We start from the raw sequence: 56,805 nt of genomic DNA on the forward strand, positions 1-56,805 counted from the left end.
TCGCCGTCGTCGAGGGTGACGACCTGACGGGTGTGGGAGACGAGGGCGGCGACGTCCGAGGCGACGAACATCTCCTTCTCGCCGATGCCGAGGACGACCGGCGAGCCGTTGCGGGCGACGACGATGCGGTCGTTGAAGTCGGCGTGCAGCACGGCGATGCCGTAGGTGCCCTCGATGTGGCGCAGGGCCTCGCGGACCCGCTCCTCCAGGGTCTCGGCCTGCGAGCGCGCGACGAGGTGGGTGATCACCTCGGTGTCGGTCTCGGAGCGGAACTCCACGCCGTCGGCGACGAGCTTGGCGCGCAGCTCGGTGGCGTTGTCGATGATGCCGTTGTGGACGACGGCGACCTTGCCCTCGGCGTCGAGATGGGGGTGCGCGTTCTCGTCGGAGGGGGCGCCGTGCGTGGCCCAGCGGGTGTGGGCGATGCCGGTGGTGCCGGTGAAGCGCTTGGGGACGCGGGCCTCCAGGTCGCGCACGCGGCCCTTGGCCTTGACCATCTTCAGGCCGGTGGCCTTGGGGCTGGTGATGACGACGCCCGCGGAGTCGTAACCGCGGTACTCCAGGCGCTGGAGGCCCTCCAGGAGGAGCGGGGCGACGTCACGCTTGCCGATATATCCGACGATTCCGCACATAAGGGTCCCTTGGGTGTGGTGGGGATGGTCTAGCCGTAGACGATGCGGCGCAGCTGTCTGAGCGATAGCTCGGGCGGTGCCACGGCGCGGTAGCGCAGGTCCGCCGCGATCCGCTCGAAGATCTCCGTGTTCACCAGGCCCTGACCCTGGAGTTCACGGTGGCGGCGGCGGACGTACGCCTCGGTCGTCTCGTCGAAGTACGCGAGCACGTCCTGGATCACCCGGAGCGCTTCGCCGCGCTGGAGCTGGGTGGAGCGCGTCAGGTGATCGACAAGGTCTTCGTGCACCCGTTGATCCTGGATTACCCAGGGGCCTTACGCAAGAATCCTGCCCGGAATCGGGCAAGGTTAGCTCGATTGCTGATGCGGGGCGGGGGCCGGGGGCCCCGGGTGTCACATCCGCCTCAGGACCGCCTGCTTGGCCGCGGCGAACTCCTCGTCCGTGAGGATGCCGCCCTGGTGCAGCTCGCCCAGCTCCCGCAGGCGGCGCAGCAGCGCGTCGTGGTCGTCCTCGGCGGGCGGCGCGGGCGCGGCGCCGGCCGCGGCGGGCGCGAGCTGCTTCGGGGCCGGCTCCGGAGCCGCGGGGCGCGCCGGGTGCGGGAGCCGGGCCTGGACGGCCGCCGCGACGAGCGCCATCAGCGGGTCCTTCTTGAAGCCCCACAGCTCCACCGAGTTCGGGTCGTACTTCGGCGGGGCCTTGGTGACCGAGTTCCGCACGGTGAAGCGGAGGTAGCCGTTCTCCAGGCCTATCGCGGGCTGCCACTCGACGGCGGCGATCTCGGCAAGCGCGATCGTCCGGGTGCCCGCGGCGGCCTTGGCCTCCTCCGTCTTCCAGTTCCACTCCAGGCGGATGTGCTCCCCGTCGAAGCTCACGGTGGCGTCGCCCGCGGAGACCTGGAGCGGCACGGACGGGCCGGGCAGCAGATAGGAGTCACAGCCGGCGGCCGGTACCTGTTCGAGCAGCAGGGCGTTGCGCAGCTCGTCGACCACGTACTCGGCGACGCCGTACCGGTCGGGCTCCACCGCGAGCTGGTACGGGTCGGAGGCGTCGGCGAGCTTGCCCGCGGTCGCCTGGAGCAGCGGATCCGCGCCGTCACGCAGGCGCAGCCGAAGTCGCCCGCTCTTCTTGCCCTGTTCGAAGGCGACGCCCGCCAAGGCCTGGAGCGGCACCGTCAGTTCGCCCAGGGTCTTGCGCAGCAGCGAAACGCCTTTGTCGTGCCCCGGCACGAGCCGCAGGGTCACTCCGTCGAAGGTCCAGGTGCCGTCGCGCTGGATGATTTCCGCCATGGGGCGATTCTCGCATCGCCGTCCTGGCCAGGTGGTCTACACCTTGACCCGACCTGGGGTGCGCGGTACGCATGGTGACGGTTCGACCTCCGTCACATCCGCGTCGCCCGTCGAAGGGACCCGCTTGTGAGAAAGGACCACCGACCGACACGTGTCATCGGATCACTGCTCCTCATCGCCGCCACGGGCCTGTCGACCGTGGCGGCCGCTCCCGGCGGGGACCGCCGCCACGCCCCCGCGCCCACGCCGCTCGGGCGGATCATCCCCGCGCCCCTCAAGGCCATTGCGGCCGGGCCGGGTTACGAGATCACCGCCGAGACCCGCATCCGGGTCGGCGGCCACCCCGAGGAGCGGCGCGTCGGCGAGTACCTCGCCCGGCTGCTCCGGCCCGCCACCGGCTTCCGCCTTCCCGTGACCGACCGTGCGGGCGGCGACGGCATCCGGCTGCGCGTCAGCACCGGGCACGAGGACAAGCTCCTCGGCGCCGAGGGCTACCGGCTGGTCTCCGGGCGCCGCGCCCTCACCCTCACCTCGTCGTCGGGCACCGGCCTCTTCCACGGCGCCCAGACGCTGCGCCAGCAACTGCCCGCCGCCGTCGAGAAGCCGTCGCGGCAGCGCGGCCCGTGGCGGATCGCGGGCGGCACCATCGAGGACTCCCCGCGCTACGCCTACCGCGGGGCGATGCTCGACGTGTCCCGCCACTTCTTCCCCGTCGACCAGGTCAAGCGGTACGTCGACCAGTTGGCCCTCTACAAGATGAACACGCTGCACCTGCACCTGAGCGACGACCAGGGCTGGCGCATCGCCGTCGACTCCTGGCCGCGGCTCGCGACCTACGGCGGCTCCACACAGGTCGGCGGCGGCCCCGGCGGCTACTACACCAAGGAGCAGTACCGCGAGATCGTCTCCTACGCCGCCTCGCGGGGCCTCGAAGTGATCCCCGAGATCGACATGCCGAGCCACACGAACGCCGCGCTCGCCTCCTACGCCGAGCTGAACTGCGACGGCGTGGCACCGCCCCTGTACACCGGTACGGAGGTCGGCTTCAGCTCGCTGTGCGTCGACAAGGACATCACGTACGACTTCGTGGACGACGTGATCCGCGAGCTGGCCGCGCTCACCCCGGGCCGCTACCTCCACATCGGCGGTGACGAGGCGCACTCCACAAGCCACGAGGACTTCGTGACGTTCATGACCAAGGTGCAGCCGATCGTCGCCAAGTACGGCAAGACCGTGCTCGCCTGGCACCAGCTGACCGAGGCGAAGCCCGCGCCGGGCGCCGTCGCGCAGTACTGGGGCTACGACCGCACCGGGCAGGCCGAGCGCGACCGGGTCGTGAACGCGGCGCGGAACGGCACGGCCCTCGTGCTCTCGCCCGCCGACCGGTCCTACCTCGACCACAAGTACGACAAGGACACCCCGCTCGGCCTCAAGTGGGCCGGATACGTGGACGTGCGGCGGGCCTACGACTGGGATCCGGGCACCTACCTCCCGGGAGTCCCGGCCGACGCGGTCCTCGGGGTCGAGGCGCCGCTGTGGACGGAGACTCTGTCGACCACCGCGCACCTCGACCACATGGCGTTCCCGCGCCTGCCCGGCATCGCCGAACTCGGCTGGTCACCCGCCGCGAGCCACGGCTGGGAGCCGTACCGGGCGCGCCTCGCGGAGCAGGCCCCGCGCTGGGACGCCCTGGGCATCGGCTACTTCAGGTCGCCGCAGGTGCCGTGGCCCGCGCGGTGATCCGCTGACGGGTGCGGACGGGGCTCCGGAGGACCGTACTCCGGAGCCCCGCCGGTCTCAGGGGCGCGGCGCCGCGCTCACGCCGGGGCTCCCGCCGGCAGGGCGGGCCGCGCGGCCACGGCCCGGCGGACGAGGGCCGCGTCGAAGCGCTCGCGGGTGCAGAAGGCGAGCAGGGTCCGTGCCTCCGGCCGCTCGACCTCGCACCCGGGCACGAAGCCCACGACCTCGTGCAGCTCCTGCGCGGCGTGGTCGGCGACGTCGGCCTCGACCACGACCCGGGCCGTGCGGGGGTCGGCGAAGAGGTGCTCCAGGACCGTGGTGAGCGCCGCCCGGCCGAAGCCGGGGTCCCGGTCCGCGCTCGGGGCCGCCAGGAAGCGCACGCCCACGTCGCCGGGTTCGGGCTCGTACGGCTCTGCGGGTTCGGCGTGGCGCGGGTCGTAGCGCTCCACCAGGAACGCGGGCTCGCCGTCGCGCAGGCCGACGAACGCGTCGTGGTGCTCCTCGGCCGCGACGTGCATGTACGCGCGCTCCACCTCATGGAGCCGGGCACCCCACATCGGCCAGAAGACCGACCGGGGGTGCGTCACCCAGGGGTGGATCAACTGGGCGTCCGTGAAGGGGTCGAGGGGGCGCAGCGTGAGGGTCTCGAAGGCGTTCACAGGGCTAGCTCCCGAGGGGCGTCGTACGGCTCGTGGGGGTCAGCTGGCGCGGACAAGGCTCTCTCCCAGGTACCGCTCGGCGTGGCCGGCGATCAGGTCGAGTACGGCTCGGAGGTCGGCGGCGGTGGTCTCCGGGTCGCGCAGGGCGAGCTTCAGGTACCGCCGGTCGCCCGCCCTGGTGCCCGCGACCACGGCGGTGCCGGCGGCCAGGAGGGCCTTGCGGGCGTACAGGTTGGCGCGGTCGATGGCGGCGGGGGAGCAGATCGCGGCCGGGATGTAGCGGAAGACGAGGGTGGACAGCTGGGGTTCGGCGACGATGTCGAAGCGCGGGTCGGCGGCGATGAGGTCGAAGCCGCGCGCCGCGGTGTCGCAGACCTCGTCGAAGAGGTCACCGACGGCGTCCGCGCCCATGACGCGCAGCGTCAGCCAGAGTTTCAGGGCGTCGAAGCGGCGGGTGCCCCGGGGGGATTCGTCCGCCTGGCCGGGGACGCGTTCCCGGGCCGCGCGGCGCGGGTCCAGGTGGCCGGTGAGGTCCCTGGCGTGGCGCAGCGTCGCCGCGGAGCGGACGAGGAGCGCGGCGCAGCCGGCGGGCTGGAACAAGGACGCGTGGAAGTCGAGCGTCACCGAGTCGGCGCGCTCGATGCCGTCGAGGAGGTGGCGCCGGGTGCGCGAGGCGAGCGGCCCGCAGCCGTGCGCGGCGTCCACGTGCAGCCAGACGCCGTGGCGCGCGCACACGTCGGCGAGCTGCGGCAGCGGGTCGACGGCGCCGAAGTCGGCGGTGCCCGCCGTCGCGACGACGGCCATCGGGACCAGGCCCTCGCATGCGCAGCGCTCCAGCTCGCGGGCGAGCGCGACGGTCTGCATGCGCCCCGCCCGGTCGGTGGGGACGGCGATGACGGCGTCCGGGCCGAGGCCGAGGAGTTTCGCGGCCTTGCGGATGCCGGGCCGTGCCCCCGCGGAGGTGAGGACGCGCAGCGTGCGCGGGTCGTCCGCCCCGGCCTCCTCGCGGGCGAGCAGCAGCGCCTGGAGGTCGGCCTGGTCGCCGTCGGAGGTGAACACGCCGTCGGCGTCCGGGCCGAGCCCCGCGCGCCCGGCCGCCCAGTCGACGAGGCGCCGCTCGACAAGGGCGCCGCCCGCGGGCGCGTCCCAGGTGCCGAGCGAGGAGTTCACGGCGGACAGCACGGCCTCCCCGACGACGGCCGGGATGACGACCGGTCCTGCGTGGCCCGCGAGGTGGTGGGGGTGGTGGACGTGGACCGCGTCGCGCAGATACAGCTCGTCGAGTTCGTCGAGGGCGGCCACGGTGTCGTGCAGCGGGGCGTCGAGGTCGACGGCGGCGACCCGGGGGGACGGGCCTTCGGCCTGGTCACCGGTGAACGGCCGGGATGCGGCGGCGATCCCGGCGGCCACCCGCTCGACTCCTTCGGTCACGCAGGCGCGGTACCGCTCGGTGGTGGTGTCGTTGAGCAGGTGCGAGCGCATGAACGGTCCTCCAGGTGAGGGGACGGGGGTCGCGCCCCGGGGCAGGGCACAGCGGGGAGGAATCCGGGGCGCGACGTTGAACTTAGGTTAGCCTAACCTAAGCTGAAATCAAGGGTGCTGGAGGGGTCGGCGGGGCGGCCGGGACGCACGGAGCCGCCCTCTCCGCGGGGCGGAGGGGCGGCTCTGTACGGGGTGCGGGCGCGGGTCAGGAGACCTTCTTGGCCTTCTCGATCGCCTCGGCGAGGTCCTCCAGGATCGGCGCGCACTTGGCGTACGAGAAGATCGGCTCGGTCACGCGCGGGATGACCTGCCCGGCCTTCACCGCGGGCAGCTTGCCCCAGGTGGGCTTCTGCTTCTCCAGGCCCTCCGGCTGGAGGGCGGAGGTGCGGTTGTCCATCATGATGACGTCGGCCTCGTACTTGTCGACGTTCTCCCAGGACAGGTTCTCGAACCAGCCCCCGCTCGCCTTCAGGGCCTTCGCCGGCGGCTCGACGATGTTCACACCGAGGGCCTTGAAGTACTCCAGGTCCGCGGAGAGGTTGGAGCCGGAGACGTAGAACACGTCCGCGCTCGCGGAGCCCACCAGGACCTTGATCTCCGGCCGGGCCTTCGCGGCCTTGCGCAGCCGCTCCGCCGCGGCCTCGAAGCGCTTCTTCGCCTTGACGACCTTGTCGGCCTTCACGTCCGCGCCGAGGGATTCGGCGAGCGCGAGCAGCCGTTCGAGGGGCTTGGTCATCTGGCGGTCGTACACCGAGACGCCGACGCTCGGCGCGAGCTTGAGGATCTTGTCCTTGGACGCCTCGGGGACGTACCAGAGCGTGCCCTTGTCGTCGAACATGGTCGAGATCAGGACATCCGGCTGGAGGCCCACGTACTTCTCGATGTTGAACTGGTCCCACGCGTTGCCGAGGATCGTCAGCTTGCTGACGTCCATGTCACCGGCCTGGACGTCCGCCTTGCCGTCCTTGGTCCTGGTGGGCCCGAAGACGCCCTTCACCTCGACGCCGTAGTCGTACAGCGCGGCGGCGACACCGGTGAACGCGACGATGTTCTTCGGCGTGGAGCCCTTCTTGGCCGTCTGGCCGCGGTCGTCCTTGAAGGACCAGGGCCCGCCGTCCTCGCCGGCGCCGCCGCCCTTGCTCTTGTCGGCCTTCTCGTCCCCGCAGGCGGCGAGGACGGCGGTGAGGCCGAGGGCGCCGCCGACGGCGAGGATGCCGCGGCGGGTGGGGTGGGGGAGACGGGGCATGGGGGACTCTGCTTTCGTGAAGGCCCCCTGACGGGGTCCTGGCCGGAAATCGTGCTTAGGTTAACCTAACCTTTCTTCCTGCTCGGCCCCGGCCTGCCGGCTTGCACGCCCGTACATGGCGAGAACCCCGCTCACCCACCCCGAAAGGGGCGAGTGAGCGGGGTTCCATCAGCCCGTCCGGCGTCCGAGGACGAGCGCGTCAGCGCGAGGAGGGCGGCGAGCCGGACCGGCAGGTCAGCTCGTGAGGCCCAGCTCTCGGGCGATCAGCATGCGCTGGACCTCGCTGGTGCCCTCGCCGATTTCGAGGATCTTGGAGTCCCGCCACATGCGGGCCACGGGGTACTCGTTCATGAAGCCGTAGCCGCCGTGGATCTGGGTGGCCTCGCGCGCGTTGTCGACGGCGATGGTCGACGAGTAGAGCTTGGCGAGGGCCGCCTCCTTCTTGAAGGGCTCCCCGGCGACCAGGCGGGAGGCCGCGTCGCGCCAGGCGAGGCGGGAGGTGTGCGCCTTCATCTCCATGTCGGCGATCTTGAACTGGATGGCCTGGTTGGAGCCGATCGGCCGCCCGAAGGCGTGCCGCTCCTTGGCGTACTTCACGGACTGGTCCACGCAGCCCTGCGCGAGGCCCGTCGCGAGCGCGGCGATGGCGACACGGCCCTCGTCGAGGATGCGCAGGAACTGGGCGTAGCCGCGGCCCTGCTCGCCGAGGAGGTTGGCCCGCGGCACGCGGACGTCGGCGAAGGACAGCTCGCGGGTGTCCGACGCGTTCCAGCCGACCTTCGAGTACGGCGCCGCCACCGTGAAGCCCGGCGTGCCGGACGGCACGATGATGGAGGAGATCAGCGGCTTGCCCGCGTCGGTGCGGCCGGTGACGGCCGTGACCGTGACCAGGCCCGTGATGTCGGTGCCGGAGTTGGTGATGAAGCACTTCGTGCCGTTGACGACCCATTCCCCGGTGGCCTCGTCCAGGCGCGCCGTCGTCAGGGTGCCCCCCGCGTCCGAGCCCGCGCCGGGCTCGGTGAGCCCGAAGGCGCCGAGCAGCTCGCCCGAGCAGAGCCGCGGCAGCCACGTGCGCTTCTGCTCGTCCGTGCCGAAGAGGTGCAGCGGCATCGCGCCGAGCGAGACGCCCGCCTCCAGGGTGATCGCGACGGAGGAGTCGACGCGCGCCAGCTCCTCCAGGGCGATGCCGAGCGCCAGGTAGTCGCCGCCCATGCCGCCGTACTCCTCGGGGAACGGCAGGCCGAACAGGCCCATGCGGCCCATCTCGCGCACGATCTCGTACGGGAACTCGTGCCGCTCGTAGTAGTCGCCGATCTTCGGCGCGACCACGTCGTTCGCGAACGCCTCGACGGTGCGGCGGAGTTCCTCGTGCTCTGGGGAGAGGTGGTGGTCCATGAAGATCACGGCTCCTTGTGGGAGAGGGCACGCACGGTGCGGGACGGGCTCGGTCGGCCCAACTGGGTGGCCATCCACACGCTGGTGGCGGTGAGGCGGCCGAGGTCGACCCCGGTCTCGATGCCGAGGCCGTGCAGCATCCACACGAGGTCTTCGGTGGCGAGGTTGCCGGTGGCGCTCTTGGCGTACGGGCAGCCGCCGAGGCCGCCCGCGGAGGCGTCGACGGTGGTCACGCCGTGCTGGAGCGCCGCGAGGGTGTTGGCGAGGGCCTGCCCGTACGTGTCGTGGAAGTGCACGCCGACGCGGTCCGTCGGCACGCCCTGTTCGTTCAGCGCGGCGAGCAGCGCCAGGACGTGGCCCGGTGTGGCCACGCCGATGGTGTCGCCGAGGCTCAGCTCGTCGCAGCCCATGTCGAGCAGCGCCCGGCAGACCCGGACCACCTGGGCGATCGGCACGGCGCCCTCCCAGGGGTCGCCGAAGCACATGGAGAGGTAGCCGCGGACGTGCACCCGCTCGTGCGCGGCCTGGGCCGCCTTGGCGCGGGCCACCACCGGCTCGAACATCGCCAGGGCCCCGTCCACCGTGCGGTTCAGATTGGCCTTGGCGAAGGACTCCGTGGCGCTGGCGAACACGGCGACGCGGCGGGCGCCGAGCGCGAGCGCGCGGTCCAGGCCGCGCTCGTTGGGCACCAGGACCGGCAGATGTACGCCCTCGATGTCGCCGAGCAACGGGAAGAGCCGCTCGGCGTCCGCCAGTTGGGGCACCCACTTGGGGTGCACGAAGCTCGTCGCCTCGACGGTGGTCAGGCCCGCGTCGGCAAGGCGGTGCACGAACTCCGCCTTGACCTCGGTGGGGACCGTCGCCTTCTCGTTCTGGAGGCCGTCGCGGGCGCCCACCTCGTGGATGCGGACCCGGGCCGGCAGGCCCTGGGCGGGCACGGCCATGGGCAGACCGGGGGCGGTCATGACGTCTCCTCGGCGCTCTCGTCGGGCACCACCACGGCCAGGACCTGGTCCATGGCGACCGTGGTGCCCGGGGCCACGTCAAGCTCGGTGACGGTGCCCGCGTGCGGCGCGGAGATGACGTGCTCCATCTTCATGGCCTCCACGACGAGGAGGCTCTGGCCCGCCGTCACGCGGTCGCCGGGGGAGACCTTGACGACGGTGACGGTGCCGGGCATCGGGGCGGTCAGGGCGTCCGCCCCCGCGTGCGCGGCGCCGGTCAGCGCGGCCTCCACCGGGTCGTGGTCCCGCACCTCCCAGGCGTCGCCGTCCCGGCCGAGCCACGTTCCGGCGCGGTGGTAGCGGTGGGGCCCTGCCGGGGGCTCCCCAAGCCCGCCCCTTCCCGCAACCAGGGGGCTGCGCCCCCTGGACCCCCCATGGTCGATCTCGACATCGCCTTCGGCGGTGAGCCGGGTGCGGACGACGACCGGGTCGTGTCCCGGTACCCGGAGGTGGTGCACGGTCCACGCGGCTTCGCCGCCGAGGCGCCACCCGTTGGGTACGGAGAAGGGGTCGACCCACGAATTCAGCCCCTTTGGCGCTTGAGGAGCGGGGTCCGGGGCGGAGCCCCGGTTTCGGGAAGGGGCGGGGTGCGGGATACGTGCCAGCGCCGCGGCTTCGTACACCTCGGCCGGTACCTCCGAGGCGACAAGCCCCTCGGCCTCCCGCTCCACCAGGCCCGTGTCCAGCTCCCCGGCCAGCACCGCCGGGTGGGCCAGCAAGCGCCGCAGGAAACCCGTGTTCGTCGGCACGCCGAGGATCACCGTCTCCGCGAGGGCCGCGCGCAGCTTGCGCAGGGCCGTCGCCCGGTCCGGCCCGTACGCGATCACCTTCGACAGCATCGGGTCGTACAGGCTGCCGACCTCCGTGCCCTCGCTGAGGCCCGAGTCGGTGCGCACCCCGTCGCCGGAGGGCTCGCGCAGGAGCTGGACGGTGCCGCCGGAGGGCAGGAAGCCGCGGGTGGGGTCCTCGGCGCAGACGCGGGCCTCCACGGCGTGCCCGGTCAGCGTGATGTCGTCCTGGGTGAAGGGCAGCGGCTCGCCGGACGCGACCCTCAGCTGCCACTCCACCAGGTCGAGCCCGGTGATCAGCTCGGTGACCGGGTGCTCCACCTGGAGGCGGGTGTTCATCTCCATGAAGTAGTACGAGGACGGGTCGCTGCCGGGGACGATGAACTCGACCGTGCCGACGCCGACGTAACCGCAGGAGCGCGCGGCCTCGACGGCGGCCGCGCCCATCGCGGCGCGCGTCGCCTCGTCGAGCAGGACGCTGGGCGCCTCCTCGATGATCTTCTGGTGGCGGCGCTGGAGGGAGCACTCGCGCTCGCCCAGGTGCACGACGTGGCCGTGGGCGTCGGCGAGGACCTGGATCTCGATGTGCCGGGGGCGGTCGACCCAGCGCTCCACGAGCAGGGTGTCGTCGCCGAAGGAGGCGCGCGCCTCGCGCCGGGCGGCGGCGATCTCCTCGCCGAGCAGCGCGGCGTCGCGGACCAGGCGCATGCCCTTGCCGCCGCCGCCCGCGGACGGCTTGAGGAGGACCGGGGTGCCGATCTCCCGCGCGGCCTCGGTGAGCTGGGCGTCGGTGAGGCCGCTGCCCGATGAGCCGGGCACCACGGGGACCCCGGCCGCGCGCACGGTCTCCTTGGCGCGGATCTTGTCGCCCATCAGGTCGATCGCGGCGGCGGGCGGCCCGATGAAGACGAGCCCGGCGTCCGCGCAGGCCTGTGCGAAGGCGGCGTTCTCCGCGAGGAAGCCGTAGCCGGGGTGGACCGCCTGGGCGCCGGACGCGGCGGCGGCTTCGATGAGGCGCTCCGCCGAGAGGTAGCTCTCGGCGGCGGGCGCGGGGCCGAGCCGCACCGCCGTGTCGGCCTCGCGCACGTGCCGGGCGTCGGCGTCGGCGTCGGAGAAGACGGCCACCGAGCGGACGCCGAGGGAGCGCAGCGTGCGGATGACGCGGACGGCGATCTCGCCCCGGTTGGCCACGAGGACTGTCTCGAACATGCTCATTCCGTGTCTGCCCCTCACATCCGGAAAACGCCGAAGCCGCGTTCGCCCAAGGGCGCACCGGCACACGCGGTCAGGGCCAGGCCGAGCACCTGGCGGGTCTCCAGCGGGTCGATGACGCCGTCGTCCCACAGGCGTGCCGTGGCGTAGTAGGCGTTGCCCTGCTGGTCGTACTGCGCGCGGACGGGGTCTTTGAAGGCCTCCTCGTCCTCCTGGGACCACTCCTCGCCGCGTGCTTCGAGCTGGTCGCGCTTGACGGTGGCGAGCACCGAAGCGGCCTGCTCGCCGCCCATCACGGAGATCTTGGCGTTCGGCCACATCCACAGGAAGCGGGGGGAGTAGGCCCGCCCGCACATGGAGTAGTTGCCCGCCCCGTACGAACCGCCGACCACGACGGTCAGCTTGGGCACGCGGGCGCAGGCAACGGCCGTGACCATCTTGGCGCCGTGCTTGGCGATGCCGCCCGCCTCGTAGTCCTTGCCGACCATGAAGCCGGAGATGTTCTGGAGGAACACCAGCGGGATGCCGCGCTGGTCGCACAGCTCGATGAAGTGGGCGCCCTTCTGGGCGGACTCGGAGAACAGGATGCCGTTGTTCGCGACGATGCCCACCGGGTGGCCGTGGATGTGCGCGAAGCCGGTGACCAGCGTCTGGCCGTACTCCGCCTTGAACTCGGCGAAGCGGGAGCCGTCGACCACGCGCGCGATGACCTCGCGCACGTCGTACGGAGTGCGGGAGTCCACCGGCACCGCGCCGTACAGACCGAGGGGGTCCACCTTCGGCTCCTCGACGGGCCGCACCTCCCAGGGCAGCTGCCCGCGCGCGGGGAGCGTGGAGACGATCGTGCGCACGATGCGCAGCGCGTGCGGGTCGTCCTCGGCGAGGTGGTCGGTGACGCCGGAGACGCGGGAGTGGACCTCGCCGCCGCCCAGCTCCTCGGCGGTCACGACCTCACCCGTGGCGGCCTTCACCAGGGGCGGGCCGCCCAGGAAGATCGTGCCCTGCTCGCGGACGATCACGGCCTCGTCGCTCATCGCCGGGACGTACGCCCCGCCGGCCGTGCAGGAGCCGAGCACCGCCGCGATCTGCGGGATGCCGGCGCCGGACATCCGCGCCTGGTTGTAGAAGATCCGGCCGAAGTGCTCGCGGTCGGGGAACACCTCGTCCTGCATCGGCAGGAAGGCGCCGCCGGAGTCGACCAGATACAGACACGGCAGGCGGTTCTCCAGGGCGATCTCCTGGGCCCGCAGGTGCTTCTTGACCGTCATCGGGTAGTACGTGCCGCCCTTGACGGTGGCGTCGTTGGCGACGATCACGCAGTCGCGGCGGCTGACCCGGCCGATGCCCGCGATGACGCCGGCCGCCGGGGCGTCGCCGCCGTACATCCCGTCGGCCGCGAGCGGGGCCAGCTCCAGGAACGGCGAGCCCGGGTCCAGCAGCGCGTCGACGCGGTCGCGCGGCAGCAGCTTGCCGCGCGCCACGTGCCGCTGCCGGGCGCGCTCGCCGCCGCCGAGCCGGGCCGCGGCGAGCTTGCCGCGCAGTTCGGCCACGAGGGCGGCGTGCGCCGACTCGTTCGCCCGCCAGGCGTCCGACGCGGGGTCCGCCGCGCTCGTGAGGACCGGTGCCTGTTGCATCCGCTGTGCTCCCCGGGTTAGTGAGCGTTAACGTCTTGCCTTCAGGTTAACGACCGCTAACGGCGCTGTCTAGAATTGATTCCATGGCCACCAGGACCGACGCCCCCACCCGCCGCGAGCAGATCCTCAAGGAAGCCGCCCGGCTCTTCGCCGAGCGCGGCTTCCACGGCGTCGGCGTGGACGAGATAGGGGCCGCCGTCGGCATCAGCGGACCCGGTCTCTACCGCCACTTCGCGGGCAAGGACGCGATGCTCGCCGAGCTGCTCGTCGGCATCAGCGAGCGGCTGCTCACCGGCGGCAAGCGCCGCTGCGCGGAGGCGGCGGGCGCGCCGGACGCCGCCCTGGACTCGCTCGTCGAGGGCCACATCGACTTCGCCCTGGACGACCGCCCGCTCATCACTCTCCACGACCGCGAGCTGGACCGCCTGCGCGACAGCGACCGCAAGATGGTGCGCCAGCTCCAGCGGCAGTACGTGGAGCTGTGGGTGACCACCGTCCGCGAGGTGTATCCGGGGCTCGCCGAGGTGGAGGCGCGCGCGTCCGTGCACGCGGTGTTCGGCCTGCTGAACTCGACGCCGCACCTGGGTCGCCCGGGCTCCCTGCCGGACCGGGAGGAGACGGCGCGGCTCCTGCACCGCCTCGCCCGCGGGGCGCTGGGGGCGGCGGCGGAGGGCCGCCGGTAACGCTTCCGGCTCTGGACGGTCACAGTGACCCACGGGTAACGTCGATGTGAGCAAGCGCTTAGTCGTGCCTGTCACCGAGGGAGTCCAACCGTGCGGCGTACTGTCTTCAACGAGGACCACGAGGCATTCCGGGAGACCGTCCGGGCCTTCATCGAGGCCGAGGTCGTGCCCGTGTACGACGAGTGGTACGCGGCGGGTCAGGCGCCCCGCGACTTCTACTACAAGCTCGCGGACCTCGGGGTCTTCGGCATCCGCGTCGAGGAGGAGTTCGGCGGCGCGGGCATCGACTCGCACAAGTTCGAGGCCGTCATGTACGAGGAGACGGCCCGCGCGGGCGTCTCCTTCGGCGGCTCCGGCGTGCACGTGCTGCTCGGCCTGCCGTACCTCCAGATGCTCGCCACCGACGAGCAGAAGAAGCGCTTCCTGCCCAAGTTCGTCTCCGGCGAGGAGATGTGGGCGCTCGCCATGACCGAGCCGGGCACCGGCTCGGACGTCGCGGGCATGAAGACCACCGCCAAGCTCTCCGGCGACGGCACGCACTACGTCCTCAACGGCGCCAAGACCTTCATCACCGGCGGCGTGCACGCCGACCGCGTGATCGTCTGCGCCCGCACCGCGGCGCCGCGCGAGGACGACCGCCGCTTCGGCATCTCCCTGTTCGCGGTGGACACCAAGGCCGAGGGTTACTCCGTCGGGCGCAAGCTCGACAAGCTCGGCCTGAAGGTCTCCGACACCGCCGAACTGGCCTTCGTCGACGTCAAGGTGCCCGTCGACGACCTGCTCGGCGAGGAGAACAAGGGCTTCGCCTACCTCGGCCACAACCTGGCATCCGAGCGCTGGGGCATCGCCTTCGGCGCCTACGCGCAGGCCAAGGCCGCCGTCCGGTTCGCCAAGGAGTACGTCCAGGAGCGCACGGTCTTCGGCAAGTCCGTCGCCTCCTTCCAGAACACCAAGTTCGAACTGGCCGCCTGCCAGGCCGAGGTGGACGCCGCCGAGGCCGTCGCCGACCGGGCCCTGGAAGCCCTGGACGCGGGCGAGCTGACCCCCGCCGAGGCCGCCTCCGCCAAGCTCTTCTGCACCGAGGTCGCGCACCGTGTCATCGACCGCTGCCTCCAGTTGCACGGCGGCTACGGCTTCATGAACGAGTACCCGATCGCCCGCCTGTACGCCGACAACCGCGTCAACCGCATCTACGGCGGCACCAGCGAGGTCATGAAGATGATCATCGCGAAGTCGATGGGTCTGTAAGTCCACGCATGAGCCGGGAACTTCAGGACCTCCTCGACCTGCTCGACCTGGAGCGGGTCGAGCAGGACATCTTCCGGGGCACGAGCCGCTCCGCCCTGGTGCCGCGCGTCTTCGGCGGGCAGGTCGCAGCCCAGGCGCTTGTCGCGGCGGGCCGTACGGTGCCCGACAACCGGCCCGCCCACTCGCTCCACGCCTACTTCCTGCGGCCCGGCGACCCGGGCGCGCCCATCGTCTACACCGTGGACCGCATCCGCGACGGGCGCTCCTTCACCACCCGCCGCGTCGTCGCCGTGCAGCACGGCCAGCCGATCTTCCATCTGTCGGCGTCCTTCCAGGCGTACGAGGAGGGGCTCGAACACCAGGTGGGGATGCCCGCGGCGCCCGACCCGGAGGCCCTGCCCACGGCCGCCGAGGCCCTTCCCCTGCATCTGCCGCCGGACGTCGCCCGGCGGCTGGTAGAGGCGCGCGCCGCCGTCGACCTGCGGTACGCGGACCTGCCGCCGTGGGGCACGGTGGGCCGGCCCCGGGAGCCGCGCTCCCAGGTGTGGTTCCGTACCAACGGCAAGCTCGAAGGCGAGCAGGCCGGGTCGCTGCTCCACCTGTGCCTGGCCACGTACGTCTCCGACATGACGCTGCTCGACTCGGTGCTGCTCGCGCACGGGCGCGGCGGCTGGGCCGTCGGGGACGTGGTGGGCGCGTCCCTCGACCACGCGATGTGGTTCCACCGGCCTTTCCGGGCGGACGAGTGGCTCCTCTACGACCAGGAGTCCCCGTCGGCGAGCGGCGGCCGGGGCCTCGGCCAGGGCCGCATCTGGACCCGCGACGGGCAGCTCGCCGTGACCGTCATCCAGGAGGGCGTCGTCAGGGTCCCGAGGAGCTAGGGCCCACCGGACCATTCCGGCATACTCGCCCAGCATGGGTGAAACCACGTCACGTGCCGCAGAGGGCGGCGGCGAGAGTACGTTCACCGTCGCCGTCGCCGCGCTCGCCAACCTCGGGATCGCCGCCGCCAAGGCCGTGGCCGGTGCCGTCAGCGGCTCCAGCGCGATGCTCTCCGAGGCCGCGCACTCCGTCGCCGACACCGTCACCGAGCTGATGCTGCTCCTGTCCCTCAGGAGCGCCGAGCGCCCGGCCGACGAGGACCACCCGCTCGGCTACGGCGGCGCGCGCTACGTCTGGGCGCTGCTCGCCTCCGTCGCCACCTTCGTCGGCGGCGGCGTCTTCGCCCTCTACGACGGGATCCACACCCTCACGCACGGCAGGGAACCCGGCGACCCGCTCCTCTCGTACGTCGTCCTCGGGATCGCCTTCCTCCTGGAGGGCTACTCCCTGCGCACCGGCCTGAGGCAGGCGCGGGGCGCGGCCGACCGGTTCGACGTGCACGTCAAGCACTATCTGCGGCACACCCCCGACACCGCGGTGAAGGCGGTCGTGATGGAGGACTCCGCCGCGCTCGCGGGCCTCGTGCTCGCCGCGGGCGGCCTGCTCGGCGGGCAGCTCACCGGCTCGGGCGTCTGGGACGGCCTCGCGTCGCTCGCCATCGGCGCGCTGCTCGTGTACGTCGCCTGGGTCCTGGGGCACGCCAACGCGGAACTGCTCATCGGGCGGCCGCTGCCGAGGTCCGTGCGGGCGAAGGTGCGGGCCGAACTCCTCGCGGACCCGCACGTGGTGGGCGTCCTGGAGCTGACCACCCTGCTCCAGGGGCCGCGGGAGGCGCTCGTCGCGGCGAAGGTGGACTTCCGGGACGTGTCCACGGCCGCGGAGGTCGAGCAGGCCTGCGACCGCGTGGCCCGCCGCCTCAAGGCCCGCTTCCCCGCCGTGCGCCGGGTGTACCTGGACCCGACGCCGGGCCCGGGTCAGGCCTGCGGGAGCCCCGCGGATTCGAGCAGGTAGGCCGTCATCGGGTCGTAGAAGCGCGGGCTCGTCACGTGGTCGTCGAGGGGGACCGTCACCTGGAGCGTGCCCTCGGCCTCCGCGATGAACAGGGCCGGGTCGTTGCAGTCCGCGTAGCCGACCGCGTCGATGCCGCGCTGGCCCGCGCGGCCCGCCCAGCCGTGGTCGGCGACGACCAGGTCGGGCAGGGGGCGCTCCTCGCGGACGAGGCCGTCCAGGACCGCGTTCATCGGCTCCGGCGAGTGCGTGTGCCACAGCGTCGCGCCGCGCTCCAGGACCGCCACGTCCGCGAACTGGAAGAGGAAGCCCTCGTCCGCCGTCAGGCCGTCCGGGATGACGACGATCTCGCAGCCCGCGGCGCGCAGCGCGGACGCCGTCGCGCGGTGCACGTCCAGCAGACCGCCGGGGTGACCGGTCGCGAACAGGACGCGCTCCCTCGCGTCGGCCGCCTTGCGCAGACGGCCCGCCATCCGCTCCAGGGCGTCGACCGTCAGCTCCGGGTCGATGGTGTCCTGGCCCTGGCGGTGCTGCGGGTCGTCGATCACGCCGCAGCGCTCGGCCATCACCGCGAGCACGTCCTGCTCGTCGCTCCAGCGGTCGCCGAGTTCAAGACCCAGCCAGTAGTGGCGGTCGCCGTTCGCGAGCTTGCGGTAGTGGGAGAGGTTGTTCTCGCGGGGTGTCGCCACGTGGCCCGCTATGCGGGTGCGGACGAGGTGGTCTACGAGCGCGGCACGGCTGGGTATCGGCATGCCCCCCATTGTGCCGTCGGCCGCGCGCCCGGTCGGGGCGTCCCGCACACCGGAGTGTGCCCCCGCTCACGTACGCGCGTACGGGCGGGCCGGGTGAGTCAGCGGTCGCGGCCGAGCGCGAACCACAGCTCCATGCGGACGTCCGGGTCGTCCAGGTCCGCGTCCAGCAGGGCGGCGCAGCGGGCGACGCGCTGCCGGACGGTGTTGCGGTGCACGGACAGGGCGGCGGCCGTGCGGTCCCAACTGCCGTGCAGGGACAGCCAGGTGCGCAGCGTCTCGGTGAGGGCCGGGCCGGCGCCGAGCGGGGCGAGCAGCATGCGCGCGTGGGCGTCGGCCTCGGCGGGCGCGACGAGCGCGGCGAGGCCGGTCTCGCGGTGCCGCACCAGCGGGACGCGGGTGGCCTCGGCCCTGCGCACGGCCCGCGCGGCCTGCGCGTCTGCGGCGGCGATGGCCTCGACGGCGGCGGGCGCGGAGACGCCGAGGGTCCAGCCGTGCTGCGCGGTGACCTCGCGCCCCGCGGGCAGCAGCAGCGTGGTGGTGTCGGGCCCGGCGTCCACGAGCGTGCTGCCGAGCGCCGTGGCCAGGGAGGCGGGGGTGGGCGGGGGCGCGCCGGAGCCGCGCTGCACGCGCGCGTGGACCACGGTCCAGCGGTCGGCGCCGAGCAGGGGCGCCACCTCGTGCGGGGCCGCGCCGAGCAGCAGCCGGACGAGGGCCGCGGAGCGCGCGGACTCGGTGGCGCCCTGGTGGTCCGCGGTGAGCAGGGCGAGCAGGACGGCGGCGACCTGCGCGACGGTGTGGTCGCCCGGCTCGCGGCGGCGCGTGGCGACCCCGAGGGCCAGGCCCCGCGGCCCGGCGAGGGCGTACGCGGCGAGGTGCGTGGCGTCGACGGTGTCCGTGCCGGACGCGGGGGCCGGGCGGGGCTCGGCCGGGTGCAGCACCACCCCCGCGAGCCGGGCCAGGGCGGTGAGCGCCGCCTCGCCCGGCGGGGTGCCCGCGCTCTGGGCGGGGGACCCGTCGGCGGTGTGCAGGGCCGCGTACCCGTCGAGGCGCGCCGCCAGCTGCCGCAGCAGCGCGGGCACCGGGTCGGGCCTCGCGGCGGCCGCGGCGAGGCCCTGCTGGGCCTGGGCGACGCGGCGCAGCTCGGCGTGCCTGGCCTCCGCCATCAGCTGCCACACGGCCCGCGCGACCCCGCTGAACGTCGTCTGCGGCGGCACTTCGAGCAGCGGCAGGCCGTGCCGGTCACAGGCCTCCACCAGCGCGCGCGGCACGGCGCTGTGCACGGGCGCGACGCCGAAGCCGAGGGCCGCGCCGCCCGCCGCCACGATCCGGGACACGTAGGAGTCCAGGTGGCCGGGCCCCGCGCCCGCCGCGTCCGGCACGTGCACCCCGGCCGTCAGGAGCAGCTCGCCGCCCAGGAGGTAGGGGTACGGGTCGGCCATCTCCGAGGTGTGCACCCAGTGGATGTCGGCCGCCGCCGCGTCCGGGCCCGCGATCTGGCGCAGGCCGAGGCCCTCGTGGGCGAGTAGGGCGGTCAGCGGGACGGGCGGGGTGGGCGGGGCCGAGGGCGGCACGGGTGCCGACGGCACGGGTGCCGACGGCCCGGGTGCCGACGGCCCGGGTGCCGACGGCCCGGGTGACGGCGGCACGGGTGACGGCTGCGGGGCGGACGGCTGCGGGTCGGGCTCGGTCATGGTGGACGATTCCTCCATCCAGGCCGGTAAAAGTAGAGGAAACGTACACTTCAGCGATGCTTTCCGGCCACCTAGGGTCGTGTCGACCGTCACACCGAGGTCGTCCCCCTCAGGCGCGTGAAGGAGAGGTACCCATGGCTGTCGACTATGCGGTGATCGTCGTCTATCTCGCGGGGATGCTGGCCATGGGCTGGTGGGGCATGCGCCGTGCCAAGTCCAAGAGTGAGTTCCTGGTCGCGGGCCGCCGCCTCGGGCCGTGGATGTACTCCGGCACGATGGCCGCGATCGTCCTCGGCGGCGCCTCCACCATCGGCGGCGTCGGCCTCGGCTACACGCACGGCCTGTCCGGCGCCTGGATGGTCTTCACCATCGGCCTCGGCCTGCTCGCCCTCTCGGTCTTCTTCTCCGCCCGCATCGCGCGCCTGCGGGTCTACACCGTCTCCGAGATGCTCGACCTGCGCTACGGCGGCCGCGCGGGCGTCCTGTCCGGCGTCGTCATGTGGGGCTACACGCTGATGCTCGCAGTGACCTCCACCATCGCGTACGCCACGATCTTCGACGTCCTGTTCGACGTGAACCGCACGCTCGCCATCGTCATCGGCGGCTCCATCGTCGTCGCGTACTCCACGCTCGGCGGGATGTGGTCGATCACGCTCACGGACATGGTGCAGTTCGTGGTCAAGACGATCGGCGTGCTGCTGCTCCTGCTGCCCATCGCGGTCGTCAAGGCGGGCGGCTTCGGCGAGATGAAGGCGAAGCTGCCCGGCGAGTACTTCGAGCCGTTCGGCGTGGGCGGCGAGACGATCTTCACGTACGTACTGATCTATACCTTCGGCATGCTCATCGGGCAGGACATCTGGCAGCGCGTGTTCACCGCGCGCAGCGACAAGGTGGCCCGCTGGGGCGGCACGGTCGCCGGTACGTACTGCCTGGTCTACGCGCTCGCGGGCGCCGTCATCGGCACCGCCGCGAAGGTCATGTACCCGAAGCTGCCCAGTGCCGACGCCGCCTTCGCCACCATCGTCAAGGACGAACTGCCCATGGGCGTGCGGGGCCTCGTGCTCGCCGCCGCGCTGGCCGCCGTGATGTCCACCTCGTCCGGCGCGCTCATCGCGTGCGCGACCGTGGCCAACAACGACATCTGGGCGCGGCTGCGGGGCGCTGCCGCGCAGGGGGACCCGCACGACGAGGTGAAGGGCAACCGCGCCTTCATCCTCGTCATGGGCGTCGCCGTCATCGGCGTCTCCATCGCCCTCAACGACGTCGTCCAGGCACTGACCGTCGCGTACAACCTGCTCGTCGGGGGTCTGCTCGTGCCGATCCTCGGCGGCTTGCTGTGGCGGCGGGGGACCGGGGCCGGCGCCCTTGCCGCCGTCGTCGCGGGCGGGCTCTCCGTGATCGGCCTCATGTGGCACTACGGGATCCTCGCGAACGAGCCCATCTACTACGGGCTGCTGACCTCGCTGGTCGTGTACGTGGTGGGGTCGCTGGTGACTCGGCCCACCGATGCGGGGACGCTCGCGGCTTGGCGTGAACGGGTCGCTGGGCGCGAGCCCGAAGCGGAGGCGCCCGTGCCGGCCTGATTCTCTCCCCCACCCCGCCCCTTCCCGAAACCAAGGGGCTCCGCCCCCTGGACCCCCGAATCGGCCTTCGGCCTCGGAGCGCCGAAAAAGCGGGGGCACGGGGGCGGCAGCCCCCGGATCGGGAAGGGGCGGGCCTGGGGCGCACCCGCGAGGGTTCACACTGTTTACGCACGTTCGTTCCATCAGGAGACACCGACCATGACCACCCCCGAGAACACCACCCCGCGCGGCCCCGTCGACTCCTCGCGGATCCCGCGCTACGCGGGCCCCGCGACCTTCGCCCGCCTTCCCCGCCTCGACGAGGTCGGCTCCGCGGACGTGGCGGTCGTCGGCGTCCCCTTCGACACGGGCGTGTCGTACCGCCCGGGCGCCCGCTTCGGCGGCAACGCGATCCGCGAGGCCTCCCGCCTGCTTCGCCCGTACAACCCGGCCCAGGACGCCTCTCCGTTCGCGCTCGCCCAGGTCGCCGACGCCGGCGACATCGCGGCGAACCCGTTCAACATCAACGAGGCCGTGGAGACCATCGAGGCCGCCGCCGACGACCTGCTCGGCACCGGCGCCCGCATGATGACCCTCGGCGGCGACCACACCATCGCGCTGCCCCTGCTGCGCTCGGTGGCGAAGAAGCACGGCCCCGTCGCGCTGCTCCACTTCGACGCGCACCTCGACACCTGGGACACGTACTTCGGCGCCGAGTACACCCACGGCACCCCGTTCCGCCGGGCCGTGGAGGAGGGCATCCTCGACACCGAGGCCCTCAGCCACGTCGGCACGCGCGGCCCGCTGTACGGCAAGCAGGACCTCACCGACGACGAGAAGATGGGCTTCGGCATCGTCACCTCGTCGGACGTCTACCGGCGCGGCGCCGACGAGGTCGCCGACCAGCTGCGCCAGCGCATCGGCGACCGGCCGCTGTACATCTCCATCGACATCGACTGCCTCGACCCGGCCTTCGCGCCCGGCACCGGCACCCCGGAGGCGGGCGGCATGAGCTCCCGCGAACTCCTTGAGATCCTGCGCGGCCTGGCCTCCTGCAACCTGGTCTCCGCCGACGTCGTCGAGGTCGCCCCGGCCTACGACCACGCCGAGATCACCTCCGTGGCCGCGTCCCACACCGCGTACGAACTGACGACGATCATGTCCCGGCAGATCGCGGAGGCCCGCGCCAAGTGACCCACGACCACGACCTGGAACTGAGGCCCACCGCCGCGCAGACCGAGGCCGCCCTGAATCCGCCCGCGGGGCGCAACGGCGGCGACCTCGTCGTCGAGACCCTGCGCGGGCTCGGCGCGGCCACCGTGTTCGGCCTGCCGGGGCAGCACGCCCTCGGCATGTTCGACGCGCTGCGCCGCTCCGACCTGCGTTACGTCGGGCTGCGCGTGGAGAACAACGCCGGCTTCGCCGCGGACGCGTACGGCCGGGTGACCGGGGAGGTCGCGCCGCTGCTCCTGTCGACGGGGCCCGGCGCGCTCACCTCGCTCGCCGCGCTCCAGGAGGCCGCCGCCGCGAGCGCGCCGGTGCTCGCCATCGGCAGCCAGGTCCCCGTCGCCGGGCTCGGCGGCGGGCGCCACGGCTATCTGCACGAGCTGCGCGACCAGCAGGCCTCGTTCCGGGACGTGGTCAAGTCCGTCCACACCGTCCGCACCCAGTCCCAGATCCCGTCCGCGATCGCGGCGGCCTGGGAGTCGGCGCTCACCGCGCCGCACGGGCCGGTGTGGGTGGAGATCCCGCAGGACGTGCTCCTCGCGGAGACGGCGCTTCCGCAGGTCACCGCCGTGGACGCCACGCCGCGCGAGCTGGTGCCGCGCCCGGAGCTGACCGCCGTGGCCGCCGATCTGCTGACGCACGCGGAACGCCCGGTGATCATCGCGGGCGGGGGTGTCGTCCGCGCCGACGCCTCCGGCAAGCTCCGCGCGCTCGCCGAGAGGCTGGACGCGCCGGTCGTCACCACCTTCGGCGGCAAGGGCGCCTTCCCCTGGGAGCACCCGCTGTCCCTCCAGTCCTGGCTGGAGGACCGGCACACCACCGACTTCCTGGAGGACGCCGACGTCCTGCTCGTGGTCGGCTCCGGGCTCGGCGAACTCTCCTCCAACTACCACACCTTCGCGCCCCGCGGCCGGGTGATCCAGATCGAGGCCGACCCCGGCAAGCTGGAGTCCAACCACCCCGCGCTCGGCATCCACGCCGACGCCCGGCTCGCCCTGACCGCGCTCCTGGAGACGGTGGGGGAGCGCCGGGACCCGGCGGCGCCCGAGCGGGTCGCGGCCCTGCTCGCGAAGGTCCGCGCCCGCATCGAGGGGCAGGGCCTGACCCTGGAGCAGGAGGTCCTCGCGTCCGTGCGGGCCGCCCTGCCGGACGGCTCGCCGTCGTTCTGGGACATGACGATCCTGGCGTACTGGGCGTGGTCCGCCTTCGACGCGCGGCGCCCCAACACCATGCACTCGGCGCAGGGCGCGGGCGGCCTCGGCTACGGCTTCCCGGCCGCCCTGGGCGCGGCGGCCGCCGACCCCACCCGCCCCGTCCTCGCGGTCTCCGGCGACGGCGGCGCGATGTACTCGATCGCCGAGCTGGCCACCGCCAAGCAGTACGGCCTGAACGTGACCTGGCTGATCGTCGACGACGGCGGCTACGGCATCCTGCGCGAGTACATGTCCGACGCCTTCGGCGAGCCCACGGCCACCGAGCTGACCCGCCCCGACTTCGTCGCCCTCGCCGAGTCCTTCGGCGTACCGGGCGTACGGACCTCGCCCGAGGCGCTGCGGGACGACCTGGCGAAGGCGCTGGCGCAGCCGGGCCCTTCGGTCGTCGTCCTCCCGGCCCTCCTGCGCATGTTCGCGCCGACGCACCTCGGCACGACTTGATCACAACTGGGGTGGCGGCAGCCTGAGTTCCGCCCACACCGCCTTGCCGATCCCGTACGCGCGCTGACAGCAGCCCCATCGTTCGGACAGGGCGATCACCAGGGCGAGCCCCCGGCCTCGCTCGTCATCAGCCCGCGCCTCGCACGGCGCGGGCTGTTCGGTGTTCGCGTCGGCGACCTCGATCCGCAACCGCCGTCCGCAATGAGTGATCCGTACGCCGATCTCGCGGCCCGTGGGAACGCGCGCGTGCTGGATGGAGTTGGTGACCAGCTCCGAGAGCAACAGCTCGGCAGTGTCCGCCACTTCGCCGCCGATCTTCCATGCGGCGAGTTGCTCGCGCAGCAGCGTACGGGCATGGCCTGCGCTTCGTGGGGTGCGGGGCAACTGCCACTCGGCTTCGAAGTCCCCGGACCTTGCCGGTTGCCCGGACGCGGTGTGGGCTGACACAGGTACCTCCATGGGGGGCTTCGGACCTGAGACATCTCTAGAGATGTCGCCAGTGAAGCGGAACCCCTTGTGGTGTGTCAACGCATCTCTAGAGATGTGCGGGTCGGTCGCGAAGGTTCGATGCCCGACTGCGTCCCGCGATGCGTGGTGCTTAAGGTGTCTAGAGATGATCGGAGGAGGTCCGGATGAGCGGCCGGGGTAGCGAACGCCAGCCCAAGTACCAGCGCATCGCCGCGGAGCTGAGGGCGGGGATCGAGGCCGGGGAGTACGGGCCGGGGGAGCGACTGCCCGGTGAGAACGACCTGATGGCCGCCCATGGCGTCGCGCGTATGACGGCTCGCCAGGCGCTCGCGCTTCTCCAGGCGGAGGGCCTTGTCGAAGCGCGTAAAGGCGCTGGGGTGTTCGTCCGGGACTTCAAGCCGATCCGGAGGCACGGCGTCGAGCGCCTCGCGCACACGCAGTGGGGTTCGGGGCGCTCGATCTGGGCCGCCGACGTCGGTGAGCGCGACCTGGTGGTCGACTCCGTCGAGGTGGCCGAAGAGGCCGCCCCGGCCGCGGTGGCCGGAATTCTGGAACTCGGTGAGGAGGACGTCGTCTGCGTACGGCGACGTCGGTTCGTCCTTGACGGCAAGCCGGTGCTGCTTTCCGTCTCCTACTTGCCGGCGGAACTGGTCAGCGGGACCCCGATCGCCCAGCCGGACACCGGTCCGGGCGGAACGTACGCGAGGCTCGGAGAACTCGGGCACCGGCCGGTCCGGTTCCGCGAGGAGGTCCGCTCGCGCATGCCCAAGGGTGACGAGTCCGCCCGCCTTGACATGTCGCCCGGCATGCCGGTCATGCTCATCGGCCGCACCGCGTACGACGAGCAGGGGCGTGCCGTCGAAGTCAACGAGATGGTCCTTGACGCGTCCGCGTACGTCTTGGAGTACGGCTTCGAGGCGTGAAGGCCCGGGCTGAGGCCTGTGTGACGAAGACGGCACCGGTAGATGCCCCACAGTCGTACAACCATTCACTCGTGTAGGTGAGTCATGGGATGCGCGTGCGTCCGGAGCGCACGCGTGTACCGACTACGGGGGGAACCTCCATGACTCACCGCATATCCCGGCGTGCCCGCGTGCTGAGCGCCGGTGCGGCCGCCGCCGTCCTCGTGCCGATCGCCGGGACGGCCGTCGCCACCCCCGCCGCCGCGGCGGCCCCGCAGGTCACCTGCACCTCGGCCCAGCCGGAGCTGGCGAAGAAGCTGGCGAAGGACATCAACGCCGCGCTGAAGAACCGCAAGGGCACCATCGCGGTCGGCCTGTACGACAGAGCCACCAAGACGACGTGCACCCTGCGCGGCACGACCTCGTTCGACTCGGCCAGCGTCGTCAAGGTGACCGTGCTCGCCACGCTGCTGTGGGACGCGAAGAAGAGCGACCGGTATCTGACGGACCGCGAGTCCAGCCTCGCCAAGGCCATGATCACCAAGTCCGACAACAACGCCACCAGCGCCCTGTGGCGCCAGCTCGGCGCGGGCAAGGTCAAGAAGTTCCTCGCCGCCGCGAAGATGACGAAGACCGTGCCGGGGTCGGGCGGCTACTGGGGCCTGACCCGGATCAACGTCCAGGACGAGCAGAAGCTGCTCGCCCTGATCACCGCGCCGAACTCCGTGCTCAGCGACAACGGCCGCGCGTACATCCTGAAGCTGATGAACCAGGTCGTCCGCGACCAGCGCTGGGGCACCCCGGCGGGCGCCCCCTCCGGCGTCAAGACCCACGTGAAGAACGGCTGGCTGCCGCGGGCCACGCACGGCTGGCGCGTGCACAGCATCGGCGCCTTCAAGGGCCGCGGCCACGACTACACGATCTCCGTGCTCACCCACGGCAACGGCTCCATGAACTACGGCGTCGACACCATCCAGCGGGTCTCCAAGGCGATCCACAAGGACCTGACGCCCCTCACCCAGGCCCCGCAGCGCTACGCCCCGACGGACACCCCGAAGGAAGCGATGGTGCCGGTGCCGCAGGCCTGACGGGCCTCCTTCATCCCGCCGCGATTGTTGCGGCGGGATGAAATCCGCCCCCTGACGTGTTGGGCCTCTCGGCAGGTCAGGACGGCGGGAGGAACGCGGTGACGGAGCAGCCGGAGCGGCAGGGCTGGGCGAGACGGCTGTGGGGGTACGCCTGGCGCTACCCCAAGGACGTCGTGCTCGCGCTCGGCTCGTCCCTCGGGGGCATGGCCGTCATGGCCGTGGTCCCGCTGCTCACCAAGGTCGTCATCGACGACGTCATCGGCGACCACAGCCGCTCCATGGGCCCCTGGGCGGGCGCCCTGCTCGGCGCCGCCGTCCTCGTGTACGTCATGACGTACGTCCGCCGCTACTACGGCGGCCGCCTCGCCCTCGACGTGCAGCACGACCTGCGCACGGAGATGTACGACACCATCACCGCGCTCGACGGGCGGCGTCAGGACGAGCTGTCCACCGGGCAGGTCGTGGGCCGTGCCACCAGTGACCTCCAGCTGATCCAGGGCCTGCTGTTCATGCTGCCCATGACCATCGGGAACGTCCTGCTGTTCGCGATGTCCCTGGCGATCATGGCCTGGCTCTCGCTGCCGCTCACCCTCGTCGCCCTCGCCGTCGCGCCCGCCCTGTGGTGGATCGCCCGGCGCAGCCGCAGCAAGCTGCACCCGGCGACCTGGTACGCGCAGGCGCAGGCCGCCGCCGTCGCGGGCGTCGTGGACGGTGCCGTCAGCGGCGTGCGCGTGGTGAAGGGCTTCGGGCAGGAGGAGCAGGAGACCGGCAAGCTGCGCGAGGTCGGCCGTAAACTGTTCGCGGGCCGGCTGCGCACCATCCGGCTCAACTCCCGCTACACCCCCGCCCTCCAGGCCGTGCCCACCCTCGGGCAGGTCGCGATGCTGGCGCTCGGCGGCTGGCTCGCGGTCGAGGGGGAGATCACGCTCGGCACCTTCGTCGCGTTCTCCACCTACCTCGCCCAGCTCGTCGGCCCGGTGCGGATGCTCGCCATGGTCCTGACCGTCGGCCAGCAGGCCCGCGCGGGCGCCGAGCGCGTCCTGGAGCTGATCGACACCCGGCCCGCCATCGCGGACGGCACCAAGGAGCTGCCCGCCGACGCCCCGGCGACCGTCGAGTTCGACGACGTGGCGTTCTCGTACGGCGACGGCGACGGCGAGGACCGGCGCCCCGTCCTCGACGGCCTCAGCTTCGAGATCCGCTCCGGTGAGACCCTCGCCGTGGTGGGCTCGTCCGGCAGCGGCAAGTCCACCGTCTCGCTGCTGCTCCCGCGCTTCTACGACGTGTCGCGCGGCGCCGTCCTCATCGGCGGCCACGACGTGCGCGAGCTGACGCAGGACTCCCTGCGCGCCGCCATCGGGCTCGTGCCCGAGGACTCCTTCCTCTTCTCCGACACCGTGCGCGCCAACATCGCGTACGGCCATCCCCAGGCGACGGACGAGGAGATCGAGCGGGCCGCGCGCGCCGCCCAGGCGGACCGTTTCATCAGCGAGCTGCCCGACGGCTACGACACCAAGGTCGGCGAGCACGGGCTCACCCTCTCCGGCGGCCAGCGCCAGCGCGTCGCGCTCGCCCGCGCCATCCTCAGCGACCCGCGTCTGCTGGTGCTCGACGACGCCACCTCCGCGGTGGACGCCCGGGTCGAGCACGAGATCCACGAGGCCCTCGCACAGGTCATGGAGGGCCGCACCACCCTGCTCATCGCGCATCGGCGCTCCACCCTGGGCCTCGCCGACCGCATCGCCGTCCTCGACGGCGGCCGGCTCGCCGCCATCGGCACGCACGCCGACCTCGAGCGCACCTCGCCGCTGTACCGGCGCCTGCTCACCGACCCGGACGAGCTGGGCGGCGTCTCGCCAGGACACACCGCGCCGCCGCGCGCGGCCGAGGCCGCCGAGGACACCTCCGTACGCGACGAGCTGGACGCCGAGTTCGACGCCGAGCGCGGCATCACGCCACGCCTGTGGACGGGCGACCGTGAGCCCAAGACCGCCGAGAGTTCAGCGTTCGCCGGGGCCCCGGCCACGCCCGAGCTGCTCGCGCAGGTCGAAGCCCTGCCGCCCGCCACCGACAGGCCCGACATCGACGAGGCGCGGGCCGTCGCCCCAGAGGAGGCCTACGGCCTGCGCAGGCTGCTGCGCGGCTTCGGCCTCCCGCTCCTGCTGAGCCTGCTGCTCGTGGCGGTGGACGCGGGCATGGGCCTTCTCCTGCCCGTCCTCATCCGGCACGGCATCGACGAGGGCGTGTCGCAGGCCGCGCTCGGCGCGGTGTGGGCCGCCTCGGGGCTCGCGCTCGCCGCCGTCGTGGTGCAGTGGTCGGCCCAGACCGGCGAGACCCGCATGACGGGCCGCACCGGCGAGCGCGTCCTGTACTCGCTGCGGCTGAAGATCTTCGCGCAGCTCCAGCGCCTCGGACTCGACTACTACGAGCGGGAGCTGACCGGGCGCATCATGACCCGGATGACGACGGACGTGGACGCCCTGTCCACGTTCCTCCAGACCGGGCTCGTCACCGCGTTCGTCTCCGTCGTCACCTTCTTCGGCATCATGGCCGCCCTGCTCGTGATCGACCTCCAGCTCGCGCTCGTCGTCTTCGCGACGCTCCCGCTCCTCGTCGTCGGCACGTACTTTTTCCGCAGGTCGAGCGTGAAGGCGTACGAACTGGCCCGTGAGCGCGTGTCCGTGGTCAACGCCGACCTCCAGGAGACCGTGTCCGGGCTGCGGATCGTGCAGGCGTTCCGGCGCGAGCGGACGGGCGGCGCGCGGTTCGCGGCCCGCAGCCACGACTACCGCCAGGCGCGGGTGCGCGGCCAGTGGCTGATCTCGGTGTACTTCCCGTTCGTGCAGCTGCTGTCCTCGGTCGCGGTCGTCGCCGTCCTGATCGTGGGCGCGCACCGCGTGGACGCGGGCACCCTGACGACCGGCGCCCTGGTCGCCTACCTCCTCTACATCGACCTGTTCTTCGCGCCCGTGCAGCAGCTGTCCCAGGTCTTCGACGGCTACCAGCAGGCCACCGTGTCGCTCGGCCGCATCCAGGAGCTGCTGCGCGAGCCGACCTCCACGAAGGCCCCGGACGAACCCCTCGAGGTGCTGTCCCTGCGCGGTGAGATCGCCTTCGAGGACGTGGAGTTCGCGTACGCGGGGGCCGCCGACGACACGGCCGGCGGGGAGGCGGCGGAGACCGCGCTCAGCGGCATCGACCTGCGCATCCCCGCGGGCCAGACCGTCGCCTTCGTCGGCGAGACCGGCGCGGGCAAGTCCACCCTGGTCAAGCTCGTCGCCCGGTTCTACGACCCCACGGGCGGCCGCGTCACCGTCGACGGCACCGACCTGCGGGCCCTCGACCTCACCTCGTACCGGCACCGCCTTGGCGTCGTGCCGCAGGAGGCGTACCTGTTCGCGGGCACCGTGCGCGACGCCATCGCCTACGGCCGGCCCGACGCCACCGACGCTCAGGTCGAGGCCGCTGCCCGCGCGGTCGGCGCGCACGACATGATCGCCACCCTTGAGGGCGGCTATCTGCACGAGGTGGCCGAGCGGGGGCGCAACCTCTCGGCGGGGCAGCGCCAGCTCATCGCCCTGGCCCGCGCGGAGCTGGTCGACCCCGACGTCCTGCTCCTGGACGAGGCCACCGCCGCCCTGGACCTCGCCACCGAGGCGCAGGTCAACCTGGCCACGGACCGCCTGGCCGGCAAGCGCACCACCCTGGTGGTGGCGCACCGGCTCACCACGGCCGCCCGCGCGGACCGCGTGGTCGTGATGGACCACGGCCGGGTCGCGGAGGACGGCACGCACGAGGAGCTGCTCGCCCTCGACGGCCGGTACGCGAAGCTGTGGCGCACCTTCGTGGGGGAGCCGGTGGAGGCCTGAGCCCGCGACGCCGCAGGCCCGAGGGGGCGGACGGGCCCGGCCCGTCCGCCCCCTCGGCACCTCACGCGCCGGTCCGGTCCAGGGCGATGACCTCGACCTCGATCAGCCAGTCGGGCTGCGCGAGCGAGACCACCTCGACGAGGGTGTCCGCGGGGTAGGGCTCGGCCAGGAACTCCTCGCGCAGCGTGATGGTGTGCGGCAGGTTCTCCGCCATGCCGCGCACGAAGATCCCCACCTTCACGACGTCGGCGAAGGTCAGCCCGGCGGCTTCCAGGACCCGCTCCACGTTGCGGAACGCCTGCCGGCCCTGCGCGAGGAAGCCGCCCTCCACGGTCGTGCCGTTCTCGTCGAAGCCCGCCTGACCCGACACGTACACGAACCCGCCGGCCTTCACGGCCTGCGAGATCCGGTACGAGGCGTACCAGTCCGGCGTGGTGGCGACCTTCTCGATGCGTCCCCCGGCGGCGGTGCTGCGGTCGTTCGACATGGCTCTCCCCTTGCTCGACGGGTCCGGCGGCCGGGCCCGATGTCGGCGTTACGAAACGTTCCGTAACGTGTGAGAAAGCTAGGCCGCTTCCGGGCTCCTGTCAAAACGAAACGTAACGTCACGCCTGGGGTAGGGTGACGGCATGCCCCCCGAGCCCCACAGCGAACGACGCAGCGAGCGTGCCCGCCGAGCCGTCCTGGACGCGGTCTACGACCTGGCGACGAGCAAGGGCTACGCGAAGCTGACCATCGAGGCCATCGCCTCCCGGGCCGGCGTGGGCAAGCCGACCATCTACCGCTGGTGGTCCTGCAAGGGGGCGGTCGCGCTCGACGCCCTGGACGAACGGCTCGGCGCGGCCACCGACTTCCCCGACACCGGCGACGTCGCCGCCGACCTCGCCGCCCAGATCACCTCGGTGACCGCCATGCTCACCGGTGACCTGGGCCGGGTCTACCGGGGCATCATCGGCGAGGCGCAGAGCGACCCCGAGCTGATGGCCACCGTCCGCGAGATCATCGTCGACCCCCGCGTGCGCCGGTGCCAGGAGCGCCTCGACCGGGCCGTCGCCGCGGGGCAGCTGCGCGCCGACCTGCCCACGGCGGCCATGGTCGACCTCTTCTACGCCCCGGTGTACTACCGCTTCCTCATGGGGTTCGACGACGCGGACGTCGAGCGGAGCGGGGACCTCGTGCGGGAGGTCCTGCGCGGTCTCAGTACTTCGACTTGATGTCGGTGATCGTGCGGGTCGCCAGATCGGACTGGACCGACAGATAGGTGTAGGTGCGCTCCTCACCGGTGCCCCAGGTCAGGCGCACCGTCGAGGTCGTCTTGCCCATGCCGCTGTCGCCCGCGGTCACGCGCCACGCGCTCGGCGCGTTCTGCGCGCGCAGCACACCGTCGGCGTCGTGGCGCCGCTCCCAGTCGAGCAGCCGCTTACGCAGGTCGGGGGTCAGGTAGAAGGTGCGCAGGGCCGCGGCGGCCTTGTGGGAGCCGGAGTCGTTCGCCACGTCGACGTAGGCGCCGTAGAAGTGGGCGACGCGCTCGTAGGCGGGGCCGGGGCCGCCGCTGCGGGCGGGCGCGTGGCCCGGCTCGGCGGCGGGCGCGGCGGCCGGGGCGCCGGTCTCGGGCGTGGCGGAGGCCGCGGACGGCACGGCGGCCACGGCGGTGAGGACGGCGGCGGCGAGGATCAGACGGGGGCCGCGAGGGCCGGAGCCGCGGTGTGACGGGCGACGTGCGGGAGGTGCCGGAGTCATCGGGGTCATCGGGGTCATCGAGGTCATCGGGGGCCTGCCTTTCACGTCTCTGCTCCCTCCGTCACGGGTGGCTGGGGGAAGTTGTGTCAAACCTGGAAAATGGCATGGACCATTCCGCAACCATCGGATGCGTGTCCGGCGTCCGTACGTCCGTACGCTGATGCCGGGGTGGCGGGAGGGGTCCTCGTGAAGAGTGGTCGGATACGGCGCCGTGCGGCGGAGGTCGCCGCCGCGGTCACCGCTGCCCTCCTGTTCACGCTCGTGGGCCCTGGCGCGGGCACGGCGCAGGCCGCCCCGGTCTGCCCCGGCCAGAAGATCCGCACCCTCGACTTCAGCACCGGCAAGGTCGTGCTCTTCAAGAAGCGCGGCTTCGTCTGCGCCGTGACGTACGCCAAGAACACCCGCAACCGCAAGGCCATGTCCGTCAGCGTGCAGGCGCGCGGCAGCCGCCCCGTGCGGGACGCGGGCCGCTATGTGCGCCTCGCGGGCCCGGTGAAGGTGCACGCGGGTCACCGCTGCGTATGGGTCAAGGGCGCGGTGAGCGGGCGCGGGGTCAGCTCGGGCTGGATCCTCTGCTGAGGGCGCGGCGCGGCCCGGCGGTGAGCCGCACGTCCGCTGAGCGGACCCGGCCGTCCCCTGAGTGAATTTCCCGCCGCCCGAGATGGCGGTGAATCGTCCCTATGTCGCCAATGCGGCCTGGTGTGCGGCCAGTTGCTCCGTTAGGTTCCGGGGAATCGCCGCGCCGACAGGGGAGGACGCATGCGCAAAGCACTCAGATGGGTGCTGTCACTCGTGGTGCTCATAGGCACCGTGGGCTTCACCGGAGCCACGGCCGCCACCGCCGCCACACCCGAGGCCACCGCCGCCAGGACGGACATCAAGGACCGGCTCCTCGCCATCAAGGGCATGAGCCTCATCGAGGAGAAGCCGTACGACGGGTACCGCTTCTTCGTCCTGAACTACCGCCAGCCGGTCGACCACCGGCACCCCTCCAAGGGCACCTTCCAGCAGCGCATCACCGTGCTGCACAAGGACACCGCCCGGCCCACCGTCTTCCACACCTCGGGCTACGGCCTGAACACCAACCCGGGCCGCTCCGAGCCCACCCGCGTCATCGACGGCAACCAGGTCTCCATGGAGTACCGCTTCTTCACGCCGTCGCGCCCGGCCCCGGCCGACTGGAAGAAGCTCGACATCTGGCAGGCCGCCAGCGACCAGCACCGCATCTTCAAGGCCCTGAAGCCGATCTACACGAAGAAGTGGCTGTCCACCGGCGCCTCCAAGGGCGGCATGACCGCCACCTACTTCGAGCGCTTCTACCCGCGTGACATGGACGGCGTCGTCGCGTACGTCGCGCCCAACGACGTGAACAACAAGGAAGACTCCGCCTACGACCGCTTCCTCGCGACCGTCGGCACCAAGGAGTGCCGGACGAAGATCGAGGCCGCGCAGCGCGAGGCGCTGGTGCGCCGCGAGCCCCTCGAGAAGCTGTACGCCGCCTACGCGGCCGACAACGGCTACACCTTCAAGACCGTCGGCAACCTCGACAAGGCCTTCGAGGCCGTCGTGCTCGACGTCAACTGGGGCTTCTGGCAGTACCAGCAGTCGGCCACCGCCTGCGCGAAGGTGCCCGTCGCCGCGACGGTCAGCGACCAGGCCCTGTTCGACTGGATCGAGCAGGTCGGCGGCTGGTCCTCCTACGCCGACCAGGGCCTGGAGTACTACACGCCGTACTACTACCAGGCCGGTACGCAGCTGGGCTCGCCCGACATCAAGCAGCCCTGGCTCGGCGACCTGAGCCGCTACGGCTACCAGCCGCCGCGGAACTTCGTGCCGCGCGAGATCCCGATGCGCTTCCAGAAGCACGCCATGAAGGACGTCGACCGCTGGGTGCGGCACAACTCCCACCGGATGATGTTCGTGTACGGCCAGAACGACCCGTGGGGCGCGGAGCCGTTCCGCCCCGCGCGCGGGGCGAAGCACGACTCCCACGTCTTCACGGCGCCGGGCGCCAACCACGAGGCGAACGTCGCCGGGCTCACGTCCGCCGACAAGGCCAAGGCCACGGAGCGCATCCTCGCCTGGGCCGGCGTGCCCACGGCGAAGCCGGCTCCGTACGACGCGAAGCTCGACCGCGAGCGCAAGCACCAGATGACGCTGCGGCCGTAACCCTCGCGGGCGCCGGAGGGGCTGGATCTATCAGCCCGTCCGGCGTTCTACGGCGCGTACGAAAGGCCGTGGCCGACCGGGTACAGCACCTGCCCGGGAGCGTCCGGGCGCGGCACGGGCACCGGCAGGCGGCCCATGGGCCGGGCGCGCCCCGCGACCACGCGGGCGGCGGCGCGCAGTTCGACGTCGGTCCAGGAGTAGGTGGCGAGGGCGGCGGCCGTGCCCGGCAGGTCCTGCGGGGTGCGGACGGCGAGGGTGACCACGGGCACGCCGGTGGCGGCGAGCGCGGCGACGAGGCCGTGCTGCGCGTCGCCCTCCGTGACGTCGTACGCCGTGACGAGCACCGCGGCACGCCCCGCGGCGGCGGCCACCGCCTCGTCGACGACGTCCTTGCCGGGCTCGCTTCCCGTGCTCAACGCGGTCACGGAGAAGCCGAGTTCCGTGAGAGCGGCGGCGAGTACGGCGGTCGGCGGCCCTGTCGTGCCGGACGGTGAGACCGGGTCGGCGCCGACGACGAGCAGGTCGCGATGGGTGCCGGGGGACAGCGGGAGCAGGCCGCCGTCGTTGCGCAGGAGGGTGGTCGTACGGTCGGCGATGCGGTCGGCGGCGGCGCGGTGGTCGACGCTGCCGACGACCTCGTCGACGCCGTCGAGGGAGACGTACGGATCGTCGAAGAGGCCGAGCTTCGCCTTGAGTTCGAGGACGCGAAGCACGGAGGCGTCGAGGCGCTCCTCGCTCAGCTCGCCCTCGCGCACGGCCCGTAGGACCGCGTTCCAGGCGAGTTCCGGCTGCGGCGGGTTCAGGAGCTGGTCGACGCCCGCCTTCAGGGCGAGCACGGCCACGCGGTCGTCGCCGTACTTGGTGCGCACGCCCCGCATGGACAGCGAGTCGGTGACGATCAGGCCCTGGTGACCGAGCTGTTCGCGCAGCACGCCCGTGACGATCGGGTACGAGAGGGTCGCCGGGTCGAGCGCCGAATCGAGGGCGGGCACGACGAGGTGCGCGGTCATCACGGCGTCGACCCCGGCGGCGAGCGCGGCGCGGAACGGCGGGGCGTCGAGCCGCTCCCACTGCTCGCGGCTGTGGTGGATGTGCGGGAGCGCGGTGTGGCTGTCGGTCTCGGTGTCGCCGTGGCCGGGGAAGTGCTTGGCGGCCGTGGCGACCCCGGCGCTCCGGTAGCCCTCGATCTGGGCGGTCACGAAGCCGGAGACGGCGTCGGGGGCCGCGCCGAAGGAGCGTACGCCGATGACGGGGTTGGCCGGGTTCACGTTCACGTCGGCGGACGGCGCGTAGTTCTGGAGGACGCCGAGCGCGCGCAGTTCGGCCCCGGCGATGCGGGCGGCCTCGCGCACGTCGTCGTGGGAACCGCCCGCGCCGAGCGCCATCGCGCCCGGAAGGAGCGTGGCGGGCGCGCCGACGCGGGCGACGACGCCGTGCTCCTGGTCGATGGTGAGGAGCAGCGGCACGCCGGGCGACTGCCCGACGGCGGCGCGCTGGACGTCGTTGGACAGGGTGGCGAGCTGGCGCGGGTCACGGGTGTTGTGGGCCCAGCCGAAGTAGATGAGCCCGCCGGGCCGGTACTTGGCGACGGCCTCGGCGGCCGTGCGCACGCCCAGCTCCCGCTCGTTGGCCTCGATGTCGGCCTGGTCCGGTTCGGTGGCGTGGTGTCCGTACACGTGCAGGACGAAGAGCTGGCCGACCTTCTCCTCCAGCGTCATGCGGGCCAGGAGCGCGCGCGGGTCGTCCACGGTGACAGGGGCAGCGTCAAGAGAGTCGTGAGGCACCTGCCACGGATATCCCGTGGCGTGCGGCGGGTCAAGGCTCCGGCCCCGGGGGAGGGCGCCGCCACCGGCGCAATGGAGGGGGCGCACCGGTGGCGGCGTGCTGCCGGCCGCGGGCGGCGGAGAGGGAGGTCAGCGCTCGCAGCCAGCAGCGATGCCGACACCGCCTCACGGAGACTCTCCGGCAGCGTGCCCGTTGGACGATCGGGCCGCCCACCGGGTTCCCCAGGGGGCGCGGAAGGCGGGAAGTCGGTGCGGGCGGTGAGGGTGGGGCGGGCGGGCCGCTCAACCGGCCCGTACGGGGGCGTCGTCGGGCCACGCCTCTTGCAGCACCCGCACGGTCTCCGCGATGGCGGGCCGCCGCGCGGCGCCGGTCCGCCACACCGCGTACAGCCTGCGCAGCGGCTGCGGGTCGAGGCGCACCGCGACCACGCCGGGCGGCAGCGGGCCGCGCCCGAGGCGGGGCAGCAGCGCGATGCCGAGCCCGGCGGCGACGAGCGCGATCAGCGTGGGGTTCTCCTCGGCCTGGTGCACGATGTCCATCTCGCACCCGGCGGCCCGCATGGTCCGCACCAGCCAGTCGTGGCAGATCTGCCCCGGCGGCTGCGAGACCCAGCGTTCGCCCTTCAGGTCGGTGCGGCGCACCGACTCCCGGCCCGCGAGCGGATGCCCCTCGGGGACCAGCAGGTCGCACAGGTCGTCGCCGATCACGGCCTGGTCGACGCCCGGCGGCGTGGCCAGCGGGGTGATGTCCCAGTCGTGCACGACGGCGAGGTCCACGACGCCCTTGGCGACGAGGTCGACCGACAGGTGCGGCTCGACCTCGGAGAGCCGGGCGTCGAGCGCCGGGTGGCGCCGCGCCAGCTCGGCGAGGACACCGGGCAGCAGGCCGCGGGCCGCGGAGGCGAACGCCATGATGGTCAGCCGCCCCGCGGGCAGGCCGCGCCGCTCCTCCAGCTCCGTCTCCGCGCGCTCCATGATGGCCAGCAACTCCCGTGCCGTGGCGGCGAGATGCAGCGCCTCCTCGGTGAGCGCGACGCCCCGCCCCCGGCGTTCGAGGAGGGTCGTGCGGGTCTCCCGCTCCAGCTTGGCGATCTGCTGGGAGACGGCGGACGGTGTGTAGCCGAGCGCGGCGGCGGCCGCGCCCACCGTCCCGTGCACGGCCACGGCGTGCAGCGCCTTCAGTCGGCCCAGATCGAGCAAGGCGTCCTCCTCGGATCGCGAACGACGCGCCGGGTCGGCGCGCACGAGCACCACGCGCGGGCGTCACGGTGGGCGTCACGCACGGTATGCCTAAGCAGTGCTAAATCCAATCATGAAGAAATTCGTGCTGGTGCTACACACTTCCCGCGGGTGATCCTCGGACGCATGCGTCCCACCCACATCTGCCTAGCCGTGCTCGTCGCCGCCATCTGGGGCGTCAACTTCGTGGTGATCGACATCGGCCTCGACCACTTCCCGCCGCTGCTCTTCTCGGCCCTGCGCTTCCTCGTCGCCGCGCTGCCCGCGGTGTTCTTCGTCGGCCGCCCCAAGGTCGCCTGGAAGTGGCTGATCGGGGTGGGACTTTCCCTGGGCGTGGCCAAGTTCGGCCTGCTGTTCATCGGCATGGACGCGGGCATGCCCGCGGGCCTGTCCTCCCTGGTGCTCCAGATCCAGGCGGTCTTCACCGCGCTCATCGCCTTCGCCGTCCTCGGCGAAGTCCCTTCGCGCATACGCGTGGTGGGCATGGCCGTGGCCCTCGCGGGCATCGGTGCGGCGGCGGTCGACGAGGGCGCCTCCGGACCCCTGACCGCCTTCGGCCTGACGGTCGCGGCCGCCGCCTGCTGGGGCGTGTCGAACGTCCTCACCCGCAAGGCGGCGCCTCCCGACGCCCTGAACTTCATGGTGTGGGTGAGCACGGTCCCCGTCCTGCCCCTGCTCGCCCTCTCGCTGCTCTTCGAGGGCCCGACCCGCGACCTCGACGCGCTGCGCTCCCTGGACTGGCAGGGCGTCGCCGCCCTCGTCTGCGTGGCCTGGGTCGCGACGGTCTTCGGCTTCGGCACCTGGGGCTGTCTGCTGCGCCGCTACCCCGCGTCGACCGTGGCGCCCTTCACGCTCCTGGTCCCGGTCTTCGGCATGTCGTCGTCGGCGCTGTTCCTCGGCGAGTCGGTGAGCGGCCTCCAGTACTGCGCGGCGGCCCTCCTGGTCGGCGGCGTCGCGCTGACCTCCCTCGCCCGGCCGCCGAAGCCCCCGGCGTACGCTGCGCCCATACCCGCCGCCACGAAGGAACCCGCCACCCCGGTATGACCACCGAGCGAGCCCTGCGCCCCGTCGACCTGGCCCGCCTCGCGGGCGTCTCCACCCAGCTGATCCGCGACTACGCCGACGCGGGCATCCTGCCGCCCACCGAGCGCACCCCGTCCGGCTACCGCCGCTTCCACCCGGTGCACGCCCGGGCCCTCCAGACCTACCGCGCGCTGGCCAGGGGCTTCGGCCCGGGCACCGCCCGGGGGATCATGCGCGCGGTGCACGCGGACGACGTTTCCGCCGCCCTGGCCCTGGTGGACGCCGCGCACGCCGAGCTGCACGCCCGGCGCGAGGCCCTGCGGGCGACGGCGGAGGCGCTCCGGGCGGTGGCGGGCGAGGCGCTGGAGGCAGGCGGGTCCCTGCCGGGGCTCCGGACCCGGACCCCGCTCACCGTCTCGGAGGCGGCGGCCCGGGTGGGCGTCCGCCCCTCGGCGCTCCGTGTGTGGGAGGCGGCGGGCCTGCTCGCACCCGCCCGGGAGCGCGGCACCCGCTACCGCCGCTACAGCGCGGCGGACCTCCGCGAGGCCCGCATGATCAGCCTGCTCCGCCAGGCCCGCTACCCCCTGGCCCAGATCCGCCCGGTGCTCGAGGGCCTGCGTGAGGCGGGCGACACCGAGGCGCTGCGCGCGGCGCTCGACAGCAGGACGCGGGACCTCACCCGCGCGTCCCGGGCCGCCCTGGAAGGCGCGAGCCGCCTGCACGCGTACGTGGCGGACGCACGGGCCGAGGACCCGCCCGGCTAGGCGCCCTCGCTCACAAGGCGGGCGAGCAGCTCCCGCCCGGCGCCGAGCAATTCGGGGAGCGGCGCGGCATCCTCGTACCACCGCTTCTCGTACTCCCAGCACAGCCACCCGTCCCAGCCGCGCCGCCCGAGCAGTTCCACGCACTCGGCCACCGGAAGGACCCCCGCGCCCAGGGCGAGGGGAGTGGTGTCGTCGGGGCTCCCGACGTCCTTCACCTGCACGTACCCCAGGTAGGGCCCGAGCGCGGCGAAGGTCTCGGCGACGTCCTCGCCGCCCAGCCAGGTGTGCATGAGGTCCCACAGGGCCCCGGCGTGCAGATGCCCGACGGCACCGAGCACGCGCGCGGCGTCGGCCCCGGTGCGGTGCGAGTCGTGGGTCTCCATCAGGACCCGTACGCCCGCGTCGGCGGCGAACTCGGCGGCGACCCCCAGCCGCCGGGCGGCGACGGCGTCGGCGTCCTCGCGCTCCCCGCCGCCGGGAAAGACACGGACGAACGGAGCCCCCAGGTCCCGGGCCAGCTCGACGAGCCCCCGGACCTCGTCGAGCACCACGTCATCGGCGTCGTCGGAGGCGAGCCGCGCATAGCCGGCGACGCCCACCAGGGACACCCCGGCGTCCTTGAACGCGGTGACCACATCGGCCCGTTCGCCGGGCCCGATCCCCGGGTGCACGGGTTCCTCGGGATGCGCGCGCAGCTCGACGCCGTGGTAGCCGTGCGTGGTGGCGAGGCGGAGCACGTCCGCGACGGGCAGGCCGGGCACGCCGAGCGTGGAGAAGGCGAGTTTCATGGCCGGGACCCTATCCAGAACGCCGGACGTCATTCGTCCCCGAGCGGAAGCCGCCAGTCCTGCCCCACCAGATCCACGCCGAACGACCGGTGGGGGCTCTCCTCCACCAGGACGAACCCGTGCCGCTCATAGATCCCCCGGGCGGAGGCCAGTACGTCGTTGGTCCACAGGACCACTTCCCGGTAGCCGACGCCCCGAGCGAACCCGACCACGGCCCGCACCAGCCGGTCCCCGACCCCCAGCCCCCGCACATCGGGCTCGACGAGGAGCAACCGCAGCCGCGCGACCCCCGGCGCCTCGTCCCGCACGCACATCACGCACCCCACGGGCCGCCCGTCCAAATCGGCGATCCACACCCGCTCCACATGCGGATCGTGATCCTGGGCGAAGTCGGCGACGATCCGCGCGACGAGCCCCTCATAGTCCGCGTTCCACCCGAACTCGGTCGCGTAGAGGGCGCCGTTGCGCTGCACGATCCACCCCAGGTCGCCGGCCCCCGGCTCCCGCAGCAGCACGTCCGCGCCCTCGGGCGCGCGCCGCTTCCCCAGCACGTCCCGCACCACTCCCATGGCCGCGACGAGCCGCTCCCGCTCGGCCGCGCTCACGCCGCCCAGGAGCACCCCCACGGCCTCCCGCGACCGCTCGTCCAGCAGATCGGCCGCCTGCCGCCCGCGCGCCGTCAATGTCACCCGCCGCCGCCGGGAGTCCCGCTCCGAGGGCGCCCGCTCCACCAGGCCGTCCTCCTCGAACCGCGCCAGGATGCGGCTCAAGTACCCGGCGTCCAGCGAAAGTTCGGTCCTCAGATCCACGGCATCGGTACGCGTCGAGTGCGCGAGTTCGTACAGCACGCGCGACTCGGTCAGCGTGTACGGGGCGTACAGATGGCGGCTGTAGTCCAGGGCGCCGATGAGGTTCGTGTAGAAGCGGTTGAACGCGCGGATCTCCTGAACACTCACGAGCACCCCAGAGGTTGACTCAGTCAGAGAAAAAGCGTAAGCCCGCACAAGCCCCACCACCACCCCACTTGAGACTTTTCAGCCGAGCACCCACCTCCCACCCGGCAAAAGTCCCCACAGCAACTCCAATGAAACGATGGAAGCCATGAGATTCCACCTGGAAGTCGAATGCGATGAGACGGCCCTCGACGAGACGACGTACCGCGAGCTGTCCCGGATCCTGCGCTACTGGGCGGGCAACCTGCACCACTACGAACTGGCCCCCGGCATGACGGCGAAGATCTACGACTCCACGTACAAGGAATGCGGCAGCTGGACGATCAACCACTGATCACGGCCGGACGCCGACGAACGGAAGGGGACGCGGCGGTATGTCCGCCCGGAGCACAGCAACACGGGCGCCCCGCGGGGGAGTCCACCCCGGGCGAGTGACGGCGAGGACGGACATACCGCCGTGGCCCCGACCCCACGACGGGCCAGGCGCGAAGCACGGCGGGGAAGGCGAACGCGTAGGGAACCAAGCACAAGTGGGAACCGCAAGCCGCATCAAACGGCTCGGCCCCCGCCAGGCGCCCCCGTAGACCCCCGGACCATCAACTCCCCATGCACCGTGGCGATCCCCCCGGGCGGCTCCTCCTCCCGCCCCATGGCGATCCGCCCGGCCCGGGCCCCCGCCTCGTACAGCGGCAGCCGCACCGTGGTGAGCGCGGGCACCGCGTCCACGCTGAACGGCAGATCGTCGAACCCGGCGACGGACACGTCCCGGGGAATCGAAAGGCCCCGGTCCCGCAGGGCGGCGCACGCCCCCAGCGCCACGGTGTCGTTCGCCGCGACGACGGCGGTCAACTCGGGCTCGCGGCGCAGGAGTTCGACCGTGGCGTCGTAGCCGGACCGCCGGTCGTAGGGCCCGTGCAGCGTGAGGCGGGGATCGTCCGGGAGCCCGGCCGCCGCGAGGGCGTCCTGGTGGCCTTCGAGCCGGTGCCGCGTGGTGGTCCGGTCCACGGGCCCCGCCACATACCCCACGCGCCGGTGCCCGAGCCCGAGCACGTGCTCGGTGAGCCGCCGCCCCCCGCCCCGGTTGTCGAACGTGAGGGCCACGGAGTCCGGCGCCCCCTCGGCCGGAGGCCGCCCGCAGAGCACGACCCGGGACCCCGCCTCGCAAAGCCGCCGCAGCTTCGCCCCGATGGCGGCGGCGTGCTCGGGATCCTCGCTGGCGCCCCCGGTGAGGACGACGGCGGCGGCCCGCTGCCGCTGGAGCAGCGTCAGATAGGTCAGCTCGCGCTCGGCGGAGCCGCCCGTGTTGCAGACCACGGCCATGCGCTCGCCCCCGGCCCGCCCGCCGGGCCCGCCGATCTCGGACTGCACGGCGCTCGCGATGATGCCGAAGAAGGGGTCGGCGATGTCGTTGACCAGGATGCCGACCAGGTCGGACGTCGCGGCGGCGAGCGAACTGGCGGGCCCGTTGAGCACGTAGTCCAGCTCGTCGACGGCCCGCAGCACGCGCTCGCGCGTGGCGGCGGCGACGGGGTAGTTGCCGTTCAGGACGCGCGAGACGGTGGCGGGGGACACCTGGGCGCGAGCCGCCACGTCCGCCAGGGTCACGGTCATCTGGTGGTCCTCCGGTCCTCCGTCTTGTACGAACGTTGTCCGCAGGCTAGCTTCTCCCCCGTAGAAAGCGCTTGCTACGCCTCACGGGACAGGTGGATCGACGCGGACCTGCCCCCAGAGCCACCCCGGGCCCCAGGGAGGAACTCACGTGACACGCAGGACGGTCCGCATCGCCATGAACGGCGTGACCGGACGGATGGGCCACCACCAGCACCTGGTCCGCTCCCTGCTCGCGCTGCGCGAGGAGGGCGGCCTCGACCTGGGCGACGGCGCCCGGCTGTGGCCGGAGCCGGTCCTGGTGGGCCGCAGGGAGCGGGCGCTGCGCGACCTTGCGGACCGCTACGGCCTGACCGCCTGGTCGACGGACCTGGCCCAGGTCCTGGCCGACCCGGCCGTCGAGGTCTACTTCGACGCGCAGGTGACCTCCGCGCGCGAGGCGGCGCTGCGGCAGGCGATCGCGGCGGGCAAGCACGTCTACACCGAGAAGCCGACCGCGACCACCCTGGACGGGGCCCTCGACCTGGCCCGCCGGGCACGCGCGGCGGGCGTCAAGCACGGCGTGGTCCAGGACAAGCTGTTCCTGCCGGGCCTGTGCAAGCTCAAGCGGCTGCTCGACGGCGGCTTCTTCGGCCGGGTCCTGTCCGTGCGGGGGGAGTTCGGCTACTGGGTGTTCGAGGGTGACTGGCAGGCGGCGCAGCGCCCGTCGTGGAACTACCGGACGCAGGACGGCGGCGGCATCGTCGTGGACATGTTCCCGCACTGGGAGTACGTGCTGCACGAGCTGTTCGGCCGCGTCCGCACGGTCCAGGCGCTGACCGCGACGCACGTGCCGCAGCGCTGGGACGAGCGGGGCAAGCCGTACGACGCGACGGCGGACGACGCGGCGTACGGCATCTTCGAACTGGAGGGCGGCGTGGTCGCGCAGATCAACTCCTCCTGGGCGGTGCGGGTGCACCGCGACGAGCTGGTGGAGTTCCAGGTCGACGGCACCGAGGGCTCGGCGGTCGCGGGCCTGCGCGGCTGCCGCTTCCAGCACCGGGCGGCGACCCCGAAGCCGGTGTGGAACCCGGACCTGCCGTCCGCGCACGCCTTCCGGGAGCAGTGGCAGGAGGTGCCCGACAACGGGGAGTTCGACAACGGCTTCAAGGCCCAGTGGGAGCTGTTCCTCAAGCACGTGTACGCCGACGCGCCCTACCACTGGGACCTGCTGGCCGGCGCCCGCGGCGTGCAGCTCGCGGAGCTGGGCCTGCGCTCGGCGGCGGAGGGCCGCAGGATCGACGTACCGGAGATCGCATGGTGACGCGAAGCGGCGGGACGGACGGCACCGTGCCGACCCGCCCCGGGACGGACGACACCGCGCCGACCCACCCCGGGAGGGGCGACCACAGCCCCGCCCGTGCCCGCACCCTCTTCGCCGCCGCGCACATCGTCGCCGACCCGCGCGCGGACGCGCCCCCGCAGGGCCCGCCCGCCGTCGACTGGGACGCCACGCTGGCGTTCCGCCGGCACCTGTGGGCGCACGGCCTGGGCGTCGCCGACGCGATGGACACCGCGCAGCGCGGCATGGGCCTGGACTGGCCGGGCGCGGCGGAGCTGATCCGGCGCTCGGCGGCGGAGGCGAAGGCGGTGGGCGGCCGTATCGCGTGCGGCGCGGGCACGGACCAACTCGCGCCGCACGCACCCTCCTTGGCGGACGTGCGCGACGCCTACGAGGAGCAGCTCGCCCTCGTCGAGGCGGCGGGCGCGCAGCCCATCCTCATGGCGTCCAGGGCCCTGGCGGCGACGGCGACGGGCCCGGACGACTACCTCTCCCTGTACGGCGGCCTGCTGCGCCAGGTCGCCGAGCCGGTGATCCTGCACTGGCTGGGCCCCATGTTCGACCCGGCCCTTGAGGGCTACTGGGGCAGCCCTGGCCTGGACGCGGCCACGGAGACGTTCCTCCAGGTCATCGCGGCCCACCCGGAGAAGGTGGACGGCGTGAAGATCTCCCTCCTGGACGCCGGCCGCGAGAAGGCCCTGCGCCGCCGCCTGCCGCCCGGCGTCCGCTGCTACACGGGCGACGACTTCCACTACCCCGAGCTGATCGCGGGCGACGGCGACGGCTTCAGCGACGCGCTCCTCGGCGTCTTCGACCCGCTGGCCCCCTTGGTGGCGCGGGCGGCGCGGGCCCTGGACGCCGAAGGGCCCGCCGCGTTCCGCGCGGTCCTCGACCCGACGGTGGCGCTGGCCCGCCACCTCTTCGAGCCCCCCACCCGCTACTACAAGACGGGCGTGGTCCTCCTCGCCTGGCTCGCGGGCCACCAGAGCCACTTCACGATGGTCGGCGGCCTCCAGTCGGCCCGCTCGCTGCCCCACCTCGTCACGGCGTACGAACTGGCCGCGGAGCTGCGCCTGTTCCCCGACCCCGGCCTGGCGGAGCACCGGATGCGCGCGCTCGTCGAAGTCCACGGAGGAACGCGATGACGGCCGCCCCCACGCCCGCGGACCTCAGCGTCAACCAGATGACCGTCAAGCAGCTGTCGCTGCCCGAACTGGTCACCGCCTGCGCCGACTTCGGCATCCGGGGCGTCGGCCTGTGGCGCGAGCCCGTGCGGGCGTACGGCGTGGAGGCCGCGGCGAAGCTCGTGCGTGACGCGGGCCTGACCGTCACCACCCTGTGCCGGGGCGGCTTCCTCACCTCCGCCGAACCGGCGGAGCGCGCCCGCGCCCTCGCCGACAACCGCGCCGCCGTCGACGAGGCGGCGGCGCTCGGCACCGACACGCTCGTCCTGGTCCCCGGCGGCCTCCCGCCCGGCGACCGCGACCTGCCCGCGGCCCGCGCCCGCGTCGGCGCCGCGCTCGCGGAACTCGCCCCGTACGCCGCCGCCCGAGCGGTCCGCCTGGCCGTCGAACCCCTCCACCCCATGTACGCGGCCGACCGCAGCGTCGTCTCCACGCTCGGCCAGGCACTCGCCCTCACCGAAGCCTTCCCCGCGCGGCAGGTGGGCGTCTGCGTGGACACGTACCACCTGTGGTGGGACGACACCGTCCCCGACACCCTCGTGCGGGCGGGCGCGGCGGGCCGTCTGCACGCCTTCCAGCTGGCCGACTGGACGACGCCGCTGCCGCACGGCGCGCTCACCGGCCGCGGCCAGCTCGGGGACGGCGCGGTCGACTTCCCCCACTGGCGCCGCCTGATGCGCCGCGCGGGTTACACGGGCCCCGTCGAGGTCGAACTCTTCAACGACGGCCTGTGGGCGCGGGACGGACGCGAGGTGCTCGCGGAGACGGTGGCGCGCTACCGGCAGGTGTACGAGGGCGGCTGAGCGGACGCCGCCCGCGCGGCGCTACTTCCCGCCGCCGCCCGCCCCGCCCGTGCGACGCGCTACTTCCTGCCGCCGCCCGCCCCGCCCGTGCGACGCGCTACTTCCTGCCGCCGCCCGCCGCGCGCTTGCTGAGGACCGCCAGGGCCACCGGGAGCACCATCTCGATCACCCGGCTCACCGTGGCCTCCGGGAGGCCGGTCTTCTTCGCGACCGCCCTCGCCACCGGCTTGCTCAGCTTGCCGAGCACCCCGCCCGCCATACCGCCGCCGAGCATCCCGCCGAGCCCGGCGCCCAGGGTGGCGACGCCCTGGAGCGGCGGGTCCTCCGCGGGGGCGGGGGCCTGCGCGGCCGCCTCCTCCTGAAGGGGAGCGGACAGGGTGGAGGCCGTGGTGCCCACCACGCTCCGCGCCCCGTCCGTGTCGGTGCCGAGCAGGGTGGCGATCTCCTGGAGCTTGTCGTCACCCAGCTCGTCGAGTACGTCGTTTTCGAATGAGGTGTCACTCATGTACGGAAAGCTACGTCTGGACGTGTTTGTCGGCACGCTGAAATCTTCCGGAGTAACTTTCCGCAGCCGTGCAACCGTTCCCGGGTGTCACGGGTCGTAGTGGGTGTCATGCGCTCCGGAGGGGGGATCTGGGGGGATCCAGTGGGGCGCTGACAAGGGAGGGGAAACCGAGGGGGCCCGGTCGACGGACCGGGCCCCCTCGAAGTGCCCGCACCCCCCCCGCCCGCCGCGCTCAGGCCCCGCACACCCCGCGCCCAGACCGCCTCAGAAGAAGACCCCGCAGGTCAGCAGCACATTCGCATACGGCCGCGCCTCCCCTGTGCGCACGATCAGACGCGCGCCCGCCGACCGCTCCTTCACCTCGGCGTGCGGTACGAAATCCAGCGCGGCCCCCGGGAAACGCTCCACGAGCAGCCCGGCCACCGCCGGATTCGCCGCCCGCGCCTCGACCGCCGCCACCGCACCCTCCACCACCAGCTCCGCGAGCAACCCGTCCAACACCAGCGCGAACGACGGCACCCCCGCCGTGAACGCCAGGTCCACCACCCGCGGACCCACCGGAATCGGCATGCCCGCGTCGCACACCAGCACCCGGTCACCATGGCCCAGCTCCGCGAGCGCCCCCGCGAGATGGCGGTTGAGTATGCCCGCCCGCTTCACCGCGCCGCGCCCGCCCCGCCGAACCCCGCCACCTCGGCACCCGTCGGATACGAGGCCTGCGCGCCCGCCCGCGTCACCGCGAGAGCACCCACCCGCACCGCGTAGCGCGCCGCCGTCGCCAGGTCGTCACCCACACCCAGGCGCCACGCGAGCGCCGCCGTGAACGCGTCCCCGGCACCCGTGGTGTCCACCGCGTCGACCTTCACCGACGGCACCCGCTCGGCCCCCTCACCCGTGGCCACCAGCGCGCCCTCGGCGCCGAGCGTCACCACCACCGAACGCGGACCGAGCGCCAGCAGCCGCCCCGCCCACTCCTCCGGCGAGTCAGGCACCTCCGCGCCCGCGCCCTCCAGGATCACCCGCGCCTCGTGCTCGTTCACGATCAGCGGATCGCAGGCCTCAAGGACCTCCGCCGGCAGCGGCGCCGGCGGCGACGGATTCAGCACCAGACGGGCCCCGGACGCCAGGCCCCTGGCCGCCTCCGCGACCGTCTCCAGCGGGATCTCCAGCTGAAGGGAGACCACCCGCGCCGCCTCGAACAGACCCCGGGCCGCCCGCACGTCGGCGGGCGTGAGCCGCGCGTTCGCGCCCGGCGCCACCACGATGCTGTTGTCACCCGACGGATCCACCGTGATCAGCGCGACCCCGGTCGGCGCGCCGCCCACCAGGACCCCCGCCGTGTCCACACCCGCCGACCCCAGCGAATCCAGGAGCAGCCGCCCGTGCGCGTCGTCGCCGACCCGCGCGAGGAGCGCCGTCCGCGCCCCGAGCCGGGCCGCCGCCACCGCCTGGTTGGCGCCCTTGCCGCCCGGGTGGATGGCCAGGTCGGAGCCGAGGACCGTCTCGCCCGCCCCCGGCCGCCGAGCCACAGCCGTCACCAGGTCGGCGTTGGCCGACCCCACGACCAACAGGTCGTACTCATCCATTCCCGTACTGCCTTTCGCGCTGTTCACGCCGCCTGAAATGGCCGCCCCGCCACCGTACGGTCACCGGAAGGCCTTCACGTTCTCCGCCGTGACCACCTTCACCGGCACCTTCACCAAGGACGGCACCTTCTTGTCGTCCGCCACGGCCACCGCGTTGCGCACCGCGATTCGGCCCAGCTCCTTGGGCTGCTGCGCCACCGACGCGTACAGCGTGCCGTCCGCGACCGCCGCCAGACCGTCCGGCGTGCCGTCGAAGCCGACCACCGACACCGACTTGCCCGCCTTGCCGCCCAGCGCCTTCACCGCGCCGAGCGCCATCTCGTCGTTCTCCGCGAACACGCCGTCCACGCCCCCGTGCGACTGGAGCAGGTTCGTCATCACGTCCAGGCCCTTGGTGCGGTCGAAGTCCGCGGGCTGCCTCGCCACCACCTTGATGCCGGGGAAGGCCTTGATGCCCTCCGCGAAGCCCTGGCCCCGCTCCCGGCTCGCGGACGTGCCCGCCGTGCCCTGGAGGACCACCACCTCGCCCTTGCCGCCGAGCTTGTCGGCGAGGGCCTTCGCGGCCTGCCTGCCGCCCGCCACGTTGTCGGATGCCACGAGCGTGGCGACGTCCGCCTTGTGCACGCCCCGGTCCGCGGCCACCACCGGGATGCCGGCCTTGTTCGCGGCGCGCGCCGCCGGGCCCACCGCGTCGGAGTCGACCGGGTTGACGATGACGGCCTTCATGCTGCCGCTGGTGAAGTTCTGCAACTGGTTGGCCTGCTGGGAGGCGTCGTTCTGCGCGTCCGTGACCGTCAGGTCCACGCCCGCCTTCTCCGCCTCGGCCTGCGCGCCCTCCTTCATCTGGACGAAGAAGGGGTTGTTCAGGGTCGACAGGGACAGGCCGACCTTCGTGGACGTACCCGAAGAGCCGTGGTTCCACAGCGACGCCGCCGCGATGACGGCCGCCGCGAGAACCGCCGCGAGCGTGTACTTGAGCGCCTGCGGGCCCTTGCGCCCGGCCCCCGATGACGTACTGCCCGCCGGCGTGCCCGCCGACGCCGACGTACGCCTGCGCAGCGAGTCCAGGAGCACGGCGAGCGCGATCACCACGCCGATCACCACCTGCTGCCAGAACGCCGACACCGAGAGGAGATTGAGGCCGTTGCGCAGCACCGCCAGGATCAGCGCGCCGATCAGCGTCCCCGACGCCTTGCCGACGCCGCCCGCGAGGCTCGCCCCGCCGATGACGACCGCGGCGATCGCGTCCAGCTCGTAGCCCTGCGCGGCCTGCGGCTGCGCGGACACCAGACGCGAGGCGAGCACGATGCCCGCGACGGCCGCGAACAGACCGGACAGCGCGTAGATCGCGATCTTCTGCCGCTTGACCCGCAGGCCCGAAAGACGCGCCGCCTCCTCGTTGCCGCCGATCGCGTACATGGAGCGGCCCAGATACGTACGCGCCAGGATCAGCGCGGTGACCAGACCCATCACGACCATCACGAGCACCGGCACCGGCAGCCAGCCACCGAGCGTGTCACCCACCTTGGACACGGACTCCGGGAACGCGATCGGGCTGCCCTGCGAGATCACCAGGGACAGGCCACGCCCGATCGACAGCATCGCGAGCGTCGCGATGAACGGCGGCAGCTTCCCGTACGACACGAGCAGGCCGTTGACCACACCGCAGGCCAGGCCCGTGGCGACGGCCAGGATCACCGCGATCCAGACGGGCACGCCCTCCTTCGTCGCCGACCAGGCGAGGACCGTCGCCGAGAGCGCCGCCACCGAGCCGACCGACAGGTCGATGCCCGCCGCGACGATGACGAAGGTGACGCCGAACGCGAGGATCGCCGTCACGGCCGCCTGCACCCCGACGTTGAGCAGGTTCTGCGTGGTGAGGAAGTCGCCGGAGAGCAGCGACATCGCCACCACCAGGACCACCAGGGCGCTCAGCGCGCCGTTGTCGAGCAGCACGCGGCGCAGGTCGAGGCCGCCGCCCGCGCCGGATGCGCCGGACTTGCCCGGACGCAGGTCAGTGGTCGCCACGGGAGGCTCCCTTCTCGTCGTTGCCGTCCCCCGCGGGGGCGGTGTCGTGCCGCTCGACGGCGGCCCGGTCAAGGGCGGTGGTGTGGCTGACGGCCAGGGCCATCACGGCGTCCTGCGTCGCGTCCTCGGCGGCGAGTTCGCCCGCGAGGCGGCCCTGGGCCATCACCAGGACCCGGTCGCTCATGCCGAGCACCTCGGGCAGGTCACTGGAGATCATCAGGACGGCGTGCCCGGCCGCCGTGAGTTCGTTGATGAGCTGGTAGATCTCGACCTTCGCGCCGACGTCGATGCCGCGCGTCGGCTCGTCGAGGATCAGCACCCGCGCCTTGGCGAGCAGCCACTTGCCGATGACGACCTTCTGCTGGTTGCCGCCGGAGAGGGTGCGCACGTGCTGGTGCAGGCCCGCCATGCGCACGCCGAGCTGCGCGGCGACGCGCTCGGCCGCCGCGCGCTGCCCGGCGCGGTCCACCAGCCCGGCCCGGGTCGCCGAACGCAGCGTCACCAGGCCCAGGTTGTCCGCCACGGAGGCGTCGAGGACCAGGCCCTGGCCCTTGCGGTCCTCGGGCACCAGGCCGATGCCCGCGGTCATCGCCGCGTACACGTCGTGGCGGGGGACCGGGCGGCCCGCGACCTCCACCGAGCCCGCGTCGTACGGGTCGGCGCCGAAGACGGCCCGCGCGACCTCCGTGCGGCCCGCGCCGACCAGGCCCGCGACGCCCACGACCTCGCCCGCGCGCACCTCGAAGTCCACGTCGTGGAAGACACCGCCGCGGGTCAGGCCGCGCACCCGCAGCAACGGCGCGTCCCCGCCCGCCACTTCGGTCCGCTCCCTCGGGTACTGCTGCTCGATGGAGCGCCCCACCATCAGGCGCACCAGCTCGTCCTCGGGCGTGGAGGCGGGCACCTGGCCCACGCTGCGGCCGTCGCGGATCACGCTCACGCGGTCGCCGAGCGCGGCGATCTCCTCCAGGTGGTGCGTGATGAAGACGACGCCCACGCCGTCCGCGCGCAGCGCCCGTACGAGGGAGAAGAGCTTGTCCACCTCCTCGGAGGTGAGCACGGCGGTCGGCTCGTCCATGATGAGCACGCGCGCGTGCAGGCTGAGCGCCTTGGCGATCTCCACCATCTGAAGCCGCGCGATGCCGAGTTCGCGGCAGCGGGCGCGCGGCGACACGTCGACGCCCACGCGCGCGAGGAGCCGCGCCGCGTCGGCCTCCATCTTCTTGCGGTCGATCAGGCCGTAGCGGCGCGGCTGGCGGCCCAGGAAGATGTTCTCGGCCACCGTCAGATCGGGGACGAGGTTGAACTCCTGGTAGATGGTGGCGATCCCGAGCCGCTCGGCGTCCTGCGCGCCGTGCAGGCGGACCTCGTCTCCGTCCACCAGGATGCGCCCGGCGTCGGGCTGGTGGGCGCCGGACAGCATCTTGATCAGCGTGCTCTTGCCCGCGCCGTTCTCGCCGAGCAGCACGTGCACCTCGCCCGCACGCAGGTCGAAGTCGACGCCGTCGAGGGCCACGACGCCGGGGAAGGCCTTGCGGATGCCCTCGACGCGCAGCAGCTCACCGTCGTGGCTCACGGGGTGCTCCTTCCAGCTGGGGGTTCCTCGGTGGGGGCTTCGGGCCCTGCCGGCTCGCCGCACGAGCGCCGCACCACCAGGCGCGCGGGCAGCGTCACCGACTGCGGCGCGCGCCCCTCGATGCGGTCGGCGAGGGCGCGTACGGCGGCCCGGCCCAGCTCACCCGTCGGCTGCGCGATCGCGGTGATCGGCGGGTCGGTGTGCACGAACCACGGGATGTCGTCGAACGCGGCGAGCGCGATGTCGTCCGGCACCCGCAGCCCTCGCGCGCGGACGGCGTCGAGCGCGCCGAGCGCCATCAGGTTGTCCGCCGCGAAGACCACGTCGGGCGGCGTCGGCAGGTCCAGGAACCCCTCGGTGGCACGCCGCCCGCTCGCCGCCTGGAAGTCGCCCTGGCCCACGTACGCGGCGGGCAGTTCGAGGCCGTACTCCGCGAGCGCCTCGCGGAAGGCCTCGACGCGCTCGCTGCCGGTGGTCGTGGCGGCGGGGCCCGCGATGATGGCGAGCCTGCGGTGGCCGAGCGCGTACAGGTGGGCCACCAGGTCGCGCACCGCGCCGCGGCCGTCCGCCCGGACGACGGGCACGTCCGCACCCGGGATCCAGCGGTCCACGAACACCATCGGGGTGCCCGCGCGCGCGGCGTCCAGGACCAGCGGGGAGCCGCCGTCGGCGGGGGAGACGAGCAGGCCGTCGATCCGCCGGTCCAGAAGGGTGCGGATGTGGTGGTCCTGGACCTCGGGCCGCTCGTCGGCGTTGCCGAAGATGATGCTGTAGCCGAGCGCGCGGGCCTCCTCCTCGACGGAGCGGGCCAGCTCGGTGAAGTACGGGTTCAGGACGTCGCTGATGACGAGCCCGAGCGTGCGCGTCTGGTCGGTGCGAAGGGACCGGGCCAGGGTGTTGGGCCGGTAGCCGAGCTGCGCCACGGCGTCGAGCACGCGGGCGCGGGCGGCCGGGCTGACGGACGCGTGCGCGTTCAGGACCCGGGACACCGTCGCCACGGAGACTCCCGCCCGGGCCGCGACGTCTTTGATGCCGACGCTTGCCACTGCCGATGCCACCTCCTCGTGGAATCGATTACACGAGGGAGTGAAAACGATTACACGGCTGGCTGACAACCCCTTGACAGCTGGCCGAAACCAGATCGTGACCCACGCCACGCCCGCCCCTCCCGCAGCCGGGCGCGGGGGAGCGGGGCGCGTTGTCGGTGCCCGGCGGTAGCGTCGGATCATGTCGACTGCTGCCCGGCAGGGTTCGCCCGGTGTCCCCGCGCCCCGTATGACCGTCATCGAGGGCGTCCTGGAGCGGATCACGTTCGCCAGCGAGGAGACGGGGTACACGGTCGCGCGCGTGGACACAGGCCGCGGCGCGGGCGACCTGCTCACGGTCGTCGGCTCCCTGCTCGGCGCGCAGGTCGGCGAGTCGCTGCGGATGGAGGGCCGCTGGGGCTCCCACCCGCAGTACGGCAAGCAGTTCACCGTGGAGAACTACACGACGGTGCTGCCCGCCACCATCCAGGGCATCCGCCGCTATCTCGGCTCCGGCCTCATCAAGGGCATCGGCCCCGTCATGGCCGACCGGATCACCACCCACTTCGGCGTGGACACCCTGGACGTCATCGAGCACGAGCCCAAGCGGCTCATCGAGGTGCCCGGCCTCGGCCCCAAGCGCACCAAGAAGATCGCCGAGGCCTGGGAGGAGCAGAAGGCCATCAAGGAGGTGATGGTCTTCCTCCAGGGTGTCGGCGTCTCCACCTCCATCGCCGTGCGGATCTACAAGAAGTACGGCGACGCGTCGATCTCCGTCGTCAAGAACCAGCCCTACCGCCTGGCCGCCGACGTCTGGGGCATCGGCTTCCTCACCGCCGACCGCATCGCCAAGGCCGTCGGCATCCCGCACGACAGCCCCGACCGCGTCAAGGCCGGCCTCCAGTACGCGCTGTCGCAATCCACCGACCAGGGCAACTGCTTCCTGCCCGAGGAGCGCCTCATCGCCGACGCGGTCAAGCTCCTCCAGGTCGACACGGGCCTGGTCATCGACTGCCTCGCCGAGCTGGCGGGCGAGGAGGAGGGCGTGGTGCGCGAGCCCGTGCCGGGGCCCGACGGCGGGCCTGACGTCACGGCCGTCTATCTGGTGCCCTTCCACCGCGCGGAACTGTCGCTGTCCGCCCAGCTGTTGCGCCTCCTGCGCGCCGACGACGACCGGATGCCCGGCTTCCAGGACGTGGCTTGGGACAAGGCGCTCGGCTGGCTCGCGGGGCGCACCGGTGCCGAGCTTGCGCCCGAGCAGGAGGCCGCCGTCCGGCTCGCCCTGACCCGGAAGGTCGCCGTCCTCACCGGCGGGCCCGGCTGCGGCAAGTCCTTCACGGTGCGCTCCATCGTGGAGCTGGCCCGCGCCAAGAAGGCCAAGGTGCTGCTCGCCGCGCCCACGGGCCGTGCCGCCAAGCGCCTCGCCGAGCTGACCGGAGCCGAGGCCTCCACGGTCCACCGCCTGCTCGAACTGAAGCCGGGCGGCGACGCCGCGTACGACCGGGACCGGCCCCTGGACGCCGATCTGGTGGTCGTGGACGAGGCCTCCATGCTGGACCTGCTCCTCGCCAACAAGCTGGTGAAGGCCGTGCCGCCGGGCGCGCACCTGCTCTTCGTCGGCGATGTCGACCAGCTCCCGAGCGTCGGCGCGGGCGAGGTCCTGCGGGACCTGTTGAGCGAGGGAAGCCCGGTCCCCGCCGTGCGGCTGACCCGCATCTTCCGGCAGGCCCAGGAGTCGGGCGTGGTCACCAACGCCCACCGGATCAACTCCGGGCAGTCGCCCCTGACCCAGGGCCTCACGGACTTCTTCCTGTTCGTGGAGGAGGACACGGAGGAGGCCGGGCGGCTCACCGTCGACGTCGCCGCTCGCCGCGTCCCGGCGAAGTTCGGGCTCGACCCGCGCCGGGACGTGCAGGTCCTCGCCCCCATGCACCGCGGCCCGGCCGGCGCCGGCACGCTGAACGGCCTGCTCCAGCAGGCCATCACCCCCGCCCGCCCCGGCCTGGCCGAGAAGCGCTTCGGCGGCCGCGTCTTCCGCGTGGGGGACAAGGTCACCCAGATCAGGAACAACTACGAAAAGGGTGCCAACGGCGTCTTCAACGGCACGGTGGGCGTCGTCACCGCCCTGGACCAGGACGAGCAGCACCTCACGGTCCTGACGGACGAGGACGAGGAGGTCTCGTACGACTTCGACGAGCTGGACGAGCTGGCCCACGCGTACGCGGTGACGATCCACCGCTCCCAGGGCAGCGAGTACCCGGCGGTGGTGATCCCGGTCACCACCGGCGCCTGGATGATGCTTCAGCGGAATCTGCTCTATACGGCCGTGACACGCGCCAAGAAGCTGGTCGTGCTCGTCGGTTCGCGCAAGGCTCTGGGGCAGGCGGTGCGCACCGTCTCCGCGGGCAGGCGCTGCACGGCCCTGGACCACCGGCTCGCGGGCCGTCGCACGGTTTGACGTCAACGCCCGCGCCCGGTTGATCGATCATTTGAGTCGTAAAGGTCACACACCACTTTCGGAACGGGGATGAAGGGGGCAGGATGACCAGGTTGGCGGCACTGAGTGCCGCTAGTAGGCCCAATGGTCGACCCCGAGTGCACTCTCCAGGGCCAAATGGGGGATGGTAGAGACAGTCAGGGCACCTCGAAGAAGAGGCACAACGTCGGTGAGGGATGACGTGAGCGAGAACGCTAACAACGCTGTAGTACTGCGGTACGGCGACGACGAGTACACCTACCCGGTGATCGAGTCCACGGTCGGTGACAAGGGCTTCGACATCGGCAAGCTCCGCGCCCAGACCGGTCTGGTGACCCTGGACAGCGGCTACGGCAACACCGCCGCCTATAAGTCCGCCGTCACCTACCTCGACGGCGAGCAGGGCATCCTGCGCTATCGCGGCTACCCGATCGAGCAGCTGGCCGAGCGCTCCACCTTCCTCGAGGTGGCGTACCTGCTGATCAACGGCGAGCTGCCGAAGGTCGACGAGCTGGCCACGTTCAAGAACGAGATCACCCAGCACACCCTGCTGCACGAGGACGTCAAGCGTTTCTTCGACGGCTTCCCGCGCGACGCCCACCCGATGGCAATGCTGTCCTCCGTGGTCAGCGCGCTGTCCACGTTCTACCAGGACAGCCACAACCCGTTCGACGAGAAGCAGCGTCACCTCTCCACGATCCGGCTGCTCGCCAAGCTGCCGACGATCGCGGCGTACGCCTACAAGAAGTCGATCGGCCACCCCTTCGTCTACCCGCGCAACGACCTCGGGTACGTCGAGAACTTCCTGCGCATGACCTTCTCGGTCCCCGCCCAGGAGTACGAGCTGGACCCGGTCGTCGTCTCGGCCCTCGACAAGCTGCTCATCCTGCACGCGGACCACGAGCAGAACTGTTCGACGTCGACGGTCCGCCTGGTCGGCTCGTCGCAGGCGAACATGTTCGCGTCGATCTCCGCCGGCATCTCCGCGCTGTGGGGTCCGCTGCACGGCGGCGCCAACCAGTCGGTCCTGGAGATGCTGGAGGGCATCCAGGCGACCGGTGGCGACGTCGACACCTTCATCCGCAAGGTGAAGAACAAGGAAGACGGCGTGAAGCTCATGGGCTTCGGGCACCGCGTCTACAAGAACTTCGACCCCCGGGCGAAGATCATCAAGGCGGCGGCGCACGACGTCCTCTCCGCGCTCGGCAAGTCCGACGAGCTTCTGGACATCGCCCTGAAGCTGGAGGAGCACGCTCTCGCCGACGACTACTTCGTCGAGCGCAAGCTCTACCCGAACGTGGACTTCTACACCGGTCTGATCTACCGGGCCATGGGCTTCCCGACCGAGATGTTCACGGTCCTGTTCGCGCTCGGCCGCCTTCCGGGCTGGATCGCCCAGTGGCACGAGATGATCAAGGAGCCCGGCTCCCGCATCGGGCGCCCCCGCCAGATCTACACCGGCGAGGTCATCCGCGACTTCGTCCCGGTCGAGTCCCGCTAGCCGCTGTGGCCGAGCTGTTCAGCCCGTCCGGCGTTTGAGGACAAGCGGTTCAGCGCGGTTCAGGGCGCCCACGCCAGCGAAAAGCGCCCCGCCGTCGATCCCCCCACGGGTCGACGGACGGGGCGCTTTCCTTTGCCCCGGTGCGGATTCCCCCCACGGGATCCGGCCGGGAGTCTGAGGTGCTGCCCGAGTCTGGGTGCGGCACTGCGATCTGCCGGGACGCGTACGGATTCGGGAGGGCCGCTCAAAGCTCCCCGGTGCACGTGCCCCGGCCAACGCTCCCCCTGGCTCTCAAGGAGCTGGGGGTACCCCCTTCGGCGACATCCCCCAAGATGTCCCCGAACACCGGACGGATCCCCCAAGATCCCTCTGGTGTCGCCCTCTTAGACTCACGAGTCCCCTCGATGGTTACGTTCGGATCGTTGTGATCTGCGTCTCTTGCATATGTCCTGTGTGCACACAAGAGGACCCATATGTGGATTCCCCTTCCCACGTGAGGGTCCCGCGAAGACAGTGTGAAGGATCGCGAGTCTATGTGAAAGACCGCAAGCGGAGGCTGTTCGTCACTACGAACACCGACGAGCAGGCCATGGCCGCCCCGGCGATCATCGGATCGAGC

The 56,805-nt window shown here is 72.6% G+C and carries 49 protein-coding genes (2 of these 49 running past the window's edge); 22 read left to right on the plus strand and 27 right to left on the minus strand.

All coding sequences use genetic code 11. The features are described 5' to 3' along the window. From glmS to AC07GB_RS23390, 3 genes are all read right to left on the minus strand, one after another. On the minus strand, window positions 1-632 hold the 5' end (the start) of the coding sequence (glmS, locus tag AC07GB_RS23380; protein ID WP_478848401.1) for a glutamine--fructose-6-phosphate transaminase (isomerizing). The gene continues 1,186 nt to the left of window position 1, outside the view; only the first 632 of its 1,818 coding nucleotides appear in the window; the start codon lies at window positions 630-632; its stop codon lies off the left edge, out of view. 29 nt (window positions 633-661) lie between these two features. Continuing rightward, entirely contained in the window at window positions 662-919 is a 258-nt protein-coding gene (locus AC07GB_RS23385) for a hypothetical protein (protein ID WP_144003572.1), read from the minus strand. A gap of 105 nt (window positions 920-1,024) precedes the next feature. Further along, the gene (locus tag AC07GB_RS23390; RefSeq protein WP_478848403.1) at window positions 1,025-1,918 is read right to left on the minus strand and encodes a DUF4429 domain-containing protein; all 894 of its coding nucleotides are present in this window, start codon (window positions 1,916-1,918) and stop codon (window positions 1,025-1,027) included. Between the two features lie 126 nt (window positions 1,919-2,044). On the opposite strand from AC07GB_RS23390, the gene AC07GB_RS23395 reads away from it, so the two are divergent. Continuing rightward, a complete protein-coding gene (locus tag AC07GB_RS23395) occupies window positions 2,045-3,658 on the plus strand; it encodes a beta-N-acetylhexosaminidase (RefSeq protein ID WP_478848405.1) in 1,614 nt (537 codons plus the stop codon). Between the two features lie 77 nt (window positions 3,659-3,735). On the opposite strand, the gene AC07GB_RS23400 is transcribed toward AC07GB_RS23395, so the two are convergent. The 7 genes from AC07GB_RS23400 to AC07GB_RS23430 all read right to left on the minus strand — a co-directional run bounded on the left by AC07GB_RS23400 (window position 3,736) and on the right by AC07GB_RS23430 (window position 13,078). Beyond that, a complete protein-coding gene (locus tag AC07GB_RS23400) occupies window positions 3,736-4,317 on the minus strand; it encodes a GNAT family N-acetyltransferase (RefSeq protein ID WP_478848407.1) in 582 nt (193 codons plus the stop codon). A 39-nt stretch (window positions 4,318-4,356) separates the two neighbouring features. Next, on the minus strand, window positions 4,357-5,799 hold the full coding sequence (locus AC07GB_RS23405) for a pyridoxal phosphate-dependent decarboxylase family protein (RefSeq protein WP_478848409.1): 1,443 nt from the start codon (window positions 5,797-5,799) through the stop codon (window positions 4,357-4,359). A gap of 205 nt (window positions 5,800-6,004) precedes the next feature. Continuing rightward, a complete protein-coding gene (locus AC07GB_RS23410) occupies window positions 6,005-7,045 on the minus strand; it encodes an ABC transporter substrate-binding protein (RefSeq protein ID WP_478848411.1) in 1,041 nt (346 codons plus the stop codon). A gap of 234 nt (window positions 7,046-7,279) precedes the next feature. Then, entirely contained in the window at window positions 7,280-8,440 is a 1,161-nt protein-coding gene (locus AC07GB_RS23415; protein ID WP_478848413.1) for an acyl-CoA dehydrogenase family protein, read from the minus strand. Between the two features lie 5 nt (window positions 8,441-8,445). After that, window positions 8,446-9,405, minus strand: coding sequence for a hydroxymethylglutaryl-CoA lyase (locus AC07GB_RS23420; RefSeq protein ID WP_478848415.1), 960 nt, complete (start codon window positions 9,403-9,405; stop codon window positions 8,446-8,448). After that, window positions 9,402-11,441 (minus strand): acetyl/propionyl/methylcrotonyl-CoA carboxylase subunit alpha, encoded by a 2,040-nt coding sequence (locus AC07GB_RS23425; protein WP_478848417.1) that lies wholly within the window; start codon window positions 11,439-11,441, stop codon window positions 9,402-9,404. The genes AC07GB_RS23420 and AC07GB_RS23425 overlap by 4 nt, the downstream gene beginning before the upstream one ends. Window positions 11,442-11,461: 20 nt before the next feature. Then, window positions 11,462-13,078, minus strand: coding sequence for a carboxyl transferase domain-containing protein (locus AC07GB_RS23430; RefSeq protein WP_478848418.1), 1,617 nt, complete (start codon window positions 13,076-13,078; stop codon window positions 11,462-11,464). An 83-nt stretch (window positions 13,079-13,161) separates the two neighbouring features. Here AC07GB_RS23430 and AC07GB_RS23435 point away from each other — a divergent pair, with 83 nt between their 5' ends. The 4 genes from AC07GB_RS23435 (at window position 13,162) to AC07GB_RS23450 (ending at window position 16,902) form a co-directional block, all read left to right on the plus strand. Beyond that, window positions 13,162-13,761, plus strand: a complete 600-nt coding sequence (locus tag AC07GB_RS23435) for an SACE_7040 family transcriptional regulator (RefSeq protein WP_478848420.1) — start codon at window positions 13,162-13,164, stop codon at window positions 13,759-13,761. Window positions 13,762-13,851: 90 nt separating this feature from the next. After that, window positions 13,852-15,009: an acyl-CoA dehydrogenase family protein gene (locus tag AC07GB_RS23440; RefSeq protein ID WP_478848422.1), complete on the plus strand. Its 1,158-nt coding sequence runs from the start codon at window positions 13,852-13,854 to the stop codon at window positions 15,007-15,009. A gap of 8 nt (window positions 15,010-15,017) precedes the next feature. Further along, the gene (locus tag AC07GB_RS23445) at window positions 15,018-15,890 is read left to right on the plus strand and encodes an acyl-CoA thioesterase (protein ID WP_478848424.1); all 873 of its coding nucleotides are present in this window, start codon (window positions 15,018-15,020) and stop codon (window positions 15,888-15,890) included. A gap of 34 nt (window positions 15,891-15,924) precedes the next feature. Continuing rightward, a complete protein-coding gene (locus AC07GB_RS23450) occupies window positions 15,925-16,902 on the plus strand; it encodes a cation diffusion facilitator family transporter (protein ID WP_478848426.1) in 978 nt (325 codons plus the stop codon). Here AC07GB_RS23450 and AC07GB_RS23455 read toward each other — a convergent pair. Further along, window positions 16,866-17,651, minus strand: coding sequence for a phosphatase (locus AC07GB_RS23455; RefSeq protein WP_478848428.1), 786 nt, complete (start codon window positions 17,649-17,651; stop codon window positions 16,866-16,868). The genes AC07GB_RS23450 and AC07GB_RS23455 overlap by 37 nt on opposite strands. Window positions 17,652-17,749: 98 nt before the next feature. Then, the gene (locus tag AC07GB_RS23460) at window positions 17,750-19,342 is read right to left on the minus strand and encodes a PucR family transcriptional regulator (protein ID WP_478848430.1); all 1,593 of its coding nucleotides are present in this window, start codon (window positions 19,340-19,342) and stop codon (window positions 17,750-17,752) included. A gap of 134 nt (window positions 19,343-19,476) precedes the next feature. On the opposite strand from AC07GB_RS23460, the gene AC07GB_RS23465 reads away from it, so the two are divergent. The 3 genes from AC07GB_RS23465 to AC07GB_RS23475 all read left to right on the plus strand — a co-directional run bounded on the left by AC07GB_RS23465 (window position 19,477) and on the right by AC07GB_RS23475 (window position 23,786). After that, complete coding sequence (locus tag AC07GB_RS23465; protein WP_478848432.1) at window positions 19,477-20,925, plus strand: sodium:solute symporter family protein; 1,449 nt, start codon at window positions 19,477-19,479, stop codon at window positions 20,923-20,925. A 198-nt stretch (window positions 20,926-21,123) separates the two neighbouring features. After that, window positions 21,124-22,098: an agmatinase gene (speB, locus tag AC07GB_RS23470; protein WP_478848434.1), complete on the plus strand. Its 975-nt coding sequence runs from the start codon at window positions 21,124-21,126 to the stop codon at window positions 22,096-22,098. Beyond that, on the plus strand, window positions 22,095-23,786 hold the full coding sequence (locus tag AC07GB_RS23475) for a thiamine pyrophosphate-binding protein (protein WP_478848436.1): 1,692 nt from the start codon (window positions 22,095-22,097) through the stop codon (window positions 23,784-23,786). Before speB ends, AC07GB_RS23475 begins: the two co-directional genes overlap by 4 nt. On the opposite strand, the gene AC07GB_RS23480 is transcribed toward AC07GB_RS23475, so the two are convergent. Further along, window positions 23,787-24,233, minus strand: coding sequence for an ATP-binding protein (locus AC07GB_RS23480; protein ID WP_478848438.1), 447 nt, complete (start codon window positions 24,231-24,233; stop codon window positions 23,787-23,789). Between the two features lie 185 nt (window positions 24,234-24,418). Between AC07GB_RS23480 and AC07GB_RS23485 the strand changes: the two genes are divergently transcribed. The 3 genes from AC07GB_RS23485 to AC07GB_RS23495 all read left to right on the plus strand — a co-directional run bounded on the left by AC07GB_RS23485 (window position 24,419) and on the right by AC07GB_RS23495 (window position 30,113). Continuing rightward, on the plus strand, window positions 24,419-25,177 hold the full coding sequence (locus AC07GB_RS23485) for a GntR family transcriptional regulator (RefSeq protein ID WP_478848440.1): 759 nt from the start codon (window positions 24,419-24,421) through the stop codon (window positions 25,175-25,177). A gap of 140 nt (window positions 25,178-25,317) precedes the next feature. After that, window positions 25,318-26,244: a serine hydrolase gene (locus AC07GB_RS23490; protein ID WP_478848442.1), complete on the plus strand. Its 927-nt coding sequence runs from the start codon at window positions 25,318-25,320 to the stop codon at window positions 26,242-26,244. 98 nt (window positions 26,245-26,342) lie between these two features. After that, window positions 26,343-30,113, plus strand: a complete 3,771-nt coding sequence (locus AC07GB_RS23495) for an ABC transporter ATP-binding protein (RefSeq protein WP_478848444.1) — start codon at window positions 26,343-26,345, stop codon at window positions 30,111-30,113. 61 nt (window positions 30,114-30,174) lie between these two features. Here the strand turns inward: AC07GB_RS23495 and AC07GB_RS23500 are convergent, their stop codons facing one another. Beyond that, window positions 30,175-30,600, minus strand: coding sequence for a RidA family protein (locus AC07GB_RS23500; RefSeq protein WP_478848446.1), 426 nt, complete (start codon window positions 30,598-30,600; stop codon window positions 30,175-30,177). A gap of 142 nt (window positions 30,601-30,742) precedes the next feature. Here AC07GB_RS23500 and AC07GB_RS23505 point away from each other — a divergent pair, with 142 nt between their 5' ends. Continuing rightward, entirely contained in the window at window positions 30,743-31,327 is a 585-nt protein-coding gene (locus AC07GB_RS23505) for a TetR/AcrR family transcriptional regulator (RefSeq protein WP_478848448.1), read from the plus strand. On the opposite strand, the gene AC07GB_RS23510 is transcribed toward AC07GB_RS23505, so the two are convergent. Beyond that, window positions 31,311-31,880, minus strand: a complete 570-nt coding sequence (locus AC07GB_RS23510) for a hypothetical protein (protein WP_478848450.1) — start codon at window positions 31,878-31,880, stop codon at window positions 31,311-31,313. The genes AC07GB_RS23505 and AC07GB_RS23510 overlap by 17 nt on opposite strands. 159 nt (window positions 31,881-32,039) lie before the next feature. On the opposite strand from AC07GB_RS23510, the gene AC07GB_RS23515 reads away from it, so the two are divergent. Both AC07GB_RS23515 and AC07GB_RS23520 read left to right on the plus strand, forming a co-directional pair. After that, window positions 32,040-32,432 (plus strand): hypothetical protein, encoded by a 393-nt coding sequence (locus tag AC07GB_RS23515; RefSeq protein WP_478848452.1) that lies wholly within the window; start codon window positions 32,040-32,042, stop codon window positions 32,430-32,432. Between the two features lie 180 nt (window positions 32,433-32,612). Next, window positions 32,613-34,022 (plus strand): S28 family serine protease, encoded by a 1,410-nt coding sequence (locus tag AC07GB_RS23520; protein WP_478848454.1) that lies wholly within the window; start codon window positions 32,613-32,615, stop codon window positions 34,020-34,022. A 47-nt stretch (window positions 34,023-34,069) separates the two neighbouring features. Here the strand turns inward: AC07GB_RS23520 and AC07GB_RS23525 are convergent, their stop codons facing one another. Next, the gene (locus AC07GB_RS23525; RefSeq protein ID WP_478848456.1) at window positions 34,070-35,893 is read right to left on the minus strand and encodes a glycoside hydrolase family 3 protein; all 1,824 of its coding nucleotides are present in this window, start codon (window positions 35,891-35,893) and stop codon (window positions 34,070-34,072) included. A 195-nt stretch (window positions 35,894-36,088) separates the two neighbouring features. Beyond that, window positions 36,089-37,006, minus strand: coding sequence for a LysR family transcriptional regulator (locus tag AC07GB_RS23530; protein ID WP_478848458.1), 918 nt, complete (start codon window positions 37,004-37,006; stop codon window positions 36,089-36,091). A 165-nt stretch (window positions 37,007-37,171) separates the two neighbouring features. On the opposite strand from AC07GB_RS23530, the gene AC07GB_RS23535 reads away from it, so the two are divergent. Together AC07GB_RS23535 and AC07GB_RS23540 are read left to right on the plus strand one after the other, a co-directional pair. Next, the gene (locus AC07GB_RS23535) at window positions 37,172-38,089 is read left to right on the plus strand and encodes an EamA family transporter (protein ID WP_478848460.1); all 918 of its coding nucleotides are present in this window, start codon (window positions 37,172-37,174) and stop codon (window positions 38,087-38,089) included. Continuing rightward, complete coding sequence (locus tag AC07GB_RS23540) at window positions 38,086-38,832, plus strand: MerR family transcriptional regulator (RefSeq protein WP_478848462.1); 747 nt, start codon at window positions 38,086-38,088, stop codon at window positions 38,830-38,832. The genes AC07GB_RS23535 and AC07GB_RS23540 overlap by 4 nt, the downstream gene beginning before the upstream one ends. Here AC07GB_RS23540 and AC07GB_RS23545 read toward each other — a convergent pair. Next, window positions 38,829-39,620, minus strand: a complete 792-nt coding sequence (locus AC07GB_RS23545; protein ID WP_478848464.1) for a sugar phosphate isomerase/epimerase family protein — start codon at window positions 39,618-39,620, stop codon at window positions 38,829-38,831. The genes AC07GB_RS23540 and AC07GB_RS23545 overlap by 4 nt on opposite strands. Before the next feature lie 29 nt (window positions 39,621-39,649). After that, the gene (locus AC07GB_RS23550; protein WP_478848466.1) at window positions 39,650-40,576 is read right to left on the minus strand and encodes a bifunctional helix-turn-helix transcriptional regulator/GNAT family N-acetyltransferase; all 927 of its coding nucleotides are present in this window, start codon (window positions 40,574-40,576) and stop codon (window positions 39,650-39,652) included. A gap of 136 nt (window positions 40,577-40,712) precedes the next feature. Here AC07GB_RS23550 and AC07GB_RS23555 point away from each other — a divergent pair, with 136 nt between their 5' ends. Beyond that, complete coding sequence (locus AC07GB_RS23555) at window positions 40,713-40,907, plus strand: hypothetical protein (RefSeq protein WP_478848468.1); 195 nt, start codon at window positions 40,713-40,715, stop codon at window positions 40,905-40,907. Between the two features lie 215 nt (window positions 40,908-41,122). On the opposite strand, the gene AC07GB_RS23560 is transcribed toward AC07GB_RS23555, so the two are convergent. After that, window positions 41,123-42,184, minus strand: a complete 1,062-nt coding sequence (locus AC07GB_RS23560) for a LacI family DNA-binding transcriptional regulator (protein ID WP_478848470.1) — start codon at window positions 42,182-42,184, stop codon at window positions 41,123-41,125. 148 nt (window positions 42,185-42,332) lie between these two features. On the opposite strand from AC07GB_RS23560, the gene AC07GB_RS23565 reads away from it, so the two are divergent. Genes AC07GB_RS23565 through AC07GB_RS23575 form a run of 3 tightly spaced genes read left to right on the plus strand, consistent with a single transcriptional unit; the run spans window position 42,333 to window position 45,489 of the window. Then, window positions 42,333-43,484 (plus strand): Gfo/Idh/MocA family protein, encoded by a 1,152-nt coding sequence (locus tag AC07GB_RS23565; RefSeq protein WP_478848472.1) that lies wholly within the window; start codon window positions 42,333-42,335, stop codon window positions 43,482-43,484. Next, on the plus strand, window positions 43,478-44,647 hold the full coding sequence (locus AC07GB_RS23570; RefSeq protein ID WP_478848474.1) for a dihydrodipicolinate synthase family protein: 1,170 nt from the start codon (window positions 43,478-43,480) through the stop codon (window positions 44,645-44,647). The genes AC07GB_RS23565 and AC07GB_RS23570 overlap by 7 nt, the downstream gene beginning before the upstream one ends. After that, window positions 44,644-45,489, plus strand: coding sequence for a sugar phosphate isomerase/epimerase family protein (locus tag AC07GB_RS23575; protein ID WP_478848476.1), 846 nt, complete (start codon window positions 44,644-44,646; stop codon window positions 45,487-45,489). The genes AC07GB_RS23570 and AC07GB_RS23575 overlap by 4 nt, the downstream gene beginning before the upstream one ends. A 97-nt stretch (window positions 45,490-45,586) precedes the next feature. Here AC07GB_RS23575 and AC07GB_RS23580 read toward each other — a convergent pair whose 3' ends face one another. The 6 genes from AC07GB_RS23580 to AC07GB_RS23605 form a co-directional block, all read right to left on the minus strand. Then, window positions 45,587-45,994 (minus strand): DUF937 domain-containing protein, encoded by a 408-nt coding sequence (locus AC07GB_RS23580; protein WP_478848478.1) that lies wholly within the window; start codon window positions 45,992-45,994, stop codon window positions 45,587-45,589. 264 nt (window positions 45,995-46,258) lie between these two features. Next, window positions 46,259-46,654, minus strand: a complete 396-nt coding sequence (rbsD, locus tag AC07GB_RS23585; RefSeq protein ID WP_478848480.1) for a D-ribose pyranase — start codon at window positions 46,652-46,654, stop codon at window positions 46,259-46,261. Then, window positions 46,651-47,580, minus strand: coding sequence for a ribokinase (locus AC07GB_RS23590; protein WP_478848482.1), 930 nt, complete (start codon window positions 47,578-47,580; stop codon window positions 46,651-46,653). Before AC07GB_RS23590 ends, rbsD begins: the two co-directional genes overlap by 4 nt. Window positions 47,581-47,640: 60 nt before the next feature. Further along, window positions 47,641-49,608 (minus strand): ABC transporter permease/substrate-binding protein, encoded by a 1,968-nt coding sequence (locus tag AC07GB_RS23595; protein ID WP_478848484.1) that lies wholly within the window; start codon window positions 49,606-49,608, stop codon window positions 47,641-47,643. Beyond that, window positions 49,595-51,184: a sugar ABC transporter ATP-binding protein gene (locus AC07GB_RS23600; protein ID WP_478848486.1), complete on the minus strand. Its 1,590-nt coding sequence runs from the start codon at window positions 51,182-51,184 to the stop codon at window positions 49,595-49,597. The genes AC07GB_RS23595 and AC07GB_RS23600 overlap by 14 nt, the downstream gene beginning before the upstream one ends. Continuing rightward, a complete protein-coding gene (locus AC07GB_RS23605; RefSeq protein WP_478848488.1) occupies window positions 51,181-52,230 on the minus strand; it encodes a LacI family DNA-binding transcriptional regulator in 1,050 nt (349 codons plus the stop codon). The genes AC07GB_RS23600 and AC07GB_RS23605 overlap by 4 nt, the downstream gene beginning before the upstream one ends. 181 nt (window positions 52,231-52,411) lie before the next feature. On the opposite strand from AC07GB_RS23605, the gene recD2 reads away from it, so the two are divergent. Then, window positions 52,412-54,667, plus strand: coding sequence for an SF1B family DNA helicase RecD2 (recD2, locus tag AC07GB_RS23610; protein WP_478848490.1), 2,256 nt, complete (start codon window positions 52,412-52,414; stop codon window positions 54,665-54,667). A gap of 220 nt (window positions 54,668-54,887) precedes the next feature. Beyond that, entirely contained in the window at window positions 54,888-56,186 is a 1,299-nt protein-coding gene (locus AC07GB_RS23615) for a citrate synthase (RefSeq protein WP_478848492.1), read from the plus strand. A 531-nt stretch (window positions 56,187-56,717) separates the two neighbouring features. Here the strand turns inward: AC07GB_RS23615 and AC07GB_RS23620 are convergent. Next, a protein-coding gene (locus tag AC07GB_RS23620; RefSeq protein WP_478848494.1) for a heavy metal translocating P-type ATPase crosses the window boundary here: on the minus strand, window positions 56,718-56,805 show its final stretch. The gene runs 2,174 nt beyond the window's last position; 88 of the gene's 2,262 nt are visible here — the last part of the coding sequence; its start codon lies beyond the right edge, outside the window; it ends in the stop codon at window positions 56,718-56,720.

The organism is Streptomyces sp. NPDC045778 (genome assembly GCF_056431945.1).

Excerpts from the sequence above, each read along its gene's own strand:
- AC07GB_RS23390 (WP_478848403.1), bottom strand. The coding sequence starts at position 1,918 with ATGGCGGAAATCATCCAGCGCGACGGCACCTGGACCTTCGACGGAGTG.
- AC07GB_RS23405 (WP_478848409.1), bottom strand. The coding sequence starts at position 5,799 with ATGCGCTCGCACCTGCTCAACGACACCACCACCGAGCGGTACCGCGCC.
- AC07GB_RS23410 (WP_478848411.1), bottom strand. The coding sequence starts at position 7,045 with ATGCCCCGTCTCCCCCACCCCACCCGCCGCGGCATCCTCGCCGTCGGC.
- AC07GB_RS23415 (WP_478848413.1), bottom strand. The coding sequence starts at position 8,440 with ATGGACCACCACCTCTCCCCAGAGCACGAGGAACTCCGCCGCACCGTC.
- AC07GB_RS23420 (WP_478848415.1), bottom strand. The coding sequence starts at position 9,405 with ATGACCGCCCCCGGTCTGCCCATGGCCGTGCCCGCCCAGGGCCTGCCG.
- AC07GB_RS23425 (WP_478848417.1), bottom strand. The coding sequence starts at position 11,441 with ATGTTCGAGACAGTCCTCGTGGCCAACCGGGGCGAGATCGCCGTCCGC.
- AC07GB_RS23430 (WP_478848418.1), bottom strand. The coding sequence starts at position 13,078 with ATGCAACAGGCACCGGTCCTCACGAGCGCGGCGGACCCCGCGTCGGAC.
- AC07GB_RS23435 (WP_478848420.1), top strand. The coding sequence starts at position 13,162 with ATGGCCACCAGGACCGACGCCCCCACCCGCCGCGAGCAGATCCTCAAG.
- AC07GB_RS23445 (WP_478848424.1), top strand. The coding sequence starts at position 15,018 with ATGAGCCGGGAACTTCAGGACCTCCTCGACCTGCTCGACCTGGAGCGG.
- AC07GB_RS23450 (WP_478848426.1), top strand. The coding sequence starts at position 15,925 with ATGGGTGAAACCACGTCACGTGCCGCAGAGGGCGGCGGCGAGAGTACG.
- AC07GB_RS23455 (WP_478848428.1), bottom strand. The coding sequence starts at position 17,651 with ATGCCGATACCCAGCCGTGCCGCGCTCGTAGACCACCTCGTCCGCACC.
- AC07GB_RS23460 (WP_478848430.1), bottom strand. The coding sequence starts at position 19,342 with ATGACCGAGCCCGACCCGCAGCCGTCCGCCCCGCAGCCGTCACCCGTG.
- AC07GB_RS23465 (WP_478848432.1), top strand. The coding sequence starts at position 19,477 with ATGGCTGTCGACTATGCGGTGATCGTCGTCTATCTCGCGGGGATGCTG.
- speB (WP_478848434.1), top strand. The coding sequence starts at position 21,124 with ATGACCACCCCCGAGAACACCACCCCGCGCGGCCCCGTCGACTCCTCG.
- AC07GB_RS23485 (WP_478848440.1), top strand. The coding sequence starts at position 24,419 with ATGAGCGGCCGGGGTAGCGAACGCCAGCCCAAGTACCAGCGCATCGCC.
- AC07GB_RS23490 (WP_478848442.1), top strand. The coding sequence starts at position 25,318 with ATGACTCACCGCATATCCCGGCGTGCCCGCGTGCTGAGCGCCGGTGCG.
- AC07GB_RS23500 (WP_478848446.1), bottom strand. The coding sequence starts at position 30,600 with ATGTCGAACGACCGCAGCACCGCCGCCGGGGGACGCATCGAGAAGGTC.
- AC07GB_RS23505 (WP_478848448.1), top strand. The coding sequence starts at position 30,743 with ATGCCCCCCGAGCCCCACAGCGAACGACGCAGCGAGCGTGCCCGCCGA.
- AC07GB_RS23510 (WP_478848450.1), bottom strand. The coding sequence starts at position 31,880 with ATGACCTCGATGACCCCGATGACCCCGATGACTCCGGCACCTCCCGCA.
- AC07GB_RS23520 (WP_478848454.1), top strand. The coding sequence starts at position 32,613 with ATGCGCAAAGCACTCAGATGGGTGCTGTCACTCGTGGTGCTCATAGGC.
- AC07GB_RS23535 (WP_478848460.1), top strand. The coding sequence starts at position 37,172 with ATGCGTCCCACCCACATCTGCCTAGCCGTGCTCGTCGCCGCCATCTGG.
- AC07GB_RS23540 (WP_478848462.1), top strand. The coding sequence starts at position 38,086 with ATGACCACCGAGCGAGCCCTGCGCCCCGTCGACCTGGCCCGCCTCGCG.
- AC07GB_RS23545 (WP_478848464.1), bottom strand. The coding sequence starts at position 39,620 with ATGAAACTCGCCTTCTCCACGCTCGGCGTGCCCGGCCTGCCCGTCGCG.
- AC07GB_RS23555 (WP_478848468.1), top strand. The coding sequence starts at position 40,713 with ATGGAAGCCATGAGATTCCACCTGGAAGTCGAATGCGATGAGACGGCC.
- AC07GB_RS23560 (WP_478848470.1), bottom strand. The coding sequence starts at position 42,184 with ATGACCGTGACCCTGGCGGACGTGGCGGCTCGCGCCCAGGTGTCCCCC.
- AC07GB_RS23570 (WP_478848474.1), top strand. The coding sequence starts at position 43,478 with ATGGTGACGCGAAGCGGCGGGACGGACGGCACCGTGCCGACCCGCCCC.
- AC07GB_RS23575 (WP_478848476.1), top strand. The coding sequence starts at position 44,644 with ATGACGGCCGCCCCCACGCCCGCGGACCTCAGCGTCAACCAGATGACC.
- AC07GB_RS23580 (WP_478848478.1), bottom strand. The coding sequence starts at position 45,994 with ATGAGTGACACCTCATTCGAAAACGACGTACTCGACGAGCTGGGTGAC.
- AC07GB_RS23590 (WP_478848482.1), bottom strand. The coding sequence starts at position 47,580 with ATGGATGAGTACGACCTGTTGGTCGTGGGGTCGGCCAACGCCGACCTG.
- recD2 (WP_478848490.1), top strand. The coding sequence starts at position 52,412 with ATGTCGACTGCTGCCCGGCAGGGTTCGCCCGGTGTCCCCGCGCCCCGT.